At 71.9% G+C, this 54,394-nt stretch carries 61 protein-coding genes (1 of these 61 running past the window's edge); 29 read left to right on the forward strand and 32 right to left on the reverse strand.

Annotated features, from left to right (window positions below):
- Positions 1-195: 195 nt before the first annotated feature.
- The 5 genes from ABZ318_RS03610 to ABZ318_RS03630 form a co-directional block, all read right to left on the reverse strand.
- Positions 196-1,545 (reverse strand): hypothetical protein, encoded by a 1,350-nt coding sequence (locus tag ABZ318_RS03610; RefSeq protein WP_356900842.1) that lies wholly within the window; start codon positions 1,543-1,545, stop codon positions 196-198.
- Positions 1,546-1,679: 134 nt separating this feature from the next.
- The gene (locus ABZ318_RS03615) at positions 1,680-2,147 is read right to left on the reverse strand and encodes a GNAT family N-acetyltransferase (RefSeq protein ID WP_356900843.1); all 468 of its coding nucleotides are present in this window, start codon (positions 2,145-2,147) and stop codon (positions 1,680-1,682) included.
- Between the two features lie 56 nt (positions 2,148-2,203).
- Positions 2,204-2,557 (reverse strand): hypothetical protein, encoded by a 354-nt coding sequence (locus ABZ318_RS03620; RefSeq protein WP_356900844.1) that lies wholly within the window; start codon positions 2,555-2,557, stop codon positions 2,204-2,206.
- 122 nt (positions 2,558-2,679) lie between these two features.
- Positions 2,680-3,351, reverse strand: coding sequence for a hypothetical protein (locus tag ABZ318_RS03625; RefSeq protein ID WP_356900845.1), 672 nt, complete (start codon positions 3,349-3,351; stop codon positions 2,680-2,682).
- A 196-nt stretch (positions 3,352-3,547) separates the two neighbouring features.
- Complete coding sequence (locus ABZ318_RS03630; protein ID WP_356900846.1) at positions 3,548-4,306, reverse strand: phosphoglyceromutase; 759 nt, start codon at positions 4,304-4,306, stop codon at positions 3,548-3,550.
- A gap of 125 nt (positions 4,307-4,431) precedes the next feature.
- Between ABZ318_RS03630 and ABZ318_RS03635 the strand changes: the two genes are divergently transcribed.
- Entirely contained in the window at positions 4,432-5,775 is a 1,344-nt protein-coding gene (locus ABZ318_RS03635) for an MFS transporter (RefSeq protein ID WP_356900847.1), read from the forward strand.
- Here the strand turns inward: ABZ318_RS03635 and ABZ318_RS03640 are convergent.
- Positions 5,765-6,697, reverse strand: a complete 933-nt coding sequence (locus tag ABZ318_RS03640) for an MBL fold metallo-hydrolase (protein WP_356900848.1) — start codon at positions 6,695-6,697, stop codon at positions 5,765-5,767. The two genes, ABZ318_RS03635 and ABZ318_RS03640, sit on opposite strands and share 11 nt — an antisense overlap.
- 107 nt (positions 6,698-6,804) lie before the next feature.
- On the opposite strand from ABZ318_RS03640, the gene ABZ318_RS03645 reads away from it, so the two are divergent.
- A complete protein-coding gene (locus ABZ318_RS03645; RefSeq protein ID WP_356900849.1) occupies positions 6,805-7,767 on the forward strand; it encodes an AraC family transcriptional regulator in 963 nt (320 codons plus the stop codon).
- On the opposite strand, the gene ABZ318_RS03650 is transcribed toward ABZ318_RS03645, so the two are convergent.
- Positions 7,736-8,230, reverse strand: a complete 495-nt coding sequence (locus ABZ318_RS03650; RefSeq protein ID WP_356900850.1) for a YbjN domain-containing protein — start codon at positions 8,228-8,230, stop codon at positions 7,736-7,738. The two genes, ABZ318_RS03645 and ABZ318_RS03650, sit on opposite strands and share 32 nt — an antisense overlap.
- On the reverse strand, positions 8,223-9,590 hold the full coding sequence (gene mshA / locus ABZ318_RS03655; protein ID WP_356900851.1) for a D-inositol-3-phosphate glycosyltransferase: 1,368 nt from the start codon (positions 9,588-9,590) through the stop codon (positions 8,223-8,225). The genes ABZ318_RS03650 and mshA overlap by 8 nt, the downstream gene beginning before the upstream one ends.
- Positions 9,591-9,838: 248 nt before the next feature.
- Here mshA and ABZ318_RS03660 point away from each other — a divergent pair, with 248 nt between their 5' ends.
- The 3 genes from ABZ318_RS03660 to ABZ318_RS03670 all read left to right on the forward strand — a co-directional run bounded on the left by ABZ318_RS03660 (position 9,839) and on the right by ABZ318_RS03670 (position 13,555).
- Positions 9,839-10,633 (forward strand): class I SAM-dependent methyltransferase, encoded by a 795-nt coding sequence (locus ABZ318_RS03660; RefSeq protein ID WP_356900852.1) that lies wholly within the window; start codon positions 9,839-9,841, stop codon positions 10,631-10,633.
- A 220-nt stretch (positions 10,634-10,853) separates the two neighbouring features.
- Positions 10,854-11,903: a C40 family peptidase gene (locus ABZ318_RS03665; protein ID WP_356900853.1), complete on the forward strand. Its 1,050-nt coding sequence runs from the start codon at positions 10,854-10,856 to the stop codon at positions 11,901-11,903.
- 416 nt (positions 11,904-12,319) lie between these two features.
- Positions 12,320-13,555 carry a PP2C family protein-serine/threonine phosphatase gene (locus tag ABZ318_RS03670; protein ID WP_356900854.1) on the forward strand — a complete coding sequence of 412 codons (1,236 nt, stop codon included), beginning with the start codon at positions 12,320-12,322 and terminating at the stop codon, positions 13,553-13,555.
- A gap of 35 nt (positions 13,556-13,590) precedes the next feature.
- On the opposite strand, the gene ABZ318_RS03675 is transcribed toward ABZ318_RS03670, so the two are convergent.
- The 3 genes from ABZ318_RS03675 to ABZ318_RS03685 all read right to left on the reverse strand — a co-directional run bounded on the left by ABZ318_RS03675 (position 13,591) and on the right by ABZ318_RS03685 (position 15,034).
- On the reverse strand, positions 13,591-13,938 hold the full coding sequence (locus ABZ318_RS03675) for a DUF2516 family protein (RefSeq protein WP_030691188.1): 348 nt from the start codon (positions 13,936-13,938) through the stop codon (positions 13,591-13,593).
- A 90-nt stretch (positions 13,939-14,028) separates the two neighbouring features.
- Positions 14,029-14,607, reverse strand: a complete 579-nt coding sequence (locus tag ABZ318_RS03680; protein ID WP_356900855.1) for a hypothetical protein — start codon at positions 14,605-14,607, stop codon at positions 14,029-14,031.
- Positions 14,608-14,644: 37 nt separating this feature from the next.
- Entirely contained in the window at positions 14,645-15,034 is a 390-nt protein-coding gene (locus tag ABZ318_RS03685; protein WP_356900856.1) for a helix-turn-helix transcriptional regulator, read from the reverse strand.
- A 195-nt stretch (positions 15,035-15,229) separates the two neighbouring features.
- On the opposite strand from ABZ318_RS03685, the gene ABZ318_RS03690 reads away from it, so the two are divergent.
- The 12 genes from ABZ318_RS03690 (at position 15,230) to ABZ318_RS03745 (ending at position 24,611) form a co-directional block, all read left to right on the forward strand.
- Entirely contained in the window at positions 15,230-15,679 is a 450-nt protein-coding gene (locus tag ABZ318_RS03690; protein ID WP_356900857.1) for a WXG100 family type VII secretion target, read from the forward strand.
- A 22-nt stretch (positions 15,680-15,701) separates the two neighbouring features.
- On the forward strand, positions 15,702-16,007 hold the full coding sequence (locus tag ABZ318_RS03695) for a WXG100 family type VII secretion target (protein WP_356900858.1): 306 nt from the start codon (positions 15,702-15,704) through the stop codon (positions 16,005-16,007).
- Positions 16,007-17,713, forward strand: coding sequence for an RNase A-like domain-containing protein (locus ABZ318_RS03700; protein WP_356900859.1), 1,707 nt, complete (start codon positions 16,007-16,009; stop codon positions 17,711-17,713). Before ABZ318_RS03695 ends, ABZ318_RS03700 begins: the two co-directional genes overlap by 1 nt.
- 8 nt (positions 17,714-17,721) lie before the next feature.
- Positions 17,722-18,303, forward strand: a complete 582-nt coding sequence (locus ABZ318_RS03705) for a hypothetical protein (protein ID WP_356900860.1) — start codon at positions 17,722-17,724, stop codon at positions 18,301-18,303.
- A gap of 27 nt (positions 18,304-18,330) precedes the next feature.
- Positions 18,331-18,630 (forward strand): RNase A-like domain-containing protein, encoded by a 300-nt coding sequence (locus ABZ318_RS03710; RefSeq protein ID WP_356900861.1) that lies wholly within the window; start codon positions 18,331-18,333, stop codon positions 18,628-18,630.
- A 12-nt stretch (positions 18,631-18,642) separates the two neighbouring features.
- Positions 18,643-19,317, forward strand: a complete 675-nt coding sequence (locus tag ABZ318_RS03715) for a contact-dependent growth inhibition system immunity protein (RefSeq protein WP_356900862.1) — start codon at positions 18,643-18,645, stop codon at positions 19,315-19,317.
- A gap of 271 nt (positions 19,318-19,588) precedes the next feature.
- Positions 19,589-20,059: a helix-turn-helix transcriptional regulator gene (locus ABZ318_RS03720; RefSeq protein WP_356900863.1), complete on the forward strand. Its 471-nt coding sequence runs from the start codon at positions 19,589-19,591 to the stop codon at positions 20,057-20,059.
- 10 nt (positions 20,060-20,069) lie between these two features.
- Entirely contained in the window at positions 20,070-20,489 is a 420-nt protein-coding gene (locus ABZ318_RS03725; protein WP_356900864.1) for a VOC family protein, read from the forward strand.
- Positions 20,490-20,656: 167 nt separating this feature from the next.
- Positions 20,657-21,121, forward strand: a complete 465-nt coding sequence (locus ABZ318_RS03730) for a DinB family protein (protein ID WP_356900904.1) — start codon at positions 20,657-20,659, stop codon at positions 21,119-21,121.
- Between the two features lie 480 nt (positions 21,122-21,601).
- On the forward strand, positions 21,602-22,087 hold the full coding sequence (locus ABZ318_RS03735) for a MarR family winged helix-turn-helix transcriptional regulator (RefSeq protein WP_356900865.1): 486 nt from the start codon (positions 21,602-21,604) through the stop codon (positions 22,085-22,087).
- Between the two features lie 89 nt (positions 22,088-22,176).
- Positions 22,177-23,622 (forward strand): MFS transporter, encoded by a 1,446-nt coding sequence (locus ABZ318_RS03740; RefSeq protein ID WP_356900866.1) that lies wholly within the window; start codon positions 22,177-22,179, stop codon positions 23,620-23,622.
- Positions 23,619-24,611, forward strand: a complete 993-nt coding sequence (locus ABZ318_RS03745) for a WYL domain-containing protein (RefSeq protein WP_356900867.1) — start codon at positions 23,619-23,621, stop codon at positions 24,609-24,611. The genes ABZ318_RS03740 and ABZ318_RS03745 overlap by 4 nt, the downstream gene beginning before the upstream one ends.
- Here the strand turns inward: ABZ318_RS03745 and ABZ318_RS03750 are convergent.
- The 4 genes from ABZ318_RS03750 to ABZ318_RS03765 form a co-directional block, all read right to left on the reverse strand.
- Positions 24,538-26,508, reverse strand: a complete 1,971-nt coding sequence (locus ABZ318_RS03750; RefSeq protein WP_356900868.1) for an AAA family ATPase — start codon at positions 26,506-26,508, stop codon at positions 24,538-24,540. The two genes, ABZ318_RS03745 and ABZ318_RS03750, sit on opposite strands and share 74 nt — an antisense overlap.
- A gap of 61 nt (positions 26,509-26,569) precedes the next feature.
- Entirely contained in the window at positions 26,570-27,202 is a 633-nt protein-coding gene (locus ABZ318_RS03755; RefSeq protein ID WP_356900869.1) for a TetR family transcriptional regulator, read from the reverse strand.
- 56 nt (positions 27,203-27,258) lie between these two features.
- Positions 27,259-28,503 (reverse strand): GNAT family N-acetyltransferase, encoded by a 1,245-nt coding sequence (locus tag ABZ318_RS03760; RefSeq protein ID WP_356900870.1) that lies wholly within the window; start codon positions 28,501-28,503, stop codon positions 27,259-27,261.
- A 214-nt stretch (positions 28,504-28,717) separates the two neighbouring features.
- Entirely contained in the window at positions 28,718-29,332 is a 615-nt protein-coding gene (locus ABZ318_RS03765; RefSeq protein ID WP_356900871.1) for an ABC transporter substrate-binding protein, read from the reverse strand.
- Between the two features lie 139 nt (positions 29,333-29,471).
- Here ABZ318_RS03765 and dtd point away from each other — a divergent pair, with 139 nt between their 5' ends.
- Positions 29,472-29,897: a D-aminoacyl-tRNA deacylase gene (dtd, locus tag ABZ318_RS03770; RefSeq protein WP_093874890.1), complete on the forward strand. Its 426-nt coding sequence runs from the start codon at positions 29,472-29,474 to the stop codon at positions 29,895-29,897.
- Here dtd and ABZ318_RS03775 read toward each other — a convergent pair whose 3' ends face one another.
- The 7 genes from ABZ318_RS03775 to ABZ318_RS03805 all read right to left on the reverse strand — a co-directional run bounded on the left by ABZ318_RS03775 (position 29,898) and on the right by ABZ318_RS03805 (position 36,204).
- Positions 29,898-30,863, reverse strand: coding sequence for a folate-binding protein (locus ABZ318_RS03775; RefSeq protein WP_356900872.1), 966 nt, complete (start codon positions 30,861-30,863; stop codon positions 29,898-29,900). It abuts the gene before it with no gap.
- Between the two features lie 10 nt (positions 30,864-30,873).
- Positions 30,874-31,311 carry a transcriptional repressor gene (locus ABZ318_RS03780; RefSeq protein ID WP_356900873.1) on the reverse strand — a complete coding sequence of 146 codons (438 nt, stop codon included), beginning with the start codon at positions 31,309-31,311 and terminating at the stop codon, positions 30,874-30,876.
- Between the two features lie 47 nt (positions 31,312-31,358).
- Positions 31,359-32,621: a transposase gene (locus ABZ318_RS03785; RefSeq protein WP_356900874.1), complete on the reverse strand. Its 1,263-nt coding sequence runs from the start codon at positions 32,619-32,621 to the stop codon at positions 31,359-31,361.
- Positions 32,622-32,906: 285 nt separating this feature from the next.
- A complete protein-coding gene (locus ABZ318_RS03790) occupies positions 32,907-33,479 on the reverse strand; it encodes an FABP family protein (protein WP_356900875.1) in 573 nt (190 codons plus the stop codon).
- 225 nt (positions 33,480-33,704) lie between these two features.
- Positions 33,705-34,571, reverse strand: a complete 867-nt coding sequence (locus tag ABZ318_RS03795; protein WP_356900876.1) for a hypothetical protein — start codon at positions 34,569-34,571, stop codon at positions 33,705-33,707.
- The gene (locus tag ABZ318_RS03800; RefSeq protein ID WP_356900877.1) at positions 34,568-35,365 is read right to left on the reverse strand and encodes a hypothetical protein; all 798 of its coding nucleotides are present in this window, start codon (positions 35,363-35,365) and stop codon (positions 34,568-34,570) included. The genes ABZ318_RS03795 and ABZ318_RS03800 overlap by 4 nt, the downstream gene beginning before the upstream one ends.
- Positions 35,366-35,382: 17 nt before the next feature.
- A complete protein-coding gene (locus tag ABZ318_RS03805) occupies positions 35,383-36,204 on the reverse strand; it encodes a hypothetical protein (protein ID WP_356900878.1) in 822 nt (273 codons plus the stop codon).
- Positions 36,205-36,308: 104 nt separating this feature from the next.
- On the opposite strand from ABZ318_RS03805, the gene ABZ318_RS03810 reads away from it, so the two are divergent.
- Entirely contained in the window at positions 36,309-36,671 is a 363-nt protein-coding gene (locus ABZ318_RS03810; protein WP_356900879.1) for a DsrE family protein, read from the forward strand.
- A gap of 171 nt (positions 36,672-36,842) precedes the next feature.
- On the opposite strand, the gene ABZ318_RS03815 is transcribed toward ABZ318_RS03810, so the two are convergent.
- The 8 genes from ABZ318_RS03815 to ABZ318_RS03850 form a co-directional block, all read right to left on the reverse strand.
- Positions 36,843-37,106, reverse strand: coding sequence for a DUF3099 domain-containing protein (locus ABZ318_RS03815; protein ID WP_356900880.1), 264 nt, complete (start codon positions 37,104-37,106; stop codon positions 36,843-36,845).
- Between the two features lie 204 nt (positions 37,107-37,310).
- A complete protein-coding gene (locus tag ABZ318_RS03820; RefSeq protein WP_356900881.1) occupies positions 37,311-37,601 on the reverse strand; it encodes a DUF1416 domain-containing protein in 291 nt (96 codons plus the stop codon).
- 43 nt (positions 37,602-37,644) lie between these two features.
- Entirely contained in the window at positions 37,645-38,484 is an 840-nt protein-coding gene (locus ABZ318_RS03825) for a sulfurtransferase (protein WP_190160544.1), read from the reverse strand.
- A gap of 167 nt (positions 38,485-38,651) precedes the next feature.
- Entirely contained in the window at positions 38,652-38,732 is an 81-nt protein-coding gene (locus ABZ318_RS03830) for a putative leader peptide (protein ID WP_350497993.1), read from the reverse strand.
- A 195-nt stretch (positions 38,733-38,927) separates the two neighbouring features.
- Positions 38,928-39,614, reverse strand: a complete 687-nt coding sequence (locus tag ABZ318_RS03835; protein WP_356900882.1) for a DUF2993 domain-containing protein — start codon at positions 39,612-39,614, stop codon at positions 38,928-38,930.
- A 107-nt stretch (positions 39,615-39,721) separates the two neighbouring features.
- Positions 39,722-40,879: a hypothetical protein gene (locus ABZ318_RS03840; RefSeq protein WP_356900883.1), complete on the reverse strand. Its 1,158-nt coding sequence runs from the start codon at positions 40,877-40,879 to the stop codon at positions 39,722-39,724.
- Positions 40,880-40,890: 11 nt separating this feature from the next.
- Entirely contained in the window at positions 40,891-41,145 is a 255-nt protein-coding gene (locus ABZ318_RS03845) for a MoaD/ThiS family protein (protein WP_030693670.1), read from the reverse strand.
- A 71-nt stretch (positions 41,146-41,216) separates the two neighbouring features.
- Positions 41,217-42,035: an alpha/beta fold hydrolase gene (locus ABZ318_RS03850; RefSeq protein ID WP_356900884.1), complete on the reverse strand. Its 819-nt coding sequence runs from the start codon at positions 42,033-42,035 to the stop codon at positions 41,217-41,219.
- A gap of 218 nt (positions 42,036-42,253) precedes the next feature.
- Here ABZ318_RS03850 and ABZ318_RS03855 point away from each other — a divergent pair, with 218 nt between their 5' ends.
- The 5 genes from ABZ318_RS03855 to ABZ318_RS03875 all read left to right on the forward strand — a co-directional run bounded on the left by ABZ318_RS03855 (position 42,254) and on the right by ABZ318_RS03875 (position 47,533).
- The gene (locus tag ABZ318_RS03855; RefSeq protein WP_356900885.1) at positions 42,254-43,063 is read left to right on the forward strand and encodes a response regulator transcription factor; all 810 of its coding nucleotides are present in this window, start codon (positions 42,254-42,256) and stop codon (positions 43,061-43,063) included.
- Positions 43,064-43,087: 24 nt separating this feature from the next.
- Positions 43,088-44,113, forward strand: a complete 1,026-nt coding sequence (locus tag ABZ318_RS03860; protein WP_356900886.1) for a LacI family DNA-binding transcriptional regulator — start codon at positions 43,088-43,090, stop codon at positions 44,111-44,113.
- A gap of 101 nt (positions 44,114-44,214) precedes the next feature.
- Positions 44,215-45,348, forward strand: a complete 1,134-nt coding sequence (locus tag ABZ318_RS03865; RefSeq protein WP_356900887.1) for a trypsin-like peptidase domain-containing protein — start codon at positions 44,215-44,217, stop codon at positions 45,346-45,348.
- A 32-nt stretch (positions 45,349-45,380) separates the two neighbouring features.
- Positions 45,381-46,121, forward strand: a complete 741-nt coding sequence (locus ABZ318_RS03870; RefSeq protein WP_356900888.1) for a response regulator transcription factor — start codon at positions 45,381-45,383, stop codon at positions 46,119-46,121.
- Positions 46,118-47,533, forward strand: a complete 1,416-nt coding sequence (locus tag ABZ318_RS03875) for a HAMP domain-containing sensor histidine kinase (protein WP_356900889.1) — start codon at positions 46,118-46,120, stop codon at positions 47,531-47,533. Before ABZ318_RS03870 ends, ABZ318_RS03875 begins: the two co-directional genes overlap by 4 nt.
- Positions 47,534-47,541: 8 nt before the next feature.
- Here the strand turns inward: ABZ318_RS03875 and ABZ318_RS03880 are convergent, their stop codons facing one another.
- Both ABZ318_RS03880 and ABZ318_RS03885 read right to left on the reverse strand, forming a co-directional pair.
- Positions 47,542-48,396, reverse strand: a complete 855-nt coding sequence (locus tag ABZ318_RS03880) for a phosphatidylinositol-specific phospholipase C (protein WP_356900890.1) — start codon at positions 48,394-48,396, stop codon at positions 47,542-47,544.
- A gap of 108 nt (positions 48,397-48,504) precedes the next feature.
- Positions 48,505-50,337 carry a bifunctional metallophosphatase/5'-nucleotidase gene (locus ABZ318_RS03885; RefSeq protein ID WP_356900891.1) on the reverse strand — a complete coding sequence of 611 codons (1,833 nt, stop codon included), beginning with the start codon at positions 50,335-50,337 and terminating at the stop codon, positions 48,505-48,507.
- A 152-nt stretch (positions 50,338-50,489) separates the two neighbouring features.
- Here ABZ318_RS03885 and mshD point away from each other — a divergent pair, with 152 nt between their 5' ends.
- The 5 genes from mshD to ABZ318_RS03910 form a co-directional block, all read left to right on the forward strand.
- Positions 50,490-51,416, forward strand: coding sequence for a mycothiol synthase (gene mshD, locus ABZ318_RS03890; protein WP_356900892.1), 927 nt, complete (start codon positions 50,490-50,492; stop codon positions 51,414-51,416).
- Positions 51,417-51,505: 89 nt separating this feature from the next.
- Positions 51,506-51,892: a GntR family transcriptional regulator gene (locus ABZ318_RS03895; RefSeq protein WP_356900893.1), complete on the forward strand. Its 387-nt coding sequence runs from the start codon at positions 51,506-51,508 to the stop codon at positions 51,890-51,892.
- Positions 51,889-52,731 (forward strand): ABC transporter ATP-binding protein, encoded by an 843-nt coding sequence (locus tag ABZ318_RS03900; RefSeq protein WP_356900894.1) that lies wholly within the window; start codon positions 51,889-51,891, stop codon positions 52,729-52,731. The genes ABZ318_RS03895 and ABZ318_RS03900 overlap by 4 nt, the downstream gene beginning before the upstream one ends.
- Positions 52,728-53,705 carry an ABC transporter permease gene (locus ABZ318_RS03905; protein WP_356900895.1) on the forward strand — a complete coding sequence of 326 codons (978 nt, stop codon included), beginning with the start codon at positions 52,728-52,730 and terminating at the stop codon, positions 53,703-53,705. Before ABZ318_RS03900 ends, ABZ318_RS03905 begins: the two co-directional genes overlap by 4 nt.
- A gap of 235 nt (positions 53,706-53,940) precedes the next feature.
- A protein-coding gene (locus ABZ318_RS03910; protein WP_356900896.1) for an RNA degradosome polyphosphate kinase crosses the window boundary here: on the forward strand, positions 53,941-54,394 show its 5' end (the start). Its footprint extends 1,802 nt past the window's final position; 454 of the gene's 2,256 nt are visible here — the first part of the coding sequence; its start codon is at positions 53,941-53,943; its stop codon lies beyond the right edge, outside the window.

Below are 54,394 nucleotides of genomic sequence, written 5' to 3' on the forward strand. Positions count from 1 at the left end.
AGCCCGCGAAGCTCCTGGCAGACACGGACGATCTTGGTCGAGAACCCGTCCACCAGGAGCTTCATCGTTGCACAGGACTGCCCAACTCGCCTTCCACACCGCTGGCTTGGAAAAGACTCACGGTGGAGAGCGGTGGTCCGCGGTGACGGGACTGATCCTCGGAACGGCCATCGCCGCTTCCCTTCCTCCCCGGCGCTATACGGCGAAGAGAAGTCGTTTGTGGTAGATGTTCGTGACGCCGTTGTGGTCGGCCGCCCAGAAGATCCAGTTTGCTTTGCCGGAGGCGACCACAGTAAAAGCGACGTTGGGGTATGGGTTAGCAAGGTACGGGGTGGAGTGGACTGGTGAAGTATCCAACTGCCGCGTCGCGCCCCACTTTCCGTTGACCGGATTGCTGCGCATCACCGCGAGGTCGCTCGTGAAGCTCCCAGTGCCGTCTTCGTCACCTACGGCCCAGAACAGCCAGATCGCTCCATCCTCGTCCTCCACAGCGTGCGGATTGAACCGGTTCGGACTGTGACCGTACTCGGTGGGTTCGTACGGCAGCTCGTGATCGTCCACGATGTCCAAGATGTCCAAGATCTCGCAGGAGCCCGACTGGAGGACGCAGGCCCACAGGGCGCTGCCGGTTACCTCGGTACTCCAGAACACCCACACGACACCGGTACGGGTACACAACACGAACGGCGTCCGGTAGCCAGTATGCACGCCGACGTGACCCGGGTAGGTGACATCCCCCGTCTCCGGATCGAACCTCAGGATTGTCAGGCCTTCGTGGCTTGGGAAGGCCGCCCAGACCTTGCCATCGGGGTCGACAGCTGCATGGAATTCGTGTTTGAAGGAGTCATTGATGATGGCGGACAGCTCGCGTCCCTCAGGGTCCTTCCAGGCGTTGGTGGTGTTTTTCCATCGGCGGTAGTACCAGCGTCGTGTCGTCGACCGATAGAAGAAGACGGTCGTCAGGTCGCCGGTCACCGTCAGGAACGGAGAGGTCTCGTCGACACCCGGGGTGGCCGCCACTGGAATTTCTGCCGCACTCGCGAGACCGCCCAGCGGCGCGCGTTTCATGACCACGTCCGCAGCGCCGACGGCCCCCGCCTGATAGGCGACCAGGAGCGGCCCGTCGGGCAGGAGGACCGCGTGCGGGTTCACGTGCGTGCCACCGGAGCTGATCTGCTGAGGAGCGGCGAAGCCGCCGTGGCCGTTGGCCAAGTCCATCCGGCTGGCGAAGATCTGGTCAGATCCCCCGCTCTGTTTACCGGACCAGACAGCCGTCAGGCCGCCACTTCCGTCGGCGAGGAAGGCGCGGCTCATCTCCTGGGGTGCCGGGGAGACTGCGACGGGGGTCTCGGGTGTGGTGGGAAGTTCTCCTCGCATCAGGGCGTTGATGGCTTCTCGCAGGCTGACTGGGGGTCGCCCTCCGCCTCGGCGGTACTCTGCCAGGTCAGTGCCCAGAACGTCCTCGACCAGACTCGCGGGCGGGATCAGCAGACGCCGCTCGCGGCGGTCGGTGACGTCGCTGGGCTGCACGAGTGTGTCGCCCATGCGGCGCTGGATGAAGGCAAGGGCGGTGTATGCGTGCGACGGGTCGAAGTCGGCGTCTCCGAGGCGGGGCAGCGCGTCGCCGGCCCGGGTCCGGACGACCCATTCGCGTTTGTACCGGGCGCACCCCGCCGCTCCTACATGTCGAGTACGCCGACGACCTGGCCGCCGCTGACCTCCCCGGTCGTACGGAACCCCAGCCGTTCGTAGAAGGCGCCGGGCCCGTCCTCGCCGGGCTCCCAGGTCACGTGGAGCAGCCGCTCGCCGCGCCGGCGCAGCTCGTCGCGTACGGCTTCGACGGCGAAGCGCCCGTACCCCTTGCCCTGGGCGTCGGCGGCGATGTTGAGCCGCCAGAGGCCGCTGCGCCGGTCGTCCGGGTCCCGCTCCTCGTTCCACGGGAGGTCGAGGAAGGCCATCAGGAAGCCGACGAGCTCGTCGCCGTCGAAGATCAGCCGCGGCCAGGCGTTCTCCCCGAAGGCGTAGGCCTCCGCGAGGGACTTCACGACGGGGGCGACGTTGCGCTCCTGATGGGGATGGACGCGCAGGTCGAGGGCGGCGTCGACATTGGCGGGGGTGACCCGCTCCAGGCGGAGTGACGTGCTCATGCGGTGGACGGTAACGAGTCGCCACTGTCTCCGCCCGCCAATATCGGGCAGGCCCGCTACGGCCGGAAGAACATCACCGAGCGCAGCTTCAGCCGCTCACTGGCCGGGCGGCCGTGGGGCCGGAGGGTCCAGGAGTCACCCGAGCAGTCGGTCCCCGTGAAGACCATCGCGTACTCGTCGGTGTCGTTGTGCGGCGCGAAGGCGGGCTCGGAGGCGTCCGGGTCGGCGGCCTCGGCGATCGTGATGCACTCGCCGCTCGCCGGGTCGTGCAGCGCGATCCACTCCTGGGCGCCGGTGATCCCGACGAACCGGTAGCTGAAGTCTCCGGTGGCTGCGTGGGCGGGGGAGGCCAGGGCGGCGGTGAGGGCGAGTGCGCCGCAGACGGCGGCGACGGAGTGGCGGAGACGCACGGGGTTCTCGTTTCGATGGAGACGACCAAGGTCGCCCCACCCCTAACCCCGCCCCCCACCCCATAAGCGGCACACCGCAGCCGGAAGGTTTCGCCCTCACTCGTCCGGCGCAAGGACGGGGTCTACGGGGTGAAGACCTCTTCGAGACGGTGGATCGCCCCGTCGTCCCCGGTCTCGTACCGGAAGACGAGCCCCGAGTCGGGGTGGGCGTTCACCCAGTCGATCAGCTCCTGCACACCGATCCGCTGGTTCTCGGCGCTGGCGACGATCGGGTTGGTGGCGGTGACGTACGCGGCCTGGTCGAGGGCCCAGCGGCTCTCCTCGCCGGTGACGACGAACGGCCCTCCGTCGGAGTCGGGCGACCCGCAGCCCCAGGCCCCGTGCTGGACGACGAGGTTCACCTTGCCGGTGCTGCCGTCGAGCTCCTCGATCCGGTAGAGGGCGAACTCGTCGGGGTCGACGTCGTCGGGCCCGGGCGTCGAGTCGACACAGCCGGCGGGGGCAGGCTTGGCGGTGGGCTTCGGCGCGGGCGCGGGCTTGGAGGTCTTCGGGGAGGCCGGCTTCTTCACGGCCGGAGCGACGGTCGGGGCGGCGGTCGGCGCGTCGGTGGGAGCGGCGGTCGGCGTGCCGCCCCCACCCGATCCGGCCGGTCCGGGAACGGAGGTGCTCGTGGCGGGCGCGCTCGGCGCGGCACCGCCGGCGGCGGCACCGCCCTGCTGACACCCGGTGAGCACGGCGGCAAGCGCACCGGCGGCGAGCGCGAGGGCAACGGGTCTGAGACGGTCGGCGTTCATCGGGAAGCCCCTCTTTCACGGGCGACCGCCCATACGGCCACCCCCTCGGCCGGAACGTAGCAACGCCCCCACCACCGCGAAAGCGCCGAACCCCGCCCTGTCACAGACCTGGTACGCCCACCGGACACCGCCCGAACAAGACGAAGCCCCCGCCCGCCGGAAACCGGCGGACAGGGGGCTCCTTGAGGCGCGAAGGCTACTTCTTGCCCTGGTTCTTGACGGCCTCGATGGCGGCCGCGGCGGCCTCCGGGTCGAGGTAGGTGCCGCCCGGGTTGAGGGGCTTGAAGTTCTCGTCCAGCTCGTAGGAGAGCGGGATGCCCGTCGGGATGTTGAGGCCCGCGATGTCGGCGTCCGAGATGCCGTCCAGGTGCTTCACCAGGGCGCGGAGGCTGTTGCCGTGGGCGGCGACCAGGACCGTGCGGCCGGCGAGGAGGTCCGGGACGATCGAGTCGTACCAGTAGGGGAGCATCCGCTCGACGACGTCCTTGAGGCACTCGGTCTGCGGGCGCAGCTCCGGCGGGATCGTCTGGTAGCGGGCGTCGTGGGCCTGCGAGTACTCGCTGTCGTCGGACAGGGCCGGCGGCGGGGTGTCGTACGAGCGGCGCCACAGCATGAACTGCTCCTCGCCGAACTCGGCGAGCGTCTGGGCCTTGTCCTTGCCCTGGAGGGCGCCGTAGTGGCGCTCGTTGAGGCGCCACGAGCGGCTGACCGGGATCCAGTGGCGGTCGGCGGACTCCAGCGCGAGCTGCGCGGTGCGGATGGCGCGCTTCTGGAGGGAGGTGTGCAGCACGTCGGGCAGCAGGCCGGCGTCCTTGAGCAGCTCGCCGCCGCGCGTCGCCTCCTTCTCGCCCTTGGCGGTGAGGTTCACGTCCACCCATCCGGTGAACAGGTTCTTCTCGTTCCACTCGCTCTCGCCGTGGCGGAGGAGGATCAGCTTGTACGGTGCGTCGGCCATGCGTACGAGCCTAATAGACCGCTGACGATTGACGCGCGTCGTCAATTCGCTGGCGTCCGACGTATGAGATGCGTAAGTTACGGGAGCTGGAAGCAGGGCTTACGTACAGCAGGGGGCCGCCACACATGTCCATCGATTCGCTCAGACGATCAGCCCGGGCGTCGGTCTCCGGCCTCCCGCAGGGCTTCTGGTGGCTCTGGCTGTCGACCCTGGTCAACCGGACCGGCGCCTTCGTCCTGACCTTCCTCTCCCTCTACCTGACCGTCGAGCTCGGACACTCCGCCTGGTTCGCCGGACTCGTCGTCGCCCTCCACGGCCTCGGCGGCGTGGCCGGATCCCCGCTCGGCGGCATGCTCACCGACCGCTGGGGCCGCCGGCCCACCATGGTCTCCATGCACCTCGCGGCCGCCGCCTGCGCCGCCGCCCTCGCCGTCGTCACCAGTGCCTGGAGCATCGCCCTCGTCGTGCTCCTCATGGGCGTCGCCACCCAGGCCGTCCGCCCCTCCATCAACGCGACCATCGCCGACATGGTCCCCGCCCACGACGTGCGCCGGGCGTACTCCCTCAACTACTGGGCCCTCAACCTCGGCTTCGCCATCGCCTCCATCGGCGGCGGCGCCGCCGCCTTCCTCGGCTACCGCACCCTCTTCGTCGTCGACGCCGTCGCCACCCTCCTCTGCGCCGTCATCGTCTTCCTCCGGCTTCCCGAGACCCGTCCCGAGGCCGCCGTCAGCGCCCAGGGCGAGCCGGTCGTCGAGGAGAAGGTCAGCATGCTCACCGTGCTGCGCGACGCGCCCTTCCGCACGCTCGTCCTCCTCAACCTCCTCGTCTGCCTCGTCTTCACCGCCCCGTGGATCGGCCTGCCGCTCACCATGGCGGGCCAGGGCCTCTCCCCCTCCTCGTACGGCGTCGTCATCGCCGTCAACGGCATCGTGATCGTCGGCTTCCAACTGCTCGTCAACAAGCTGACCGACAAGCGCTCGCCGGTCCTCCTGCTGACCCTCTCCGCCCTCCTCTTCGCCTTCGGCACCGGCGCCACCGCCCTCGCCGGCTCCCCCGTCGCCTTCGCCGCGACCGTGGTCGTCTGGACGGTCGGCGAGATGATCCACGTCCCGACGAACGCCGCCGCCACCGCCCTCCTCGCCCCCGAGCACGCCCGGGGCCGCTACCAGGGCGTGATGGGCATGTCCTGGGCCGTCGCCGGCTTCGTCGCCCCGATCGGCGCCGGCGCCATCGTCGACGGCCCCGGCCCCGACGTCCTGTGGGCCGCGACCACCGCGATCGGCGTCCTCGCCGCCGTCGGCTACTTCACCCGGCTGCGGAAGGCCCTCTCCGAAGAGTCCGAGAAGGCCGTCGCACCGGTCGCCCCCGCGACCGAGGACGCCGCACCTTCCGTCCTCGGCACCGAGGACGCCGCACCTTCCGTCCCCATGGCCGAGGGCGCCTCGTCCTCCTCCGTCAGCGCCTGAGTCGGTCCGTCTCGTAGGCCGCCCAGCCGGCCAGGGCGAACCCCGCCCCCTCCCTGCGCACTTCGGCGGCGCCCGCCCCGCCGAAGTGCGCGGGGACGACCAGCGCCCTCTCGTCCGCCGCCCGTTCGAGGATCCGGCGGCGGCTGGTCGCCGCCCCGGCCGCGTCCAGGCAGAAACAGCTGGCCCGCTCCGGGTCGAGGATCTGCACGGGGCTGTGGAGGAGGTCGCCGACGAAGACCGCGCGGTCGGTCCCGGAGGCCAGCCGCAGCACGGCGGAGCCGGGCGTGTGCCCCGGCGCGGACTCCAGGACGAGGTTCTCGTCGATGCGGTGGGACCCGTCCCAGAGCGTGATCAGACCGGCGTGGTGCACGGGCGCCACGCTGTCCTCGTAAATCAGCCGGTCCTCCTCCCGGAGGCCGCCGCCGTACGCGTTCCCCGGGCCGAAGTGGAAGTCGTCGGCGGCCGGGAGGAGGTACCGGGCGTTCGGGAACGTCGGCGTCCATTCCCCTGCCCCTTCCGAGTACCGCGTGTTCCAGCCGACGTGGTCCGCGTGCAGGTGGGTGTTGACGACGACGTCCACGTCCTCGGGCCTGATGCCCGCCCGCTCCAGACGGTCGAGGAAACCGTCCTGCCGCCGGTGGAAGTGCGGCGAGTGCGGCCGCTCCCGCCCGTCGCCGACCCCGGTGTCGACCAGGACCGTCCGTCCCCCGCTGCGCAGCACCCAGGTCTGCAGCGCCATGACCGCGCTGTCGCTCTCCGGCGCCCAGTGGTCCGGCGCCAGCCACTCCTCGTTGTCCTTCCACACCTCGGCCCCGGCCTCCGGGACCAGCGTGCGGGCGGGCGCGAACGGCCCCTGCCACTCGACGACCCGGATGACCTCGACGTCCCCCAGGACGATGCTCTGTGCGCTCTCGTTCGTCATGCGACCGACAGTAGGGAGGGGCTGTCGAGCCCCTCAATGCTCCAGTCGATCTCCTGGATGCGCGGGACGCTCACCGCGGCTGCCGACGCTTCGGTACGCTCCCGGCCATGGACGTGGTGAGCGACGCGATCTCGGCCGTACGCGTCGGACGGCCGTCCTCCGAGCGGGTGCGGGTCGGCGGACGCTGGTGCGCGCGGTTCGACCCGTACGACGGAGCCGGCTTCCACGTCGTCCTCCGGGGCGGCTGCTGGCTGCTGCCCGACGGCGGCGAACCGGTCGTGCTCGGCGCGGGCGACGCGGTACTGCTGCCGCACGGCACCGGACACGTCATCGCCGACGCGCCCGCCGACGCGGCGACCGTGGAACGGGCAGTGCCCTTCGACCGGTGGGCCGACGGGCGGCGGGCCGACGGGAGCCTTCCGCGCCCGCCCCGAACGGCCGACCACGGGCGCGAGGTCGAGATGCTCTGCGGCAAGTACCGGCTCGACCGCAGCCACACGCACCCCCTGCTCGCGGAGCTCCCGCCGCTCGTGCACCTGCCGGCCCGGCCCGACGGCGACCCCGGGCTCAGGGCCGCCCTCGCCCTCCTGGAGGGCGAGCTGGAGGAACAGCGGCCCGGCGCCTCGCTCGCGCTGCCCAGCCTGCTCGACCTGCTGTTCGTCTACATGGTCCGGTCCTGGATGGCCCGGAGCACGGCCGGAGCGTGGCCGGCGGTCCTGGGCGACCGGGTGGCGGCCGCCGCGCTCCGCGCACTGCACGCCGATCCGGCCGCGCCCTGGACGGTCGACCGTCTCGCGGCCGAGGCGGGCGTCTCCCGGCCCACCCTGGCCCGCCGCTTCACCGCCCTGGTGGGCCGGCCCCCGATGGCGTACCTCGCCTGGTGGCGGCTGACCCGTGCCGCCGCGCTGCTCCGGGACACCGGGGACCCGCTGGCCGCCGTCGCCCGCCGGGTGGGCTACGGCTCGCCGTACTCCCTGTCCCACGCCTTCCGCCGCGAGTTCGGCGTGACGCCGGGGCGGTACCGGACGGGGCGGGGCCTCAGCTCGCGGGCTTCTGGGTCAGGTTCTTGAAGGCGTCCAGGTTGCGGGTCGACTCGCCGCGGGAGACCCGCCACTCGTACTCCCGGCGGATCGCCGACGCGAAACCCAGCTCCAGGAGCGTGTTGAAGTCGCCGTCCGCCGCCTCCAGGACCGAGCCGAGCAGCCGGTCCAGCTCCTCCGGCGTGACGGCGGAGAGCGGGAGCTTGCCGGCGAGGTAGACGTCGCCGAGGCCGTCGACCGCGTAACCCACGCCGTACAGCCGGAGGTTGCGCTCCAGGAGCCAGCGGTGGACGCCCGCCTCGTTCTCGTCGGGGTGCCGGATGACGAAGGCGTTCAGGGAGAGGGAGTGGCGGCCCACCCGGAGCGACAGGGTGGTGAACAGCTTGCGCGTGCCCGGGAGCTTCACGACGTACGAGCCGGGCTCCGGGGACTCCCAGTCCAGCTCCGCGTCGTTGAACGTGTCCTCGATGATCCGCCGAACGTCCTCAGCCATGGTGCGAGCGTACGCGACGGCGGTTCTCGCGCAGCCGGTGGTCGTGCATGGCGGCCGTGTACACGTCCGCCGTGCCCGAGGCCGCCGTGTCCCAGCCGAAGGAGCCCGCGTGCAGCGCCGCCGCCTCCCCCATCCGGGCCGACAGCGACGGGTCCGCCACGAACCGGCCGAGCGCCCGGGCGTAGTCCGCCGGGTCGTGCCCCTGCACGAGGAAGCCGGTCACGTCGTCCCGTACGGCCACGGGCAGACCGCCGACCGCCGCCGCGACGACCGGGGTGCCGGCCGCCTGCGCCTCGATCGCGACCAGGCCGAAGGACTCGCTGTACGAGGGCATGACGAGGACGCTCGCCGCGCGGAACCAGTCGGCAAGCCGGTCCTGCCCCACCGGCGGGTGGAAGCGCACGACGTCCGAGATCCCGAGCTTGGCGGCCAGCTTCTGCAGCTGCTCCGGCTTGGCCAGGCCGCTGCCGCTCGGGCCGCCGACCACCGGGACGACCATGCGGGAGCGGAGGGAGGGGTCCTGCTCCAGGAGCCGGGCGGCGGCGCTGAGCAGGATGTCCGGGGCCTTCAGCGGCTGTATCCGGCCGGCGAAGACGGGGATGAACGCGTCCTGCGGCAGCCCGAGCCGGGCGCGGGCCGCGGCGCGCCCGTCGGCGGGGCGGAAGCGGTCGAGGTTGACGCCCGGGTGCACGACGGCGATCTTGCCGGGGTCGGCCTCGTAGAAGCGAGCGAGCTCGTCGGCCTCCTCGGCCGTGTTGGCGATGAGCCGGTCGGCGGCCGAGACGATCTGCGTCTCGCCGATCACCCGGGCCGCGGGCTCGGGCGTGTCGCCCTCGGCGAGCGCGGCGTTCTTGACCTTCGCCATGGTGTGCATGGCGTGGACGAGCGGGACGCCCCAGCGCTCGGCGGCGAGCCAGCCGACGTGGCCGGAGAGCCAGTAGTGGGAGTGCACCAGGTCGTAGTGGCCGGGGCGGTGGCCCGCCCACGCCTGCATCACGCCGTGCGTGAAGGCGCAGAGCTGCGCCGGCAGCTCCTCCTTGGCCAGGCCCTCGTACGGACCGGCGTCCACGTGCCGTACGAGCACGCCCGGCGTCAGCTCCACGACCGGCGGGAGGCCGCCGGTGGTGGCCCGGGTGAAGATCTCCACCTCGATGTCGATGGCGGCGAGTCGTTTCGCCAGCTCGACGATGTAGACGTTCATGCCGCCCGCGTCCCCCGTGCCGGGCTGGTGCAGCGGCGAGGTGTGGACGCTGAGCATGGCCACGCGCCGGGGGGTGCGGTGCCGGCCGGGGAGCCGGAGCCTGGTCGGCGCCGGGTGCCGGTGCCGGGTACCGGCGAACCGGGACACGTACTGGCTCACGTCGGCGGTCCTTCCGCTCGGGGGCCGCTCACGGGCCCCGGGGCTGAGCTGGGCTGAGCTGGGCGGGCATGGCAGGTGGAGGGCGGGGTACGTCCTCCAGCCGCGACAACACCGGAACGGCCCCTTTCATTTCCGGCAGAAGGGGTGCTTTGCCAATTCGTTGCCGGGGCCACCGTCCGGGACCGGCGGTCGTCGCCTGGGCCTCCGCCCGGCCCGGGCCCTTCCCCCGCACCCCTTACGCTCATGGCATGGCCCCGCGCACCACCCGCCCCGTCGGCACCCCGACCCGCGGGACCACCAACCCGAACCGGCTGCGCCGCATGGACCGCTGGATCGCCGCCGTCCACGGCCCCGCCCTGCGCCGCTTCCCCGAGCCGCCGCTCGCCGTGGACCTCGGATACGGGGCCGCCCCCTGGACCGCCGTGGAGCTCCTGGCCCGGCTGCGCACCGCCGAGCCCCGCACCCGGCTCTACGGCATCGAGATCGAACCGGCCAGGGTCCAGGCCGCGAGGCCGTACGAGCGGGAGGGGCTCTCCTTCCTGCACGGCGGCTTCGAGGTGCCGGTACCCGGCCGGGTCGCCCTGATCCGGGCGGCGAACGTGCTGCGCCAGTACGACGAGGACCAGGTCGCGGCCGTCTGGGCGAGGCTCTGCGGGCGGCTCGCGCCCGGTGGGCTGCTCGTGGAGGGGACCTGCGACGAGATCGGCCGCCGGCACGTGTGGGTGGCGCTCGACGCGGACGGGCCGCGCACCGTGACCTTCGCGACCCGGCTCGGTTCGCTCGACCGACCCTCGGACCTCGCGGAACGGCTGCCGAAGGCGCTGATCCACCGGAACGTGCCGGGCGAGCCGGTGCACGCCTTCCTGCGGGACTTCGACCGGGCGTGGGCGGCGGCCGCCCCGTACGCCTCGCTGGGCGCGCGGCAGCGGTGGATCCGCTCCGTCCGCGACCTCGCGGCGGACTGGCCGCTGACAGACGGCCCGCGCCGCTGGCGACAGGGCGAGGTGACGGTGCGCTGGGAGGCACTGGCGCCACGCGGGTGACGGGACGTCCGTGAGGCCTGCTCCCTCCTTCTCCCCCAACTCCCGCCGAATTTCCCGTACGGAGGGAACGCCACACGCGCCTCACTCGTCCCCCGTGAGGGGGATGGGCCCGACAGGCCCCGGTTTCCCCTGTCGCTTTCCGGTTTCGCATGGCACTATCGCCAGGTCGTCACCAAGTTACTGACGGTAAATCAGATTTGGGTCACTCGAGGGGGAGCTCGTGAACCGACGCCGCCACGCCACCGCCGCGATCACCGTGATCTGCGCCCTGACCGTGCTGGCCTCTCCCGCACTGACCCTCCAGGCCGCCGCCACGCCGCTCCCGCCCGCCCCTCCGAAGAAGAGCCTGGAGGAGGTGCGCGCGGAGATCGACGACCTGTACCGGAAGGCCGCCGTCGCCACCGACGCGTACAACCTCGCCGAGGAGAAGACGAAGGAGCAGTCCGCCGAGATCGTCCGGCTCGCCCGGATGATCGTGGACGGCCGCGAGAAGATCGAGGACCTCAAGGCCAAGGCCGGCGCCGCCGCCCGCGCCCAGTACCGCAACGGCGGGCTCCCGGAGGGCGCGCAGCTCGTCCTCACGAACGACCCGCAGCTCTTCCTCGACGCCGCCGGACGGCTCAAGGACGGCGCGAAGGCCACCCACGACCTCCTGGGCGAGATGACCCGCGCCCAGGCCGAGTTGGACACCTACGCCAAGGACGCCGGCACCAACTGGACCAAGCTGGAGGCCAACCGCGTCCGGCAGGCGAAGGCGAAGAAGGAGATCACCGACAAGATCGCCGCCGCCAAGAAGCTGGAGTCCGAGCTCGCCGCCGAGGAGCGCGAGCGGCTGCGGCTCCTGGAGGAGCAGGCCCAGAACCAGGCCCAGACGACCTGGCTCGGCACCGGCGTCCTCAAGGGCCTGCGGGAGGACACGACCGTGGAGGGCGGGAAGGCGGTCGAGTTCGCGACGGCCCAGATCGGCAAGCCGTACGTCTGGGGAGCCGAGGGACCGCGCTCGTACGACTGCTCCGGGCTGACCCAGCGCGCCTGGGGCGCGGCCGGCCGGGGCATCCCGCGCACCTCGCAGGAGCAGTGGCGGCTCCTTCCGCACGTGGACATCAGGGACATGCGGCCCGGCGACCTGATCGTCTACTTCAAGGACGCGAGCCACATCGGGATGTACGTCGGGAACGGGATGATCGTGCACGCGCCGCGCCCGGGACGGAACGTGACCCTCGCGGGCGCGGGCTCGATGGAGATCCTGGGAGTGGTCCGCCCTTCGTGACCCCCACCCTTCATGGCCTCTGCTCTTCGTGACCCCCGCTCTTCGTCACCGCCCGCCCTTCGTGACCCACCCCCGCGCCCTCTCCCGCGTGACACGAGCCACCTTCGTGGCCCGGCGGGCGTGACGGGGGCCACGCCCGGGGCGTGACGTTTCTCATGGGCCCGGGCCCCCGCGCGGCACCGCCCGGGGGCAAGTACCTCCCCTTCCGCGGCATATGCCAAGCACGGCACGCGCTCTCACAGGCTGATCACCATTCCGCTGCGCACCGCCCTACCGCTATGGTCCGGGACGGGCGGGACGCCACCCGGCGCCCTGCGCACCCTCGGGGGGAGGGAAGGAAAACCGGACCGATGCCCGTATCCGTACCGCGTCAGAGAAACGTCTCTGCCGCTGCGGGACCCGGCGACGCCACCCCAATGGACGCCACTCCCATGACAGGCACAGTCACAGGCACCGATCGCAGCGATCTCACTCTCCTGGTCGTCGAGGACGACCCGGCGGGTGCCCTCGCCGTGCCCGAACTGCTCGACGCGGCCGACGCCGCCGGCACCCGGGTCCGCATCCGTACCGCCCGGAACCTCACCGAGGCCGAGCGGCTCCTCACCGACGACGTCCACTGCGTCCTCGTCGACCTCTCCCTGCCCGGCCCCCGGGCCGCCGCAGGCGACGACCCGCTCGCCCCGCTGCGGCACATCCTGCGCCTCGCCCCGCGCCACGCCGTCCTCGCGCTCGCGGCCTCCGCCGACGCCGAGCTGGCGGCCGAGGCGGTACGCGTCGGGGCCCAGGACCACCTCTTCCGCGAGGAGCTCGACGGGCGGCTGCTCAGCCGGGCCATCCGCTACGCCGTCGAACGCAAGCGGGCCGACGCCGTCCAGGTGAAGCTGGCGGAATCCCGGCTCCGGGCCCAGGAGAACGCCCGCCTGGAGCGCGGACTGCTCCCCACGCCCCTCCTGGAGGGCTCCGACCTGCGGTTCGCCTCCCACTACCGGCCAGGCCGCTCCCGCGCCCTGCTCGGCGGCGACTTCTACGACACCGTCCGCACCCCCGACGGCACGGTCCACGCCATGATCGGCGACGTCTGCGGGCACGGCCCCGACGAGGCCGCGCTCGGCGTCGAGCTGCGGATCGCCTGGCGGGCCCTGACCTTCGCGGGCCTCTGCGGGGACGAGCTGCTCTCGACGATGCAGCAGGTCCTGGAGCACGAGCGGGAGAGCGACGAGATCTTCGCGACGCTCTGCACCGTCGACATCGCGCCCGACGGGCGCCGGGCCGGGCTCTGCCTGGCCGGCCACCCCTCGCCGCTGATCGCCCGGCAGGGGCGGGCCGCGCGCCTCCTCCCGTACGAGGACGGCGGCCCGGCCCTCGGGCTGCTGCCGCGCGCCCGCTGGCCGCGCCGGCAGGTCGAGCTGGGCGGGGCCTGGAGCCTGCTCATGTACACGGACGGGCTCATCGAGGGCCGCTCGGCGGGCCCCGGCTCCCCGCGGCTCGGCCAGGACGGGATGGTCGAGATGATCAACCGCCAGCTGGCCTCGGGCCTGCGCGGCGAGGAGCTCCTGGAGGCGGCCGTGACGGAGGTCCGGTCCCTGAACGGCGGCGAGCTGACGGACGACGTCGCCGTCCTGGCCCTGGAAAGGGACAGGACCCGGAGGTAGTGCCTCCGGGCCCTGTCGTCGCTCTTCCCGCCTGCCTACCGGCCGCCGTTGTAGGGGCCGTACGGTCCGTCGCTGCTGGAGCCGCCGCCCCGGCGGCCGCCCCGGCCCCCGCCGGAGACCTGCGCGAGCGCGGGGCGCACGTCCACCATGAAGACGATGGCGGCGATCAGCCCCGCGATCTGCAGGAACAGCATCGGCAGCAGCAGGTTCAGGACGAGGTTGATGCCCAGGATGATCAGCCAGAACTTCTTCGTCTGCTTGTCGGCGGCGCGGTAGGCGTCCTCGCGCGCCATGGCGGCGAAGACGAGCGCGGCGACGGCGAAGCCGGTGAAGACCAGGAAGATCACCAGGGAGAGAAGGGAGTCGAATCCCGCGCGCAACATGCTGAGCACCGCCTAGTGGGGATGGAAAGAGAGCGCCTCGCGGTCAAGGTACCCGGTACAACGCACCGGGTACCCCCATCGGTGCCCGCCCTACTCCTTCTCGGCGGCGACGGCCGCCTTCTTGGCGGAGGGCTTGCGGGCGGTGGTCTTCCGCGCGGGCGCCTTCCCGGCCTCGGGCCCGGCCTCGGCTTCCGCCGCGGGGGCCTCCGCCTCCTCGTCCGCCTTGGGCGCCGGCTCCGGCTCGACGACGACGGCGATCTCGGTGATCTCCTCGGCGACCTCGCCGCGCCAGGCCCGGACGGCCTCCTCGCCGTGCGCGGCGACCTCCTCGTACTTCTCGCGCGCCTTGACCGCGTACTCGGCGGCGACGCCGACCCCGCGCAGGGCCAGGTCCTGGGCGGTCTCGCCGAGCTTCTTGAGGTCGGTGTCGAGGCCGCCGACGACCTCGGCGAACTTCGACTGCACGGTGGCCTGGGCCTCCTTGGCCTGCGCGGCCACCTTCTCCTGCACGGCCTTCGGGTCGGTCTTCCGTACGGCGTCGATGCGCGCGGGCGCCTCGGCGGCGAGCTGCTCGATCAGGCCGGGAACCTTCTTGGCCTGCTGCACGGCGAGGTCGGCGGTGCCGGCGGCGAAGTAGAGGGGGGTACGCAGTTCGTCGATGATGGCCATGCTGGTGGTCCTCCCGGATGTGACGTACTGGGACGTACTAGCTCGATGGCGGCACGGCGTCCGTGTCGGCCGCGGCGGCGTCGGCGGCGTTCTCCTTGCGGAAGGAGTCGTAGATCTGGAGCAGCACCTGCTTCTGCCGCTCGTTGATCGAGGGATCGGCCAGGATGACGGCGCGCGTCTCCAGCTCCTCCCGCTCCTTCTCGTCGAGGATCCCGGCCCGTACGTAGAGCGTCTCGGCGGAGATCCGCAGCGCCTTCGCGACCTGCTGCAGGACCTCGGCGCTGGGCTTGCGCAGCCCGCGCTCGATCTGGCTGAGGTACGGATTCGACACCCCGGCGGCGTCGGCGAGCTGCCGCAGGGAGAGCTGCGCGGTCCGCCGCTGCTCGCGGAGGTACTCGCCGAGATTGCCGACGTTGAGCGATGCCATGCCCCGACCATGCCAGCCATTGCTAACTATTGCAAGCACGTGCTTGCAGGAGTCGCACTCGCGTCGCGCTCACCGATCCCGACCGATCGCCACCGCTCCGCCCCGCGGGCAGACGATAACCGCTGAGACGAGTCATACGCTTTTGCTAACGTCGGCAAGGCGATCACTCACTGACCACACCGGGGGGAGGACACCGTGAACGCTGCACCCCATACGGCGAGTTCGGCCGGCATAGCCGGTACGCCAGGTGCCGCAGCAGACCTTGCGGTTGACGGGAGCGAACTCAAGACACTCGCCGGGGACCTCGACACGATGCAGGAAGTCCTGGGGAAACAGCTCCTGCGCATGGACGAGATCGTCGACCGCATCGAGTCCCGCTGGCGCGGACCGGCCTCGGAGGCGTACCGGGTCAGGCACCGCGCGGCGGCGGAGGACGCCGTTCGCATCCGGGAGACGATGAAGATCCTGGCCGAGGCCATCCGCCTGAGCAAGGACGGGTTCTCGGCACAGGAGCTGGAAAACCTGCGGCAGTTCCGGCGCGCCCGGTCCCACACCGACATCCAGGCGGAGGCCGACGCCCTGTCCACGCCGAACACCGAACCCGCGCCGCCATCCGCACCGCGCAGTCGCATCGCCGACCTGTGACGACAACGAACGAGGGGGATTCATGCCGTCGGGCGACGACCACATATCCGTCGACTTCGCCATCCTGCAGGGCATGGCCGGGGACCTCGAAGAGATCCTCAAGACGCTCAACGAACAACTGGACCTGCTGTACCGGCGCGTCGAGAAGGTCGTCCTGACCTGGGACGGCGAGACCCGCCAGGCGTTCGTCGACCAGTTGGACAAGTGGGACCTGTCCGCGCAGGACCTCCAGGCCACCCAGGCGTGGCTGCACGACATCGTGGTGAACGGCCACATGGCCTACACCGCGGCCCACCGGGCCGTGCTGCGCGGCTGGGGGGCGGCCTGATGGCCGGGTCGGCACCGCCCTCCCCCGCGGCGAACGGCGGTTTCGACGTCCAGCCGGTGCACGTCCACCATGCGGCGGACCTGGTGAAGGAAGCCCAGTTCGCCCACGCCGAAAGGGCGTTCGCCCTGGTCGACGTCCTGAACCAGTACAACCAGTCCGCCGGCGCCGGCTGGGGCGCGGACGCGTTCGCGACCACGTACGCGGAGGTGGTCGAGAAGTTCCTCGACGCGTGGGGCCGCAGCGTGGTCAGCGCGGGCGGTGCCTCCATCGGCCTGAACCACACCGCCAACCACTATGTGCTGGCCGAATGGGAGGCGTCCGGCCGCGAGGGGGCGATGCCGCACCGGCAGCCGGAGCCGGTGGTCATCAACAAGCCTCCGCGCTACGGGCCGGTCAACCCCGTCAAATGGACCGGCACCGGCGAGGACGTCGACTCCTGGTGGATCACCGGTGCGGCCGGCGAGTTCCCCGACTTCCTCGCCGAGGTCGTCCGGCCCGCCATCGAGCACGGCCTCCGCCTGGGCAAGGTCCACGAGATCACCCCGGGCATCAGGGAGGACGAGACCCGGGCCATGGCCAAGGCGTGGCGGAAGCTCGGCTCCGAGGCCGTGAAGGCATCGGACGAGTTCAACGCGGCCATCGCCACCATCGCCAACCCGAAGGACAAGGGCGAGTGGCAGGCCGCCATGCGGATCTTCGGCCAGAGCATCTGGGGCGCCACGGCGTGGGGCAGGCAGCTGGACACGGACGGCAACCGGGTCGAGAAGGGCGGCCGCCAGTGGCGGCACAGCAAGGACGTCACCCCCGACCGCCGCCGCCCCATCATCGACGTGCTGAAGGAGAGCGCGGACAAGATCGCGGACGTCCTGGAGCACCTCTCCGACGTCGGCGAGAAGACCACCGAATTCAACGAGCGGGCCGCCATCAGCGCGGCGAAGGCCACGGCGGCGGAACTCACCGACCTCAGTCTGTCGAACCTCACCAAGCTGGCGGTCGGCGGAATCATGGGCCGGATCGTGCTCTCCTTCCGGAGCCACATGGACAAGGAGGGCGTGAACGCGGTCGTCGAGACGTACCACAAGGAGTTCGTCGACGCGGCGAACACACTCAACGCCCTCGTCTGGGAACTGGAATTCGCGGCCCAGAGCGCCCCGACCTACCAGGCGGAAATCGCCCGCGCCCAGGGCTTCGGCGCGCGCTCGCTCAACGAGTTCAAGAAGGAACACAGCTGGCAGATCGGCGACGAGAACCCCTCCCCGTACATGTACTCGCTGGACCTGGCGACGAACGAGGGCCTCGACGGCGGCCACACCCTGGACAAGCACGTCGGCAAGACCGACGAACAGCTCCTCCAGCGGATCAAGGACGAGCAGCGCGCGAACGGCAAGTTCGACATCCGGACATCCTCATCCTTCTCGGACATCAATTCGGCCCAGAAATACACCCAGTACTGCATTCGCGAGAACACCTCGGAGATTCAGGACTGGCTGAAGAACCCTCCCCCCAGTCAGACGACGAAGCCTTTCAGCGTGCCGTCGGTGCCGAACGAGGGGCCGCTCAACGCACCCACCGTGACCGGACGGACCGTAAAGGTGGAGAACGACCGGATCATGCCTCCCGAGGACGCGAGCGGCGTGGTTGTCAAGCTGAAGTACGACGCAAACCTGAATCCGCCGTTCGTCATCCTCACGTCGGCGCCCGAATAATGGAGAGAATGATGGAAGAGGGCCGGCAGGACCCGCACGACTGGTCGGATGCGCTGAAGCTGTACGAGCGGCTGTGCACATTCGTGGCAGTCGCTCCGCGCGAGCACGAGGAGTGGTGGCTCGACGTCGGGGCGATCATGCGCCTCGAAACACGGGATCCCCGGGGCTGGGAATCCATCGACCCCTACGAGGGCGAGGAGGAGCGCCGGGAAGACCCGCTGTTCCCGTGGCTGGAGACACCCTCCACACCCGCCGACGCGGAGCGGTACCGATCCATGGTGGGTGAGGTTCCCCGATCCTCGGTCAGGTCGCTGATCGTCCTGCTGGGAGTGCTCGGCCTGGACGTCGCCAAGACCTGGCGCTGGGAGGAACGCAGACCGGAGATGGAGCGTCGGGCCGACGTGCTCCTGTCGCGCTTCCCGGAGAGCACGCGCTTCTATTCCAACGTCGGCTGGAAGGGCGACCATCCTGACTTCTACGAGCAGGGCGTCCAAGGTGGATGGAACGGCTTCAGTCATTACGTCTACGACGCCGGACTGATCGCCGTGAACGACGACGAAGTCGCCGTGTTCTGGAACTTCCTCAACTGATCCGACCCGCCGACCGAGGAACACCCCATGCTCACCAGATCCGCGACCTACCCCGACCGGGAAACCGCCCAGTGGGCCGCCCAGCAGGTCGTCAACCGCAACGAGCAGGCCATCCACCGGTGGCTCGCCCAGGGCACCCGGCCCCGGCTGACCATCGAAGCCTCCTGGCCGTCCCGCGCGGAGCCGGTCGGGCGCGTGCTCATCCAGGCCATGGCGCTCGCCGGGCGTGGGGCCGTGGACGTGCGGGCCGCGCGGGTGGTGCTGCGGCGCGAACCGGCCAGTCCGCTCGGGTTCGTCGTGCACAGCACCTTCCCGATCTACGTGTGAAGGGACCGGCACATGTCCATGAAGCCCCTGGAGTTCGACCGGCGCTACGGCGAACTCGACCAGGTCATCAGCGCCTACGTCGGCCGGCCCGCCGACGACACCCCCGAGGCGCCCGGTGCCGCCCTGACGTCCTACCTCCGCCACACCTGGCACACCCGCCCCTGGGCCCTGGCTGCCGCCGAGCAGCAGCTCCGCACCTACGCCCAGAACCCGCCCGGCCGGCTCCGGCTGCGGCTCGGCGAGTTCTACCCGGTACCGGACGTCGGCCTGCCCGAGTCCGGGATCCAGGACTGGCTGGTCCTGCTCGCCGACCACATCGGGCGGAGCATCGAGGAGGGGCGGGTCCCGCCGCCCGCCGCCCTGCCGGAGACGCACTGGGAGTGGCACGCCCGCTTCCCCGAGCTCGGCCAGTTCCTCGGCGGCTGGTTCTCGCAGGACATGCCGGACGAGTTCGAAGACCACGACGCGGCCGTCCGCGACTACGCCTCGACGGCCCACCCGACGCTGGTCGCCCGGCTCGTCGGCGAACTGCGCGAGCTGCTCGCCCTCGGGCTCGACGAGGTCGACTACGCGCTCGGCGTGGCCGAGCTCGGCATGGAGGTCGACCCGCCCGCCCCGTACACGGCGAGCGCCTGGCTGCTCTCCGTCGCCGAGCGGCTGGCCGGGCCCCGCGCCGAGTACGCGTAGGACCTCCGTGACGTCAAGGAAGCCGAGGTCGAGCAGTAGATCGTGCGCTCCGCGCGAACCTGGTGCGTCGTCGGGCCACGACGCGACCACCGTGGCGGACCTCGACGGCCCCCGAGCACGTGCTGTCCACTGCGGGGAGCAGCAGGCCGACAGCACCTGAGCGTCCGTGCGGGGCACGAAGCGCACGGGGGCGCGAGCCTCGTCTCGCGCCCCCGGCGACGGCGATGCCGCGCGATGTCACGCCACGCGATGGGATGCGATGCTGGAGAGCGTGGACCTTGAGGACCTGAAACGACTGCGCCGCGCGCGGGACACGATGGACCGCGAGTACGCCTCGCCGCTGGACGTCCCGGCCCTGGCCAGGGTCGCCCTGATGTCGACCGGGCACTTCGCGCGCAGCTTCCGCACCGCGTTCGGCGAGACGCCGTACAGCTACCTCATGACCCGGCGCGTCGAGCGGGCGAAGGCGCTGCTGCGGCGGGGGGACCTGAGCGTCACCGAGGTCTGCTTCGAGGTGGGCTGTACGTCGCTCGGGTCGTTCAGCTCGCGCTTCACCGAACTGGTCGGCGAGACGCCGAGCGCGTACCGCGCGCGGAGCCACGACGCGCGGAGCCACGAGGAGGACGTCGCGATCCCCGCGTGCGTCGCCAAGGTGCTCACCCGGCCGGTGAAGAACGGCGGACCCGCGCGCGGCGCCGAGCCGGTCAGGAACGGAGAAGCGGGGCCGAGCGCCTCGCCGTAGCGTCGACGGCATGAACAACGACATCAAGCTCTCGCAGTGCTTCATCACCGTCGACGACGCCGACGAGGCGCTCGGTTTCTACCGCGACGCCCTGGGCCTGGAGGTCCGCAACGACGTCGGTTACCAGGGGATGCGCTGGGTGACCCTGGGCTCGCCCGAGCAGCCGGACGTGGCGGTCGTCCTGGAGACCCCGCTGCCCGACCCCGGCGCCTCGGAGGCCGACCGCGAGGCGGTCAAGGAGCTCCTCGCCAAGGGCCTGCTGCGCGGCGTCATCTTCTCCACCGAGGACGTCGACGCCACCTTCGAACGCGTCCGGGCGGCCGGCGGCGAGGTGCTCCAGGAGCCGGTCGACCAGCACTACGGCGTCCGCGACTGCGCCTTCCGCGACCCGGCCGGCAACATGATCCGCTTCGCCCAGCCCAAGGCCTGAACCTCCGCGCCGGGCCTTCCGCCGTGCCAGCATGTGCGGGAGGCCCAACAGGGAGGCAGGGGATGGCTGTTGACAACATTCCACGGCGGCGCTCGGACGTCCTCGACGAGACGGCCGTGCCGGGACCGGGGCGCTTCACGGGCCCGGCGACGGGTGACGAGCTGCCCATGCTCGCCGGGTTCCTCGCGGACCAGCGGGCGACCCTGGCACTGAAGTGCGCGGGCCTGGAGGATGAGTTGGCCCGCCGGTCCGTGGAGCCGTCCACCCTCTCCCTCCTCGGCCTGGTCCGGCACATGGCCGACGTCGAGCGCCACTGGTTCCGCGAGGTGCTCGCCGGGGAGGAGGACGCGGGCCCCCTCTTCTCCTCGCCGGACTCCCCCGACGGCGACTTCGACGGGGCCTCGGCCGACCCGGCGGCCGTCACGGAGGCCTGGGAGGCCTGGCGGGCGGCGGTGGCCTACTCCGACCGCTTCACGGCGGAGGCCCCGCACCTCGACGTCTCGGCCCAGGACGGCTGGCGCGGCGAGGTCTCCCTGCGCTGGGTCCTCATCCACATGATCGAGGAGTACGCCCGCCACAACGGCCACGCGGACCTCCTCCGCGAACGCATCGACGGCACGAGGGGGGTATAGCCCGGCCCGAACCGCGGCCGGCCACTCCACCAGGGCGGTACCCCGCCGCCCCGTTGCGGCCGCGCGCCCGCCGGGACGGTGCTCCCGCCCACCCCGTTGTGGGCAGTCGCTTCCGCCGGGGCGGTGCCCCCGCCCACCCCCGTTGTGGGCAACTGTTCCGCTGGGGCGGAACGGGTGGGCACAACGGAACGGCGCCCCTTGCCGGCGCCAGAGGCTCCCGCGCCTGAACCCGCACCGGATGCGCGCCGCACACGTGCTGCGGGTCCAGGCGCGGAACGCGGAGGCGCCGCTGAGCGCGCCGTCCCGTGTGCCCACCCTCCCCCAAGCTCTCGGCTTCGCTCGAGCAGGGGGGACCCCCTTCGCCCTGCGGGACGATTGCCCACACGGGAGGTGCGGGAGGGGTACCGCCCCGCCCCGCCCCCGGCACTCGTCCGCTTCGCGACCATCCGCAACGAATCGTTCCTCGCTACCCTGGCAGACATGACTTCCATGGCCCCCGCCCGCACCGAACCCGACCTCTCCTACCTCCTCGACCACACCAGCCACGTCCTGCGGACGCGGATGGCCGCTGCGCTCGGGGAGATCGGGCTCACCCCGCGCATGCACTGCGTGCTGGTGCACGCCCTGGAGGAGGAGCGGACACAGGCGCAGCTCGCCGAGATCGGGGACATGGACAAGACCACGATGGTGGTGACCGTCGACGCCCTGGAGAAGGCCGGGCTCGCCGAGCGCAGGCCGTCCACCACCGACCGCCGGGCGCGGATCATCGCCGTGACCGAGGCGGGGGCCGAGGTGGCCCGGCAGAGCCAGGAGATCGTCGACGGGGTCCACGAGAGCGCCCTCTCCGCCCTCCCCGACGACGAGCGCGAGGTCCTGCTGCGCGCCCTGAACCGGCTGGTCACCGGCCATCTGGAGACGCCCGTCGAGAGCCCGAGGCCCACCCGCCGCGCCCGCCAGCGCGCATGAGACCCGAACTCCTCCCGTAAAAAATAGTCTGTAACAAAACCTTCTGCTAACGTCTCTCCTGTCGCCTCCGACGAACAGGAGAGATCCCCATGCCCGCCACCACGCCCACCGCCCCCCGCCTCGCCCTCGGCGTCCTCGCCACCGGCATGCTGATGACCGTCCTCGACGGCAGCATCGTCACCGTGGCCATGCCCGCCATCCAGGGCGACCTCGGCTTCACCCCCGTCGGCCTCAGCTGGGTCGTCAACGCCTACCTGATCGCCTTCGGCTCGCTCCTCCTCCTCGCCGGCCGCCTCGGCGACCTCATCGGCCGGAAGCGCATGTTCCTCGCGGGCACCGGGATCTTCACCGCCGCCTCGCTCCTCGCCGGCGTCGCCACCTCCCCCGCCGTCCTCATCGCCGCCCGCTTCCTCCAGGGCGTCGGCAGCGCGATGGCGTCCGCCGTCGGCCTCGGCATCCTCGTCACCCTCTTCACCGAACCCCGCGAACGCGCCCGCGCCATCGCCGTGTTCAGCTTCACCGGCGCCGCCGGCGCCTCCCTCGGCCAGGTCCTCGGCGGTGTCCTCACCGACGCCCTCGCCTGGAACTGGATCTTCTTCATCAACCTGCCCATCGGCGCCGCCACCCTCCTCGTCGCCCTCCGCGCCCTCCCCGCCGACCGCAGCCTCGGGCTGAGGGCCGGCGCCGACGTCGTCGGCGCGCTGCTGGTGACCGCCGGACTCATGGCCGGCATCTACGCCGTCGTCAAGATCGAGGAGTACGGGGCCGGTTCAGCGCACACCCTCGGTTTCGGGGCCCTCGCCGTCGCCCTCCTCGCCGGCTTCCTGCTCCGCCAGGCGAAGGCCGCGAACCCGCTCATGCCGCTGCGGATCCTCCGCTCCCGCAACGTCGCCGGCGCGAACGCCGTCCAGATGCTGATGGTCGCCGCGCTCTTCTCCTTCCAGATCCTCGTCGCCCTCTACCTGCAGAAGGTCCTCGGGTACGGAGCCGCCGAGACCGGCTTCGCGATGCTGCCCGCCGCGATCGTCATCGGCGCCGTCTCGCTCGGCGTCTCGGCGCCCCTCATCGCCCGCTTCGGCGAGCGGAACGTCCTGCTCACCGGCCTCGTGCTGCTCGTCGGCGTCCTCGGCCTGCTGACCCGCGTCCCCGTCCACGCCTCGTACGCCACCGACCTGCTCCCCGTGATGCTGCTCGCCGCCGGCTTCGGCCTCGCGCTCCCCGCCCTCACCGCACTCGCCATGTCGGGCGCCGAGGAGGCGGACGCGGGCCTGGCCTCCGGGTTCTTCAACACCACCCAGCAGATCGGCATGGCCGTCGGCATCGCGGTCCTCTCCACCCTGGCCGCCGCCCGCACCGAGTCCCTCACGGCGACCGGCAAGTCCGACGCCGAGGCCTTGACGGGCGGTTACCACCTCGCCTTCGGCGTCGGCACCGGTCTCCTCCTCCTCGCCCTGGCCGTCGCCCTCACCGTCCTGCGCCCGACCGCCGCCGGGAGGGCCCGGCAGGAGACCGAGCGGATGACAATGGCCGCATGAGAGCCGACCGACTCGTCGCCGCCCTGCTCTTCCTCCAGACGCGGCGGCGGGTCACCGCCGCCGAACTCGCCGCCGAACTGGGCGTGTCCGAGCGCACGGCCCGCCGGGACCTCGAAGCGCTCGCGAGCGCCGGGATCCCGGTGTACTCGCAGGCGGGGCAGGGCGGCGGCTGGTCGCTCGTCGGCGGAGCCCGTACCGACCTGACCGGCCTGACCGCCCCGGAGATCCGCGAGCTGTTCCTGCTGACCGGGCCCGACGCCGACGCGAGCCCACAGACCCGGACCGCCCTGCGCAAGCTCGTACGGGCCCTCCCCGCCCCCCTCCGCGAGGGCGCCGAGGCCGCCGCCCGCGCCGGGATCGCCGACGGCACCGACTGGACGGGCGCGGAGACCGGGGAACCCCGACTGGCCGCGCTCCAGCGGGCCGTGGTCGACGCCCGCGAGCTGCGCATCGGGTACGCCCGCCCCGGCCGCGCGCCGCGCGAGCGGACCGTCCAGCCGCTGGGGATCGCCGCGAAGTCCGGGGTCCGCTACCTCCTCGCGGACACGGCGGACGGGCTGCGGGCCTTCCGCGTCGGCCGGGTCACCTCGGTGACCGAGACCGGTGCCCCCGCCGGGCGCCCCGAGGGCTTCGACCTCGCCACCGCCTGGCGCGCGCTCGCCGCCCGCATGGAGGAGCGGATGGTCGCCGCGACGGTCCGGGGCCGCGCCGCCCCGGGCACCGAGTCCGTCCTGGAGGGCCTGCTCGGCGGGCGCATACGGTACGGGGAGCACGGCCGGGACGGCTGGACGTCCTTCGAGGCCGACGGCCCCTCCCCCGAGGTGATCGCCGCCCGGCTTGCCGGACTCGGCGCCCGCGTGGAGCTCCTCGACCCGCCGGAGGCCCGTACCGCCCTGGCCCGGATCGCCGCCGAACTCACCGGGTTGTACGGAGGAACTCCGGCAGCTCCGCCTCGTGCACCAGCGCGAGGCGCGACACCGCCCGGGTGAGCACCACGTACAGCCGGTTCAGCCCGCGCGCCTCGGCCGCCGCGATCGCGGCCGGTTCGACGACCACGACGTGGTCGAACTCCAGGCCCTTGACGAGGGTCGCGGGCAGCACGCTCACCCGGTCCGGCGATCCGCAGTCACGCACCGCCCCGGCCACCGCGTCGACGAGGTGGTCGGCCGTGACGACCCCCACCGAGCCCTCCGCCGCGAGCGCGTCCCGCACGGCCTCGCGGGCCCCGGCGGCCAGGTCCGTCGTCCGGTGGACCGTCACCTCGCCGTCCCTGCGCACCGAACGCCCGGCGGGCACGTCGGCGCCGAGCCGCGGCAGGAGCCGGTTGGCGAGGTCGACGATCGCCGCCGGCACCCGGTAGCCGAGGGTCAGCGGCACGACGGGCGTCCCGGGCTTGCCCAGGTGCGCCAGCTGCTCGTCCCAGTCGCGGGCCGCCCACGGGGTGGTGCCCTGGGCGAGGTCCCCGAGGACGGTGAGCGAACCGAACTCGGTGCGGCGGGCGACGGCCCGGCACTGCATGGGCGAGAGGTCCTGGGCCTCGTCGACGACGACGTGCCCGTAGCTCTCGGGGCGTTCGATCAGGCCGGCGAGTTCGTCGAGGAGGACGAGGTCGGCGGCGGTCCAGCGCGCCGAGCGGTACGAGCGGGGCGGCCGCGCCCAGCGGATGGCCGCGAACTCCTCCCCGAACACCGCCGGGTCCGTCAGGACCTCCGCGAGGACCTCCTCCGGGCTCGTCCTCGGCCAGCACGCGTCGAGGAACGCCGTCACCGCCCGCGCCCGCTCGATCCGCCGCGCCCAGGCTGCGCCCCTCGGCCCCGAGCGGCGTTCGGCCCGGAGCTGGAGGGCCCGGACGACCCGGGCCCGGACCCGTTCGCGGCCGGTCGCGTAGGGCGGGGCCTCCGCCCGTACCGCTGCGACGATCGCGGCGAGCTCCGCCGCCGGGAGCCGCCAGTGGTACGAGCCGTCGGGGACGGCCAGGTCCTCCGCCGGGGCCGGGTCGACCCTGCCGTACAGCGCGCGGTGCAGCAGCTCCGCCGTGCGGGCGTCGTGCTTGATCCGGGCCGCCGCCTCGTCGTCCTCGGCGCGGACCGGGTGGCGGGCGATCTCCTCGTCGAGGGTGGCCTGCCGGATCCCGGTCTCGCCGAGCGAGGGCAGCACCTCGGCGATGTACGAGAGGAAGGCCCGGTGGGGGCCGAGGACGAGGAGGCCTGAGCGGCGGATCCGCTGCGGGTGCGTGTAGAGGAGGTACGCGGCCCGGTGCAGGCCCACGGCGGTCTTGCCGGTGCCGGGGGCGCCCTGCACGCACAGGGAGGCGGCCGGTTCGGAGCGTACGAGGTCGTCCTGTTCGGGCTGGATGGTGGCGGCGATGTCCCGCATGGGGCCGACGCGGGGGCGCTCGATCTCCCCGGTGAGAAGGGCGCTGACCGTCCCCGTCCCGCCGTCCGTGAGGCGTTCGTCCTCCAGGGCGGTCAGGTCCTCGGTCGCGCCCGCGCTGTTCGGGGCCCAGCCGAAGCGGCGGCGGCGCAGGACGCCCTGCGGGTCGTGCGCGCCGGCCTGGTAGTAGGCGCGGGAGACGGGCGCGCGCCAGTCGACGACGAGCGGCGGGGCGGCGGGGTGTTCGGCGATCCGGCGGCGGCCGATGTGGTGGATCTGGCCGTCCTCGCGGTCGAGGCGGCCGAAGAACAGCGGCCCCGGGGGCTGTTCGCCCATCTCCTTGGCGCGGCTGCGCAGGTGGCGGCCGAGCGCTTCGGCGTCGGCACCGGAGGCGGCGGTGTCCTCGCCGGTGACGACCTGCTCGGCGACGTCCTCGGTCATGCGGATCAGGGCGGCGCGGCAGGCGTCGTGGTGGGAGCGTTCGCGGGCGAGCTCAAGGTCCAGTGACATCATTCCGTCAAGACTAACGGAAAACGTTACCGGGTTACATTTTTTACTCGGGAATGATCGGTGGTCAGTACGGGAGCCCCTCCCGCAGCGACCGGAACGCCACCTCCGCCGCCGCCACCGCGTCCCCCGCCACCGCGTCCATCGCCTCGCCGGCCGTCAGCCGCGCCACGTTCTCGTTCGCCAGGACCCGCAGCACGGCCACGATCTGCCCGGCCGCCAGCCGCGCCGGCAGCGGATCGCCGCCGAGCGCCCGCGCGAGGAGCTCCTCCGAACGCTGCTGGTAGGCCTGGATCCCGGCGAGCAGGGCCGGAGTCCCGTACAGGAGCCGGTGGTACGCCAGGACCTCCGGCACGTCACAGAGCCCGGTGACCGGATCGCGCCGCTCCAGCCCGTCCAGCAGGTGCTCGTACAGCGCGTCGAGCGGCGCCGCGCCGCGGGCGCGCCCGGCCTCCACCACGCGTGCGGACTCGTCCTCGTGGTCGGCGAACCGGTGCAGGACCAGGTCCTCCTTGGCGGGGAAGTACCGGAAGAGCGTCGGCTTCGAGACCTCGGCGGCGGCGGCCACCTCCGCGACGGACACCGCGTCGAAACCCTTCTCCAGGAAGAGCGCGATGGCCGCGTCCGACAGGGCCTGCCGGGTCCGCGCCTTCTTCCGCTCGCGAAGACCGGCCGGGCTGGTCACACCGTCCTCCGCCACCGGGCGCCTCCTTCGTAGGACGCCATCCTAGGGCGCCCGCCCGACGGCCCCGGGCCTCAGAAGACGTCGGGCGAGAAGGGCCGCAGCGGGGTGCGGAACAACAGGTCGGCGCGGGCGGCCGCGCCCGGCGTCAGCTCCTCCACGCGCCCGAGCCGGGACAGCCGTACGGCCGACTCGTCGCCGAACGCGAGCGTGCCCACCTCCGCGACGTCCAGGGCGAGATCGGCCGACCCGGTCGTACGGACACAGGCCGCGCCCGCCGGGGAGGCGTCGAGCCGGAAGCGCCCGCCGGCGAGCCCGTCGGCGTCCCGCACCTCCAGAACCAGGCTTTCCCCCACCGGATACGTCCGGCCCTCCAGGACCCGGACCACGTCCAGGACCCGGACCCACAGCATGTCCGCGTACGTCAGCATCCTGGCCGCGCGCGGGTCGGGCAGCAGCAGCGGCAGCAGGTCGTCGGGCGCCCGGTAACCGGAGCGGACCGAGGCGATCCAGTCGATCGAGCAGAGGTAGTGCCACAGGGCGCGCTCGGCGGCCGGGGTGACGGCGATGAGGTCCCGCACGGTCGCCGTGTTCACCGGGCGCTTCGCGTCGTCCCACCTGTCGTCGGCGGTGTACGCGACGTACCCCTCGACCTCGCCGGCCTCCGACCGGTACACGGCGTAGTACGGCTCCCGCCACGGGTCGCTCTGGTGGCCGAGCCCGGTGCTCCTCTCCCAGCGGTTCTTGTCGCGGTCCGTGACCCCGGCGCGGACACCCGCCAGCCGGCGGTACACCTCGGGGCCCACCCTGCGGATCTCGTCGCCGTCCGTCAGATCGATCCGGCCGCCGCCCTCCGGGCGGCCCGAGCGGCGCGGGTCGAGACCGGCCCGGTTCACGTCGACGCTCCACTCGGCGGCCCAGCTCGCCGGACCGAAACCGAACCGCCCGTAGATCGGGTACTCGGCGGCGATCAGCGTCGCGATCGCGTCGCCCCGCTCCTTCGCGGCGGCGAGGTCCGCGGCCATCATCCGGCTGAGCAGCCCGCGCCTGCGGTGCGTCGGCGAGACCGTGACCTGGGTGATCGCGTCGGCGGTCAGACTGCCCCCGCCGACCGTGCTGACCTCCTGGCGGAAGGACCGGAAGGTGGCGACGACCCGGTCCCGGTCGAAGGCGCCGAGCGTCCGCGCCAGGTCCGTGCGGGCCAGCCGGTCCGCGGCCTCCTCGTCGGAGACGACCGGGACCTTCAGGAACCCGGTGCGCAGCGCCCGCTGCCAGTCGTGGAACTCGGACTCCGTCACCGCGCGCACGTCGACACTCATCCCCCGACCCTACGCACGGCGCGACCGGCCCCGCACCCGACTTTTCCGGGCCCGGTCAGGCCGGCCTTTCCGCCCGGTCGGGCCGGACTCTCCGCTCCCATCGGGCCGGACTTTCCGCCCGGTCAGGCCAGACTTTCCGCTCCCATCGGGCCGGGCTTTCCGCCCGGTCAGGCCAGACTTTCCGCTCCCATCGGGCCGGACTTCCCCGTCCCCGTCAGGCCAGCAGGTCGTCGACCTGGGCCTCGCCCTCCCGGTAGCGGCGGGCGATCTCCGCGCTGCAGTCGTCGGCGGTCCGCTGGAGGTGCTGCCGGCGCCGCGAGACCTGCTGCTCGTACCCCGCGAGCCTGCCCATCGCCGCGTGCAGCTCGTCGTCCGTCCGGGCCGTCAGGTCCGACAGCTCGACCTCCGACAGCATCTCGGTCGCCAGCCGCCGGTACTCCTCGCCGCGCGGGGTCGACAGCGTCACGTGCCGTGCCGAGCTGCGGTGCCGCGAGGGCACGTCGGCGAGGATCTCGGAGAGCCGGTCGAGGACCGGGGCCTCCGGATCGGTCCGTCGCGCCAGCTCGGCCCGCAGGATGTCGATCCGGCCCTGGAGCATCCGGCGCACATAGCTCAGGTCGGCCTCGTCGCTCTGCGCGTCCCGGCGCAGCGCCCGCAGCTCCGGCAGCCGCAGGGCGCCGAGGTCGGGCTGCGCCCGGTCCGCCGGGTCGGCGGACCGCTGCACGGGTGGGCGCGTCGCGGGTCCTCCGCCCGGCCCCCCGCCCCGGGCTCCGGAGCGGGTCAGCGGTACGGGACCGGACGGCGTCGGCCCGGTGCCAGGTGCACTCATGAGAATCGTCCCCTCGACCGGTGCGGTCGGCCGCACCGCCTCCACGCATGGTGCCACCCTGTACGCGCGCGTGCAGGCGCTCTGCACCCGTTCGGCCCCTCGTCCTTCGGCCCGCGGCCCGCTCGGTAGGTTGGTGCGCATGCGAGCAGTGGTGCAGAGGGTCGACGGCGCGAGCGTCGTCGTCGCAGGGGAGACCGTCGGAGAGATCACCGGCGAAGGGCTGTGCGTCCTGGTCGGGGTGACCCACGACGACACCCCGGAGAAGGCCGCCCAATTGGCCAGAAAGCTCTGGTCCGTCCGGGTGCTGAACGACGAGAAGTCGTGCTCCGACGTGAACGCGCCGCTGCTCGTCGTCTCCCAGTTCACCCTCTACGGAGACGCCCGCAAGGGCCGCCGCCCCACCTGGAACGCCGCGGCCCCCGGCCCGGTCGCCGAACCCCTCGTCGACGAGGTCGTCGCCCAGCTCCGCAACCTGGGCGCCCACGTGGAGACGGGCCGCTTCGGAGCGAAGATGCGTGTCTCCCTCACGAACGACGGCCCGTTCACGGTGCTGCTGGAGGTGTGATCAGGGCTCGACGACCGTCTCCTGCGCGGCGGCCGTCGTCCCGGCGACCAGCGGAGCGTCCACCGGCACGTTCCGCTTCACCAGGGCCAGGGCGATCGGCCCGAGCTCGTGGTGACGGACAGCGGTCGTCACGAAACCGAGCTGACGGCCCTCCTCGCCGTCGGACGCGAGCCGGAGCGGGGTGCCGTGGGCGGGCAGCAGGACCTCGCTGCCGTCCAGGTGCAGGAAGACCAGGCGGCGCGGCGGCTTCCCCAGGTTCTGCACCCGGGCGACGGTCTCCTGCCCCCGGTAGCAGCCCTTCTGGAGGTGGACGGCGCTGCCGATGAGGCCGACCTCGTGCGGGATGGTCCGGTGGTCGGTCTCGAAGCCGAGCCGCGGCCGGTGCGCCTCGACCCGCAGCGCCTCGTACGCGAGGATCCCGGCGGCCGGCCCGTGCGAGGCCGCGAAGGACTCCAGGTCGGCGCGGGGCAGGAACAGATCGCGGCCGTGCGGGGTCTCCCGTACGACGACGCCCTCGGGCACCTCGGCGATGGAGCCGGCCGGGAGGTGGACGACGGCGAAGTCCTCGGTCCGGTCGGCGACCTCCACCCGGTAGAAGAACTTCATCGACTCCAGGTACGCGAGAAGCTCCTCGCGCGTCCCCGGCTCGACGTGCGCCCACACCGTCTCGCCGTCGTCGACGAGGTACAGGGCGTGCTCGATGTGCCCGTTCGCGGAAAGGATCAACGCCTCGGTCGCCTGCCCCGGCGGCAGCTCGGTCATGTGCTGGGTGACGAGCAGGTGCAGCCAGCTCAGCCGGTCGTCGCCGGAGACGGCGACGACTCCCCGGTGCGAGAGGTCGACGAAGCCGTTGCCTTCGGCGAGGGCGCGCTGCTCGCGGAACAGGTCGCCGTAGTGGGCGGCGACACCTTCGTCGCGGCCTTCGGCCGGGACGGCGCCGGGCAGGGACAACAGGGGGCTCTTCATGGAATAGAGCCTACGACTCGGCGGCAGCATCCTTGTTCGAACAGTCCCGGCACCGGCCGAAGATCGCGAAGTGCTTCATGTCCGTCTCGAACCCGAAGGTCTCGCGGAGCTTCCCGGTGAACTCGGCGGCCACCTCGACGTCCGCCTCGATCACCTCGGAGCAGTCCCGGCAGACCAGGTGCAGATGGTGGTGCCGGTCGGCGAGGTGGTACGTCGGGGCCCCGTGCCCCAGATGCGCGTGACTGACGAGACCCAGCTCCTCCAGGAGCTCCAGGGTCCGGTACACGGTGGAGATGTTCACCCCGGAGGCCGTCCTGCGGACCTCGCCGAGGATGTCGTCCGGGGTCGCGTGCTCCAGCTTGTCCACGGCTTCCAGGACGAGCTGGCGCTGCGGCGTCAGCCGATAGCCGCGCTGCCTCAGGTCGCTCTTCCAGTCGGTGCTCACCACGCCCCCAGTTTGACATCCTCCGCCCTTGAACGGGGCGGAGTCCCTTCTCAGGCCGCATGCGGCCTGAAGGGTGGTTGACGCTTCACAGACCGGGTACCCCCGAGGTCTCCACGTCCTGACACCGCCTGCCCGGCGGCGTGATCGATGTTGCGTCCCGCATTGGTGTCCGCGTTGGCCTCGAACCCGCAGCCGGGGTTCTTGCACACGAAGCGGGCCTGGGTCTCCCGGCTGCCCGGGGTGACGCAGCCGCAGGCGGAGCAGCGGCGGGAGGTGTTTCGGGCAAGGACCTTGACCACGATGCCACCGCGCTCAGCGGCCTTGTACTCCAGCATCGTCACAGTCCGGCCCCACGCCTCTGCGGTGATCGCCCGGTTGAGCCCGGCCTTCTGGCAGACGTTCCGGCCGGGGGCTCCCACGGTTCCCCGGGCGGACTTGACCATGCTGACGATCTGCAAGTCCTCCACCCCGATGCGAGAGAACATCTCGGCGAGCCCGGTGGTGGTCTTGTGCTGCCAGTCGACGGCTCGGCGCTTGGCTGTTGCGCGGAGCTGGGCGATCTGGTTGTACGTGCGCGTCAGGCGACGCGAGTCCCTCTCTCCGGGCTTGCGAGCCCGGCGCCTCCGCTCTCTGGCCTTCTCCAGTCGGCGCAGCCGCTTCGTCTCACCCTCGGTGAGCCAGGGGTCGTGTTCGCGGAAGGTGCCGTCGGACAGGGCGAGGGGCTTGGCGATGCCCCGGTCGATGCCCACGCTCGGGCCGGTGTGCGCTGCTGGTTCGGGCACCTCGGTCTGGACGCGGAAGACGACGTACCAGCCATCGGCCTCCTTCACCAGCCGGGCCCCGGAGACCCGGTTGCCCTTGTCGGCGCGACTGCCGACGGGGAGGTCCCTGGTCCAGCGGAACAGCATGTGCCCGATCTTCGGCGCCCACATTCGACCCCACCGCTTGTTCAGGCGCACGATCTGGAGATCGCGGCCCTGCGGGATGTCGACGGCCATGCGCGAGCGGAAACGGCCCTTGAAGGTCGGGGCCTGGGCCCGGCCCTCCCAGCAGTTCCTCCACGCCTGAAAGTACGTCTTCAGTACGGCCTGCGCCGCCTGCGCGGGCAGGACACCGAGCCAGGGAAGATCCTTGCGCCCCTGCCGGATCACCGCATCTGCGGCGGCAAGGCTGCGGCGCTCTTTGGGGAGCATCGTCCACCAGTCGTGCACGAGGTTCCACAGGGCACGGGCGGCATGTCCCTGATCCTCCGCCGCCGACGCCTGACTCGGGGCGAGGCAGAGCCGGGCCTTGTGACCACGGTGACGCTTCAACACCCCTCCCAACCCCGCCCAATGCCAATAAGGCATCGGCCGGAGCGCCCGCCGACATCATCTACGACGCTACTTGGTCACCCCGAACGTAGATCCTCAATGACGGAGCTCTTCGCATACTGGCTGCAATCCGCACATTCATGCGGCTTTCTGCCATCAGTTCAGCGCCGAGTGATCGCCGATGCCAACGTTCCACCAAACACAGTCGGGCGCGTGAAGGGCGTCTCGGGTAGGTACGCCGAGGGCCCACCGGCGGTGATCGGCAGGCCCTCGGAAAGAGTGTGTCTAACGGAAGAAGGCGATGCCGTCGTCCGGCATGTCGGGCAGGTTGCGGGCCATCTCCGCGACCTCCTCCGGCGTGACGACCTTCTTCAGGTGCGCCGACATGTACGGGCGGAGCGGGACCTCGGGGGTCGCCTTCTCGCCGACCCACATCAGGTCGCTCTTCACGTAGCCGTAGAGGCGCTTGCCGCCGCTGTACGCGTCCGAGGCCGCGGTCCGGGCGACGGCGTCCGTCGCCAGGTCGATCTGCGGCTTCTGGTCGGCGAGCTCGCCGTACCAGATCTCGACGATGCCCTGGTCACGGACCATGACGACCTCGACCTTGCGGTCCTTGTCGATGCGCCAGTAGCCGCTCTCGCTCTCCAGCGGACGGACCTTGTTGCCGTCGTTGTCCAGGACCCACGAGTGCGAGTGGTACTCGAGGAAGTCCCGGCCGTCGTGACTGAAGGTCACGGACTGGCCGAAGTTGCACTTCTCGGCGCCGGGGAAGTCGGAGACGCCCGCACCCTCCCACGTACCGAGCAGGAACGCGAGGGGGACGAGGTCCGGGTTGAGGTCGGACGGGATCTCGATCATGAGCAGCTCTGGCGTTCTCTAGAGGTGGTTACCGCTGGCCCTGGTACAGCTTCTTCACGGTCAGGCCGGTGAAGGCGATCACGCCGACGGCGACCAGGACCAGGAGGATTTCGAAGAAAACGATCACGGGGTGCTCCTCGACTGAGCGGTGAAGGCGGAACGGGCCGGACCCCAGCTTAGTGGGCGGGGGTCCGGCCCACTCGGTGAGGTGGGTCTCGCGGACGATCAGCCGAGGAGCTGCGCCTGGAGGGCGACCGTCTGCTGGAACGGCACCGCCGGCGCCCCGCCCTTGCGGGTCTGGGTGACCACCGCGAGGGTGTCCCCGGCCTGGATGTAGGCCCAGCGGGTCTGCTCGGGGCCGTAGGGCTTCTTCTCCTCGTAGGAGTAGACGGAGAGGTACGGCATGTCGACGCCCTGGGACTCCGTGTCGATCTCCGCCGCCTCGACCCCGTCGGGCAGCCGGCCCTCGCGGATGACCTCGCCCGTGATCTCGTTCTTGAAGTCGTCCTTGAAGTCCTCCGAGAACGCCACCGACGAGAACCGCAGCAGGTGGATCCGGGTGGTCGTGCCGTCCGGCATGGTCCAGCCGCGGGCGGCGACGTGCCGGAACGCGGAGTCGGCCAGCTCCTCCTTCAGCTCGCCCCGGTCCTTCTCCTTCATCAGCGCCAGGTAGGAGTCGATCCCGACCCAGCCGCCGTCGAGCTTCGGGTCGACCGTGGCGCCCGCAGGGGCGGGCAGCAGGAGCTTCCGCAGGTCGGCGTGGTGGATCTCGCCCTCGTTGCCGACGGTGAACGGCCGGAGGGCACCCTCGGGCAGCGCCGGGAGGGAGAGCTTCGGGTACGCCCAGCGGCCGTCGGACTCGGTCGCGAGCCCCGGCACGTCGGTGCGCTCCATGGCCGTGATCCCCATGGCCGTACCGGTCCCGACGGCGCCGCAGACGAGCACGGCGGCGGTCCAGCGGGCGATGCCCCGGAGCAGGGGCTTCCGGGACTTCTTCGGCTCGGCCGGCGCGGCCTCGGCCTGCGGCGCGGAGGCCGGCTCGGCCGCCTCCCGCGCGGGGACGGGCGTCTCGGTCTGCGTCTGCTCGGTCATATGTACTCCCCCGGGGATGCGATGTGGTCGAGCTGCTGCGTCAGCAGCTCCGCCACGCCCGCCTTGTCGAACGGCTTGGCGCCCGCCGCCCTCATCGTGACGAGGACCTCGGAGTCGTACGCGAGGCAGACCATCTGCTCCAGCGCCGCGGCCCGCTCCTCCTCGTCCGACGGGTCGACCGTGGGCGCCATGTAGCAGACGGCGTTCCGGTGGCCCTTCACCCGGGGACCCTTCGGGAACTCCAGGACGTCCATGACCTCCTTGCGGATCCGGTAGCTCGCCTTGATCTGCTTCTTGTCCTTCATCCGCGCGAGCTCGAACGTGACGACGACGTCGTCCGTCCGGTCGGCGAAGGAGCGGACCCCGACGCCCTCGATGCCGAGCTCGTCGACGTCCTTCTCGAACGCGCGGCGCTTCTTCCCGGACAGCCCCTCGCCCGCCTGCTTCATCAGCGCGGTGGCCTCGGCGGCGCCGAGCTCGCCGTCGTTCCCGTACAGCTCCGCGTCGGGGCCGAACTTGTACCCGACCGGCAGAGGCAGCAGCAGCTTGCTCAGGGGCGTGTCGGCCTTGCCGCGCGCCAGGGCGGCGGCCGGGTCCTCGTTCTTGCCGGTCTCCTCCGCCGTCTCCCACAGTTGTGTCGGCGCGGTGCGGTCGGCCGAGGAGACGGTGACGGCGGTGTACGTGACGCCGCCGCCGATCAGGCCGAGGACGAGCACGGAGGGCAGGACGACGCCGAGCAGGATCCGCCGGGCACCCCGCTTCTTCGGCTTCTGATCCACCACGGGCTCGGTCACGTCGTTCCGGTCCTCACTCACAGGCGCCCCAGCTGTCGCTCGGCCAGCGAACGGATCTCCTTCTCGGAGATCTTCTTCGTGTCGAACATGAAGATCTCGACCGCGATGTCACCGCGGTGGAAGTAGGCCCTGGCCCTGTAGGAGTCCAGGTAGCCGGCCTTCCGCTCGACGGGGAAGAGGTAGTAGCGGCCCTCGGACGAGCCCTTGAGCTTCTTGCCGTCGTTGCCGGCGTACTCCTCGTCCGGCATGTAGTCCTGCTGGCCCTCGATGTAATCCTGCGCACCGAGGAAGCCGTTCGCGCGGTACTGGACCAGCCGGATCTCGACCCGCTTGTGCTCGCCGGTCGTCCAGGACTCGGCCGCGACCCGGCGGAGGCCCAGGTCCAACTGGTGGTCGAGGGCGTCACCGGGCCTGTCGAACTCCGAGGCGTACGCGTACACCGACATCCAGCCCTTGATGATGCCGCTGCGGAAATCGTCACTCCTCGCACCGGCCGGCCTCGGCAGCAGCAGCTTCCGCAGGTCGCCCTGCGCCTTCGCCTGGCGGTCCTCCTTCGCCGACAGCGGCTCCGGCTCCTGGCCCTTCGGGAGCGGCTTCGCCGGGTACGCGAGGCCCGGCTGGTTCAGCGGCGGCAGCGCGGTCGGCTCGCGGTCGGCCTGGATGCCGTAGCCGACGGCGGTGCCGCCGACGAGGCCGATGACGGCGGCGACGGCGATCAGCCCGGCGGTGCGGAGACCTCGGCGACGCGGACGCTGGACCGGAGGTGCGGGTTCCGTGACCGTCTCCGGCTCGGGCGGTGCCGTCGTATCCGCATTTTGGATACCTTCTTCGATGCTCAAGAGCTCCCCCCACAGGACCTGAAGCGCGGATTCCGTCACCCGCGCACACAGCTGACCCGTGAGGGGCGCATGAGGTTGCAGTGCCGCGCATTACAGTTCGGCATATGGCGAAGAAGCTCGTGATCAAGGTGACCGCAGGGGCCGACGCCCCCGAACGCTGCTCCCAGGCCTTCACGGTGGCCGCCGTCGCCGTCGCCAGCGGAGTCGAGGTCTCGCTCTGGCTGACCGGCGAGTCCTCCTGGTTCGCCCTCCCGGGCCGTGCGGCGGAGTTCGAGCTCCCGCACGCGGCGCCGCTGCCGGACCTGATCGACTCGATCCTGTCGGCCGGGCGCATCACGCTCTGCACGCAGTGCGCGGCCCGCCGCGAGATCACGGAGAAGGACGTCCTGGACGGCGTCCGCATCGCCGGCGCGCAGGTCTTCGTCCAGGAGGCGATGTCCGACGAGACGCAGGCGCTCGTCTACTGATCCCGCCCGCTCAGGGCCCCCGGCGCTTCTTGCCGTCCAGCTCGTCCCACCACTCGTCCGACTTCGGGTCCCATCCCCGACGCGCCCCTCGCACCGCTCGGCCCCGGGGGCCTCACGGGCTTCGAGACGCTGCGCCGGCCTCCGCCCGGCGACTCCGGCGTGCCCGCCCGCTCAGGGCCCCCGGCGCTTCTTGCCGTCCAGCTCGTCCCACCACTCGTCCGACTTCGGGTCCCCGGAAGGATCGTCCCACCAGCGGTCGTCCGGGCCCCGGCGGTTCGCGACCATCGCGGCGATCGGGGGGATGACCATGGCGACGACGCACATGCCGATGGCGACCGGCATGGAGAACAGGCGCACGACGGCCCAGGCGCCCACGAAAAGCACCAGGCAGACGCCCATCATCCAGAAGTAGACGCGCCGACGTCGTGCGATCACACCTTCAGCGTACGACCGGAACAGAACAGACCGGAGGGCCGTGCCTCAGGTCCTGGAATGGCGTCCAACCCCCCAGGAGGCACGGCCCTCCGGCCGGTAAGTGAGGCCTCGCGCTGCGCCGGTTCCGGCGGCCGGAGGCCGGCGCAGCGGCTCGAAGCCCGTGAGGCGCCCCGCGCCGAGCGGTGCGAGAGGCGCGTCGAGAAATCAGACCGCGATGGCCACGTCCGTCAGGCTGCCGGCCTCGGTGACGACGACCTTGCGGTCGGCCTGGGCACCGGGGACCAGGGCGCGGAGGGTCCACTCGCCGGCCGCCGCGTAGAAGCGGAACTGGCCGGTGGCCGAGGTCGGGACCTCGGCGGTGAACTCGCCGGAGCCGTCGAGGAGGCGCACGTAACCGGTGACGGGCTCGCCGTCCTTGGTCACCTGGCCCTGGATGGCCGTCTCACCGGGCTTGAGCGTGCTGACGTCGGGGCCGCCGACCTGAGCTCCACACATGTTCTCTGTCCTGTCCTAGAGGTTTCGGGGGTCGCGCGACCGATTACTTGTTGGCGCCGAGCTCGATCGGCACGCCGACGAGGGAGCCGTACTCGGTCCAGGAGCCGTCGTAGTTCTTGACGTTCGGGACCTCGAGCAGCTCGTGCAGGACGAACCAGGTGAGCGCGGAGCGCTCGCCGATGCGGCAGTAGGCGATGGTGTCCTTCGCCAGGTCGACCTGCTCGGCCTCGTAGAGGGCCTTGAGCTCGTCGTCCGACTTGAACGTGCCGTCGTCGTTGGCGTTCTTCGACCACGGGATGTTGCGGGCGCTGGGCACGTGGCCGGGGCGCTGCGACTGCTCCTGCGGGAGGTGCGCCGGGGCGAGCAGCTTGCCGGAGAACTCGTCGGGCGAGCGGACGTCGACCAGGTTCTGGGCGCCGATCGCGGCCACGACGTCGTCGCGGAAGGCGCGGATCGAGGCGTCCTGGGCCTTGGCCTTGTACTCGGTGGCCGGGCGGGTCGGGACCTCGGCGACGAGGTCGCGGGAGTCGAGCTCCCACTTCTTGCGGCCGCCGTCGAGGAGCTTGACGTCCTGGTGGCCGTAGAGCTTGAAGTACCAGTAGGCGTAGGAGGCGAACCAGTTGTTGTTGCCGCCGTAGAGGACGACCGTGGTGTCGTTCGCGATGCCCTTGGCCGAGAGGAGCTTCTCGAAGCCCTCCTGGTCGATGAAGTCGCGGCGGACCGGGTCCTGCAGGTCCTTCGTCCAGTCGATGCGGATGGCGTTGCGGATGTGGTTCTTCTCGTAGGCCGAGGTGTCCTCGTCGACCTCGACGATGGCGACCTGCGGGTTGTCGAGGTTGGCCTCGACCCAGTCCGCGTCGACCAGGACGTCGCTGCGAGCCATGCTGTTCTCCTCCGGGGCAGTGTGCGGGGGTGTGCTGCGGTGGTGCGGGTGTGTGGTGCGGTACGCGTCGTCGCGTGCGTACGGACAGCGGACGTGCGTACGGCTCTGCACAGGGGCGGCCCGAGGTCGGTCAACGGGCCTGGGGGATACGGGAGTTGGCGTCCCGCTCAGACTGAGCGACAGAGCATGGCGGCGACGCGGCACAGGTCTACTGCCCGCCGCTTCGTGAGATCCGCCTGTCGCTTCATGCCCTCGATCGTAGGGACGGACAGGTGGCCGTGTCACCGGTGTGTCGTATTTTGAGACGCGATCGTCCGAGATACGAGACGTGATCACGGTACGAGTCGGCTCCGGACGCCTCCGCGCCGAGGCGTCCGCTTCGCCTTCTGCGGATCGGACGGACCCGTCTCAGCATGTGACCAAGGGGGCCGTCCGGGCCCCCGTCAGCCCGCCAGAGCGACGTCCTTGCCGGTCACGGTGACCGCCAGACCGTCGGGGCGCGGCTCGACCTTCTCCACCTTCATGCCGGCGATCACGCCGATCGGGCGCTCGAAGTCGGTGCGCGCGCGGACCAGGTCCTCCACGCCCGGAATGCCAGCGCCCGGCACCTCGTCGGCGCGGACCCGGATGGTGTCGCCGTTCACGACGGTCACCGTGGACAGGACCGAACGGGTCAGGCTGCGGCCCAGGATGTTCACGCTGCCGGTGACCTTCACCTTGCCGTTCCCGCCGTAGGCGACGGTGGCCTCGCGGTCGGAGGCGGCGGTGAGGTCCGCGTACGAGATGAGGGCCGTGCCGCTCGCCGAGCCCGCCTTCGCGCCCGCCCAGTCGCCGGTCACGGTCACGTCCCGCAGGGCGACGGTGAGCTCGTCGACCCGGATGTCCTTGTCGCCGGCCTTCGCCCGCACGCCGGTCGCCCGCACGTCGACCTCGTCGAACCGCTTGTCCGCGACCTGGGTGAGGAACGGGAAGCCCTTGATGTCGACCTCGATCGAGTCGCTGGTCGAGGCCGAGAGCTTCACCCGGCTCGACGCCTCCGACTCGGCGTACGCCACGGCCAGCCGGTCGATCCCCACGAGGATCCCGCCCAGCACGACGGCCACGATCAACAGAATCCGCAGTGCTCGCATGGGCTTCGCGTCCCCCCGTAATGGTTCCCGTAAAAGTTCCGGCCCCCCGACACAAGATCGACGTGTCAGGGGGCCGGTTGGTTCCCGCGGCCAGGACGGGCCGCAGGTCAGACCAGGGCGCGGCCCAGCAGGTAGACGGCGGGCGCGGCGGCGGTGAGCGGCAGCGCGACGCCCGCGGTCATGTGGACGAAGCGCGACGGGTAGTCGTAGCTGGCCACCCGCAGGCCGACCAGCGCGCAGACCCCGGCGCCGAGGCCGAGCAGCGCCCCGGAGGTGCCCAGGTCGGTGAGGCCGCCGGCCGCGATCCCGGCGCCCGCCGAGGCGAGCAGGGCGGCCACCAGGGAGACCGGTCCGGGCAGCGGCAGCGCCCGGGCGAGGACGGCGGCGGCGACCGCGGTCCCGCCGACGACCACGGCGTCCGGGGCGGCGCCGAGGTGCCCGGTGGCGACGACGGTCAGGGCGGCGGAGGCGATGGTGGCCATCAGGCCGTACATGCGCTCGTCCGGGTCGGCGTGGCTGCGCAGCTGGAGGACGAGGCAGAGCAGCACCCAGACGCCGAGGGTGCCCAGGATCGCGGCGGCCGCGTGCTCCCGGCCGGTGACGAGCAGGGCGGCGTCGGCGACGAGGCCGCCGAGGAAGGCGAGGGCGATGCCCTGCCGGGCGGGCCACATGCCGTTGAGCCGGAACCAGCCGGCGGCGGTGAGGCCCTGGAGCAGGACGAGCGGGACGAGGAGCCCGTACGGGCCGAGGGCGGCGCCGCCCGCGAGCAGCAGGCCGAGGACGGCGGTGAGGGCGGCGGGCCGCATCCCGGGCTCGATCACGGGCGAGCGGCCCTCGGCGCGGGCGCGCTGGGCGTCGGTGAGGCGGGTGTTCCCGGAGGTGGTGGGCGAGGAGTAGGCGGGCCCCGCTTCCGCCGCGGGGGCGGCCGGGGTCGCGGGGGCGGCCGCCGGCGCGGGCGCGGGCTCGGTGAAGGCCGCCGGCGCGGGCTCCGCGGCGGGCTCCGCGTAGTACGCGGCGGGGTTCCCCTGCGACGGGTACTGCTCGTACGGCTGCTGCTCGTACGGCTCCGGCGTCCCGTGGCTCACGGGAGCCTGGTGCTGGGCCGGGGCCTGGGCCTGGGCGGCCCGGATCTCGTCGTACGAGACGGCCGGCTGGTACGAGGTGTCCCAGGTCTGGCCCTCCCACGTCTGGGTCACGTCAGGGCTCGGCTGCCCGTTCGCGTACGGGTCGTACTGCTGACCGCCGTAGTACTGGTCGTTGCTCATTGCTCTGGGGATCACCCTCCTGCGAACGGGGGGAGCACCTCGACCGTGCCGCCCTCGGCAAGCCGTACCGTCTCATGGCTCCGGGTCCCGACGGGGTCTCCGTCGACCAGGAACGAGCACCGCTTGAGGACCTGGACGAGCTCGCCCGGGTGCTGCGCGCGGACCGCGTCGAGTGCCTCGGCCAGGGTCCCGGCGGTGTACGGCTCCTCGGCGACACCGGCGGCGGCCTTGGCCGCGGCCCAGTAGCGGATGGTTCCCGCTGCCATAGCGGCGCTCCCTTCGTTCGTGTGCGCGCCGTCCCCCATCATGAGCCATGCGCGCGTGGGCCGGGCTTCGGCTACGCCCGCGTGAGCCAGTCCCCCAGCCGGGCGAGCAGCTTCTCGTCGGCCGCGTTCTCGGCGTGGCCCATGCCCCGCTCCAGCCAGAGCTCCGCGTCGCCCGCGGCGGCCAGCATGCGCGGGTGGTCGAGCGGGAAGTACGCGTCGCGGTCGCCGTGCACGATCAGCAGGGGGGTCGGCGCGATCAGCGGGACGGCCTCCACGGGAGACAGGGGCACGGGGTCCCAGGCCCTGCTGTCGATCCGGGTGCCGAATCCGTACCTTCCGACGAGGCGGCCCGCCGGCCGGGTGACCACCCAGTGGAGGCGGCGCATCGGGGCCGTGCCCCGGTAGTACCAGCGGGCGGGCGCGGACACGGCGGCCACCGCGTCGGCGCGGCCCTCCGTCCCCCGCTCCAGGGCCGCGTGGCGCAGGACCACGGAGCCGCCCATGGAGAAGCCGAGCGTCGCCACGCGTGCGTGGCCGAGGTCACGGGCCCAGCGGACGGCGGCGGCCAGGTCGAGGACCTCCCGGTCGCCGACGGTGGAGCGGCCGCCGGAGCGGCCGTGCCCGCGGAAGGAGAAGGTGACGACGGCCGCGCCGCGCTCCGCGAGGACGCCGGCGGCGCGCCGGACGGCGGGCCGGTCGGCCGACCCGGTGAAGCCGTGGGCGAGGACCACCGCCGTATCGGTGACACTTGCCCGTGAGGGTTCGTAAACCGCCTCGATCCGGACACCGTCATCGGTACGCAGCATCGCGCGCCGGGGCATCCGGGGATGGACGGAAGTGAGCGAGGAAACATCCACCATGTGAAATCGGCCCTCTGCCTCGGAACTCATGTCGGCTATTCTGCTTCCAGAGGATCCGGGCAACGCAGCCCCCGGGTCCTTTTGTGTTTTCCGACCGTTGTTACGGGTGGATGAACAAAAGCTCTCGGGGCACGGGAGCCACACGTGAGCACACGTAGACGTCCTCGCAGGGACCGAGGAGGAACCGACGTCATGGACGAGCGAACGACGCACCACGGACCGACCACGACCTGGGTGGGTGAGGCGCGATGAGTTCACTGCTGCTCCTGACCAACGCCCTCCAGCCGTCGACCGAGGTGCTCCCCGCACTCGGCCTGCTGCTTCACAACGTCCGGGTCGCCCCGGCCGAGGGCCCCGCCCTCGTGGACACCCCCGGCGCGGACGTGATCCTCGTCGACGGCCGGCGCGACCTCCCGCAGGTGCGCTCGCTCTGCCAGCTGCTGCGCTCCACCGGGCCCGGCTGTCCGCTGATCCTGGTCGTCACGGAGGGCGGTCTCGCGGCCGTCACCGCCGACTGGGGCATCGACGACGTCCTCCTCGACACGGCGGGCCCCGCCGAGGTCGAGGCGCGCCTCCGGCTCGCGATGGGCCGCCAGCAGATCGTCTCCGACGACTCCCCGATGGAGATCCGCAACGGCGACCTGTCGGTCGACGAGGCGACGTACAGCGCGAAGCTCAAGGGCCGGGTCCTGGACCTGACCTTCAAGGAGTTCGAGCTGCTCAAGTACCTGGCCCAGCATCCGGGCCGGGTCTTCACGCGCGCCCAGCTCCTCCAGGAGGTGTGGGGGTACGACTACTTCGGCGGCACCCGTACGGTCGACGTCCACGTGCGGCGCCTTCGGGCCAAGCTCGGACCCGAGCACGAGTCGCTCATCGGCACCGTCCGGAACGTCGGCTACCGCTTCGTCGCGCCCGAGAAGGTGGAGCGGGCGGCGGAGGAGGCCCGCGCCAAGGAGGGGGCCCGGACGGGCGGCCGCGTCAAGGGCGCCACGGAGGACATCACCCTCGCGGAGGACAGGAACGTGGCGGATGCCACAGTGCGACCTGCCGGTAGGTAGGTCCCCCCGCGTAGACTTCCGCGCGTGGCCAAGGTGACGCGGGATGACGTAGCTCGACTGGCAGGTACTTCTACCGCGGTCGTGAGCTACGTCATCAACAACGGACCCCGGCCGGTCGCCCCGGCCACGCGCGAGCGTGTCCTCGCCGCCATCAAGGAGCTGGGCTACCGGCCCGACCGGGTGGCCCAGGCGATGGCCTCGCGGCGCACCGACCTCATAGGCATGATCGTCCCGGACGCGCGGCAGCCGTTCTTCGCCGAGATGGCGCACGCGGTCGAGCAGGCCGCCGCCGAGCGCGGGAAGATGGTCCTCGTCGGCAACTCCGACTACCGGACCGAGCGCGAGGTCCACTACCTGCGGGCCTTCCTCGGGATGCGGGTCTCCGGACTGATCCTGGTCAGCCAGGGCATGAGCGAGCAGGCCGCGAGCGAGATCGAGGCCTGGGACGCGCGCGTGGTGCTGCTGCACGAGCGGCCCGAGGCGATCGACGACGTGGCCGTCGTGACCGACGACATCGGCGGCGCCCAGCTCGCCACCCGGCACCTCCTGGAGCACGGCCACCCGTACGTGGCGTGCCTCGGCGGCGTCCCGAACACCCCGGCCGTCGGCGACCCGGTCGCCGACCACGTCGAGGGCTGGCGGCGCGCCATGCTGGAGGCGGGCCGCTCGACCGAGGGCCGGCTCTTCGAGGCCCCGTACAACCGGTACGACGCCTACCAGGTCGCCCTGAAGCTGCTCGCCGGCCCCGACAGGCCCCCGGCCATCTTCTGCTCCACCGACGACCAGGCCTTCGGCGTCCTGCGGGCCGCCCGTGAGCTGCGCATCGAGGTGCCGACGGAGCTGGCGGTCGCGGGCTTCGACGACGTGAAGGAGGCGGCGCTCACCGATCCGCCGCTGACCACGATCTCCTCGGACCGCCCGGCGATGGCCCGGGCGGCCGTGGACCTGGTCCTCGACGACTCGGTCCGCGTGTCCGGCTCGCGCCGGGAGCGCGTGAAGCTCTTCCCCTCGGCCCTGATCGTCCGCCGCTCCTGCGGCTGCCACGAGTAGAGCCCCGCGGGGCCCGTCCTTATACGGGACATACGGGGTTCTGTCGGGCTTCTCAGCCGCTCCTCAGACGGTTCTCATGTACGGCTCCGAGAGTCATAGCCATGACGGACTTCCAGGAGCAGCAGCCGCAGCAGCCGTACTACCCGCCGAGGCCGCCGTACGAGCCGACGCGGCCGGCGCAGGCGCCGTACGAGCAGGCGCAGGGGCCGTACGAGACGACGCGGCCGATCACCACCAAGCCAGGTACGACCATCTGGCCCTCGGGCGGTCACGTGCCGCCGCCGGCGGACCCGCCCCTCGTCGGCTCCGTCCCCGCTCCGGTCCCCTCGCCGCGCCGCCGCGCCAAGCGCGGGGTCGGGCTCATGGCGGCCGTGGCCATCGCGGCCGCGGCGGTCGGCGGCGGCACGGCGACGCTGGTGCAGCAGCTCACCTCCGACACCCCGGCGAGCGCGTCGGCCCCCGTCGTGAGCGGCACCAACGTCTCCACCGGCACCAAGGGCACGGTCGCCGGGGTCGCCGAGGCCGTCTCCCCCTCCATCGTGGAGATCTCCGCGGCCTCGAACTCCGGCAAGTCCACCGGCTCGGGCGTGATCATCACCTCCGACGGCGAGATCGTCACCAACAACCACGTGGTCTCCGGCGCCTCCTCGGTCACCGTCCGGCTCAGCGACGGCAAGACGTACCAGGCCGAGGTCGTCGGCACGGACCCCGACAAGGACCTCGCCCTGATCAGGCTCAAGGGCGCCTCCGGGCTCAAGGCCGCCACGCTCGGCGACTCCTCGAAGACCAGGGTCGGCGACGAGGTCGTCGCGATCGGCTCCCCCGAGGGCCTGACCGGCACCGTCACCAGCGGCATCGTCTCCGCGCTCGACCGGGACGTGACCGTCGCGAAGAACGACGACGACAGTGCCGGCCAGGACCAGCAGCAGGGGCAGCAGCAGTGGGACCCGCGACAGGGCTGGCCGTTCGAGTTCGGCGGGCAGCAGTTCAACGGTGACACCGGCTCGTCGAAGACCACGTACAAGGCGATCCAGACCGACGCCTCGCTCAATCCGGGGAATTCCGGCGGCGCGTTGATCAATATGAACGGCGAGATCATCGGCATCAATTCGGCCATGTATTCGCCCAGTTCTTCGAGCGGTTCCACCGCCGGAAGCGTCGGCCTCGGATTCGCGATCCCGATCGACACGGTGAAGGCCGACCTGGACGCCCTCCGCTCGGGCGGCGACAGCTGAACGGCACACGGACGGCATGCGACGCTGACCCCATGACGGGACACCCCTTGCCGGGACAGCAGAACGAAGCCGAGCGCATCCTCATCGTCGACGACGAGCCCGCCGTGCGGGAGGCCCTGCGCCGCAGCCTCGCCTTCGAGGGGTACGCCACGCGGGACGCCGTCGACGGGCTCGACGCGCTCGCCGCGATGGAGTCGTACGCCCCCGATCTCGTCGTCCTCGACGTCCAGATGCCCCGCATGGACGGGCTGACGGCGGCCCGCCGGATCCGGGCCGCCGGCTCGACCGTGCCGATCCTGATGCTCACCGCCCGCGACACGGTCGGCGACCGGGTCACCGGCCTCGACGCCGGCGCGGACGACTACCTGGTGAAGCCCTTCGAGCTGGACGAGCTGTTCGCCCGCATCCGGGCCCTGCTCCGCCGCAGCTCCTACGCCTCGGCGTCCGCCGCCCCCGCCGAGGACGACGTCCTGGCCTTCGAGGACCTGCGGATGAACCTGGCCACGCGCGAGGTGACCCGGGGCGGGCGGACCGTGGAGCTGACGCGGACCGAGTTCACGCTCCTGGAGATGTTCCTCGCGCACCCGCGCCAGGTCCTGACCCGGGAGCAGATCCTGAAGGCCGTGTGGGGCTTCGACTTCGAGCCCAGTTCCAACTCGCTGGACGTGTACGTGATGTATCTGCGGCGCAAGACCGAGGCCGGCGGCGAGCCGCGCCTCGTCCACACCGTACGGGGCGTGGGCTACGCGCTGCGCGGAGGAGGCGGGGAGTGACGGGCCCCCTGACGGGTCTCCTGAGGAATCCGGCGGCCTGGTTCCGCTCGCGGCCGCTGCGCTCGCGGCTCGCGCTGCTCACCGCGGCCGCCGTGGCGTTCGCGGTGGCGGCCGTCTCGCTGGCCTGCTGGTTCGTGACGCGGGCGCAGCTGGAGAACGAGCTGGACTCCTCGCTGCGCAGCACCCGCCTGGACGCGAACGGCGTGCAGAGCCTGCTGGCGATGTGCCGTCAGGGCACGACGCCGCCGCCGGTGGCGGGCTCGTACACGGTGCAGGTCATCCTCGCCGACGGCGGTGTGTGCACCTCCGGCGAGGCCGCGATCCCGGTCGGCGCCGCCGACCTCGCGGTGGCCCGGAAGCAGCTGGACGACGTCCTGCACACGGTGAAGGACGACGCCGGGCGCGAGATGCGGGTCTACACCTACCAGCAGGACGGCCCCGTCGGGCTCGCGGTCTCCCTCGCCCGCCCCCTCTCCGAGATCGACAACTCGATGTCCACGCTCCGCTGGGTGCTGCTCCTGGTCTCCGGGATCGGCGTCGTCGGCGCGGGCGCGGCCGGCCTGTGGGTCGCGCGGACCGGCCTCGAACCGGTGAACCGGCTGACCGGCGCGGTCGAGCACGTCGCCGCGACCGAGGACCTGACCGTCCGCATCCCGGTGGAGGGCGAGGACGAGATCGCCCGCCTGTCGCGGTCCTTCAACGCGATGACGGCGGCGCTCGCGAGCTCCCGGGACCGGCAGGCGCAGCTCATCGCGGACGCGGGCCACGAACTGCGGACGCCCCTCACGTCCCTCCGTACGAACGTGGAACTCCTCGCGCGCAGCGAGGAGACCGGCCGGGCGATCCCGCCGGAGGACCGCCGGGCCCTGATGGCCTCGGTGAAGGCGCAGATGACGGAGCTGGCCGCGCTGATCGGCGACCTCCAGGAGCTGGCCCGCCCGGACGCCGTGCAGCCGGGGCCCCTCGAAGTGGTGCCGCTCCACACGATCCTGCGGACGGCCCTGGACCGGGCGCGGCTGCGCGGCCCGGAGCTGTCCTTCGTCACGGACCTCGCGCCCTGGTACGTACGGGCCGAGGCGCCGGCCCTCGAACGGGCCCTCGTGAACGTCCTGGACAACGCGGTGAAGTTCTCGCCGCCCCGGGGCACGGTCGAGGTGACCCTGATGCGGGGCGAGCTGACCGTCCGCGACCACGGGCCCGGCATCGCCCCGGACGAGCTCCCGCACGTCTTCGACCGCTTCTGGCGCTCCCCGTCGGCCCGCAGCCTGCCGGGCTCGGGCCTGGGCCTGTCGATCGTGGCCCGTACGGTGCAGCAGGCGGGCGGCACGGTGTCGCTGGAGCCGGCGGAGGACGGCGGCACGGTGGCGAGGCTGCGTCTGCCGGGGGCACCGACGCCGCCGCCGGAGCTCTGAAGAGCGCCTCAGTTGTGCCGGAGGAGCGCCTCCACCAGTCCCGTCCGGGTGTTGGGGAAGTCCATGGGCACGATCCCGAGGCCGACGCGCCCGGACAGTTCGGAACCGTCCAGGAAGCCGTGGACCCAGGGGTTGAGCCGGTCGGAGTTCCAGCGGGGCGGCAGATAGGCGGAGGTGCTGACGAAGTTCACGTAGAGCCGGCCGGGCTGGGCTACGGCGGCGCGGAACTGGGCCTGGATCTTGGGGTACTTGGCGTCGGGCAGGGCGTTCCAGTCGTCCTGGACGGAGAAGACGGCCGGGTCGGCCCATCTCAGCCCGGGGAGCCCGCCGTTGTCGGCGAGGAGCACCACCCGGCCGCGCGCCTCGCCGAGGAGGGGCAGTGTGTCCCCGATCCGGAAGAGGGAACGCCATCCGCGCCGGTCGAGGTAGTCGTCGAAGACGGCGCGGAAGGTGGCGTCGGACTCCTCGGAGTACTCCTGCTTGACCCGCATGAGGACGGTCTCGGAGGGGTGCGCGGCGAGGAAGTCGCGGCAGGCGACGAGGACGTCGCCGAACATCATGTTCTGGTAGGAGGCGCCGTGGTGGATGGCGAAGGACCCGCCGGTCACCCGGCACCGCACGTCCAGGAACCGGACACCGCTGTCCAGCTGCTGGGCGATGGTGGTGTTCTGGCACTCGCTCCAGGGCCCGCCGTACCGGGCTCCGGAGTCGTGCGTGCCGGGGATGGTGAGCCGCCGCAGATCGGTCCCGTCCCCGTGCGCTCCCATCCACGCGCGCGTGTCCACGGCGAAGGCGCTGGGCGCCCCGACGAACAGCGCGGCTCCGGCCCCCAGGGCCCCCATGAGTAAGCGTCGTCGCTCCATGACCCGGCACTATGACAGGTCCACAACAACACCACCAGAGCGCGTACGCGAAAGGGGGCGGCGCTCCGTCGAAACGGTCCGCCGCCCCCTCCCAGGGATCCTTCGGGGTTACTTCACGACCGTGATGCGGTCCGCCGCCGGGACCTGCAGCGGGTTGGCCGCTGAGGAGTGGCCCGCCAGGTAGGCGTTGAAGACGTCCAGGTCCGAGGCGCCGACCAGCTTGTTCGTGCCGGTGGCCAGGGCGCCGAAGCCGTCGCCGCCGCCCGCGAGGAACTCGTTCATCGCGACGCGGTAGGTCTTCGCCGGGTCGATCGCCTCGCCGTTCAGCTTGATCGTGCCGTCGACGACGCGGTCCGCGCCCGTCTTCGTCATGTCGAGCGTGTACGTGAGGCCCTTCGACACCTGAAGGATCTTGATCGAGTTCAGGTTCGAGCCGCTGACCTGCTGCTTCAGCGCGGTGATCAGGTTCGCGCCGGTCAGGTCGACCACGTTCATCATGTTGGTGAAGGGCTGCACGGTGAAGGACTCGCCGTAGGTCACCACACCGTCGCCCTCGGCGCCGGACGCCTTGTAGACGAGGTCGGAGCGGATGCCGCCCGGGTTCATCAGGGCCAGCTGCGCGCCGCCCTTGTCCGCCGGGGCCAGGCCCTCCAGCTGCGCGTCGGCGATCAGGTCACCGAGCGGCTTCTCGTACGCCGTGGAGCCGCGGCCGTTGATGTCGGCGGCGATGAAGCCCTGCGGGCGGTTCGCGACCGGGGCGGCGAGCGTGCGCCAGTCCTCGATCAGCTTCGTCATGTCGCCGGCCTTCGGCACGTCGCGCGAGACGACGTGGTTGGCGGAGGCGACCGCCGTGCGCACGATGTCCTTGGTGGCGCGGTCGTACGTCAGCGTCGTGTCCGTGTACAGCTTGCCGAACGAGGACGCCGAGGTGACCAGGCGCGGGTTGCCCGCCGGGTCCGGGACGGTGCACACGTACGCCTGGTGCGTGTGGCCGGTGACCAGCGCGTCGACCTGCGGGGAGACGTTCTTGGCGATGTCGACGATCGCGCCGGAGACGCCCTCGCCCTCACCGTCGCCGTCACCGTCGCAGTTGTAGTTGTACGAGGCGGAGGCCGGCATGCCGCCCTCGTGGACCAGGGCGACGATGGACTTGACGCCCTTGCGCTCCAGGATCTTCGTGTACTTGTTGATCGTCTCGACCTCGTCGCCGAACTTCAGGCCCTTGACGCCCTCGGCCGTGACGACGTTCGGGGTGCCCTCCAGGGTCACGCCGATGAAGCCGATCCTGACGCCGTCCTTCTCCCAGACGAAGTACGGGTCGAGCAGCGGCCTGCCGGTCTTCTCGTCCGTCACGTTCGCCGCGAGGTACGGGAAGTCGGCGCCCTCGAAGGTCTTGCCCTCGACGAAACAGCCGGCGGTCGGGTGACAGCCGCCGTTCTGCATCCGGGCCAGCTCGCGCGCGCCCTCGTCGAACTCGTGGTTGCCGACCGAGGTGACGTCCAGGTCCAGCTTGTTCAGGGCCTCGATCGTGGGCTCGTCGTGGAAGAGCCCGGACAGCAGCGGCGAGGCGCCGATCATGTCGCCGGCCGCGGCCGTGATGGAGTAACGGTTCCCCTGACGGGCCTGGCGCAGGTGCGTGGCCATGTACTCGACACCGCCGGCGTCGATCTTCTCCGTCGTGCCGTCCGGCTTGGTCCGGGTGACCTGCCCGGACGAGCCGGCCGGCGGCTCCAGGTTGCCGTGCAGGTCGTTGAAGGAGAGCAGCTGGACGTCGACCATCCGGCCCCATCCCTTGCCGTTCGTCCCCTGCCCCGCGGCGAACTGATCCCCGGCCGCCCCGGCCGACGGCATCGTGGCGACGAGCGCCCCGACGGTCGCGATCCCCGCGCCGACGGCGAGGATTCGCCGTGCCGTCTTGTTCTTCCTCGGTGTCGCTGCCATCTCTCCCCTAGTCCCCTTGCCCCGTTTCGCGGGCCTTGATCTGCTCCCCGTTGCGCGTGCAGCCTAGAGTCAACGCGCGTAGCGCAACAGGGGGGAGCTGGTTACAAGACAGTTGCCTCTTGCTGACGGGGTGTCGCCGTAGGCTCATAGCCATGACTTCCGACACGGTGCCGGCCCTCGAACCGGGACGGCAGATCCACACGTATGACGAGCTCACGCCCGAGCAGGTCCAGGACGTACTGGAGCTGCTCACGGCCGCCGACCAGGCCGACGGCATGCACGCCGTGTCCGAGCAGGGGCGGCTCTACCTGCGCCACGGCAGGCGCGAGGGCGTGCGTCACTTCCTCCTCACCGTCGGCCCCCGCCTCTACGGCTACGCCCAGCTGGAGGAGACCGACCCGATCGAGGCCCCGGCCGCCGAGCTGGTCGTCCACCCCTCCCACCGGGGCCGCGGCCACGGCCGGGCGCTCGGCACCGCCCTGCTCACCGCCTCCGGCAAGCGGCTGCGCGTCTGGGCGCACGGCGGCAAGGCGGCGGCCCGGCACCTCGCCCAGGTCCTCGGCCTGACGCTCTTCCGCGAGCTGCGCCAGCTGCGCCGCCCCCTGACGCCGCTCGACATCCCGGAGCCGGTGCTGCCCGAGGGCGTCACCGTGCGCACCTTCGTCCCCGGCCAGGACGACACGGCCTGGCTCGCCGTCAACGCCGCCGCCTTCGCGCACCACCCGGAGCAGGGCTCGCTCACGCAGCGGGACCTGGACGACCGGATGGCCGAGCCGTGGTTCGACCCGAAGGGCTTCTTCCTCGCGGAGAAGGACGGGCGGCTCATCGGCTTCCACTGGACGAAGACGCACGCCGAGGAGCAGCTCGGCGAGGTGTACGTGGTCGGCATCCTGCCGGACGCCCAGGGCGGCGGCCTCGGCAAGGCGCTGACCGCGATCGGCCTGCGGCACCTGGCGGCGCAGGGGCTGCCGACGGCGATGCTGTACGTGGACGCGGACAACACGGCGGCGGTGCGGGTCTACGAGGGGATCGGGTTCACGACGCACGAGGTGGACCTGATGTACCGCACGGAGTCGTAACGCCTGGAACGCAGGGGGCGGTTGACACCGCCCCCTTCTTTCCACCACCCTTTCACTACTTGATTAGTGAAAGGGTGGTGGAAGGGATCGTGGTCGAGTACCGCATCGACCGGCGCAGCGGCGTCGCCACCTACCTCCAGATCGTCCAGCAGACGAAGCAGGCCCTCCGGATGGGCCTCCTGGAGCCCGGCGACCGACTGCCCACCGCACGCGAGGTCGTCGAAGCGACGGCCATCAACCCCAACACGGTCCTCAAGGCCTACCGCGAGCTCGAACGCGAAGGCCTCGTCGAAGCCCGCCGCGGCCTCGGCACCTTCGTCCGCGCCACCCTCGGCACCGGCCCCGCCGACTCGCCCCTGCGAGGCGAACTCACCGACTGGGCCCGCCGGGCACGCGCCGCCGGACTGGAGCGGGAGGACGTGGCCGCGCTCTTCACATCCGTACTGAAGGAACACTTCGAGGGGGACGACCGATGACGAAGGACACCGCCCTGGAGGCACACCTCCTGGGCAAGCGATACGGGGGAAGGGGGCACGGCTGGGCCCTGAGGGAGTGCGACCTCTCCCTCCCCGCCGGCCGGATCTGCGCCCTCGTCGGCCCCAACGGCGCCGGCAAGTCCACCCTCCTCGCCCTCGCCGCCGGACTACTCCGCCCCACCGAGGGCACCATCCAGGCCCCGGCCCGCGAACACCTCGCGTACGTCGCCCAGGACAAGCCGCTCCACCCCCGGCTCTGCGTCGCCGACACCCTGCGCATGGGACGCGAACTCAACCCCGGCCGCTGGGACGACACCCTCGCCCGGCGGATCGTCGACGGCGGCGGCTTCTCCTCCGACACGCTCGTACGCCACCTCTCCGGCGGCCAGCGCACCCGCGTCGCCCTCGCGCTCGCCCTCGGCAAGCGGCCCGAACTGCTGCTCCTCGACGAGCCGATGGCCGACCTCGACCCGCTCGCCCGCCACCAGCTGATGGGCCTGCTCATGGCCGAAGCCGCCGAACACGGCACCACCGTCGTCATGTCCTCGCACATCCTCACCGAGCTGGAGGGCGCCTGCGACCACCTCCTCCTGCTCCACGGCGGCCGGGTCCGCCTCGACGGCCCCGTCGACGAACTCCTCGCCGCCCACACCCTGCTCACCGGCCCCATCGCCGACCTCGCCCCGCACACGGTCGTCGAATCCCGCACCACGGGCCGTCAGCTCACCGCCCTGGTCCGCCACGAAGGCCCCGTCGAGGGCCCCTGGGAGACCACCGCGCCCTCCCTGGAGGACCTCCTCCTCGCCCACCTCCGCACCACCGAAGGAGCCCCGGCATGAGCACCCTCGCCCTGAAGGGCCCCTACTGGGTGACGGTCCGCCAGTACCGACGGACGCTGTGGCTGGCGGTCGCGGCGGTGCTCGTGTCCCTGAGCGTGATCGGCGGACTGCGGATCTGGGACGCGCAGACGCCGGACCAGCTTCTGCAGGACGGCTACCCGATCCCCTCGGACGAGAACCGCGGCTTCAGGGTGCTCCAGTGGGCCATGGAGTACGCCGGCGGCGGCATGATCCTCCTGCCGCTCCTCGTCGGCGCCTTCGTCGCGGGCCCGCTCGTCGCCCGCGAATTCGAGTCGGGGACGTACAAGCTCTCCCTCACCCAGTCGGTGAGCCCGGCGGCCTGGCTCCGTGCCAAGCTCCTCACCACGACCTCCGCCGCCCTCCTCGCCGCCCTCGCCCTCACCGGCGTCTTCCGCATCGGCTGGGAACGGGCCGCGATCTTCGGGGGCGCCTGGGACCCGGGGCCGTACATGGCCACCGGCGTCGTCCTCTTCGCGTACCTCCTCGCCGCCGTCGCCGTGGGCGCCCTCCTCGGCCTGCTGGTCCGCCGCACCCTCGTCGCCATGGCGGCCACGGGCCTGGTCATGGGCGTGGTCCTCCTCGTCCTGGGCGCGTACCGCTGGTCCTTCCTGCCGGTGAAGACGATCACCGGCCCCGCCGGCCCCACGCTCTGGACGCCGGACAACGGCCTGATGATGGACACGGGGCTGCTCACCGCCTCCGGCGCACGCTTCGACCGGTCGGTCTGCTGGGACGAGGTGAACAGGACCCCCGGCCTGGACGGCATGGAGGACGGAGGGATGAAGCTGTTCGACCGCTGCCTCACCCGGCGCGGCGCCACCACCCAGTACGTCGACTACCACCCCTGGTCCCATTTCTGGCCCACCCAGCTCATCGAGAGCGGCATCCTCCTCGCCCTCGCCGCCCTCGCGGCCTACGCCGCCTTCCGCGTCCTGCGCGCCCGGCACCCGTAGCGCCGTCCCGGAAGACACGCGTAGAGGACACGCGTAGACATAGCGGGGGCGGGGCCCTGGCCAAGGGCCCCGCCCCCGATTCCCGTACGACACGTCCCCGTTACCGGCCATTCAGACGCGCTTGCGACGCTCACGCAATGAAGCGCTCCGTGCCCGTTCTCCCCAAGGGGAGACTTCCCTCCCCACGGCCCGCTCCGACGCGCCCGACCACCCCTTCGCGCGGAAGAATGGGGCCATGAGCCAGCAGCCCGCCGAGGTCCCGGTCCAGTCCTCCGCCACGCCGTCCGTCCCGTCGTCCGGAACGTCGTCCATCGCGCCGTCCCTCGGTTCCCTGACCGCGCACCGCGCGCACGTGGTCAACGGGACCGTCGTGACCGACATCGCCCCCGACCTGGACTCCGATCCCGACACGTACGAGGACGACAGCGACCTGCCCCAGGGGCGTTTCCTCGACCGGGAGCGCAGCTGGCTCGCGTTCAACGAGCGCGTCCTCGAACTCGCCGAGGACCCCACGACCCCCCTCCTCGAACGGGCGAACTTCCTCGCGATCTTCGCCTCGAACCTCGACGAGTTCTTCATGGTCCGCGTCGCCGGCCTGAAGCGCCGCATCGCCACCGGCGTCGCCACCCGCTCCGCCTCCGGCCTCCAGCCCCGCGAGGTCCTCGACCTCATCTGGACCCGCTCGCGCG

The organism is Streptomyces sp. NPDC006197, assembly GCF_040613865.1.
Lineage (GTDB): Bacteria > Actinomycetota > Actinomycetes > Streptomycetales > Streptomycetaceae > Streptomyces.

Coding starts and splice junctions, on each gene's coding strand:
- ABZ318_RS03850 (WP_356900884.1), bottom strand. CDS start 42,035: ATGAGTTCCGAGGCAGAGGGCCGATTTCACATGGTGGATGTTTCCTCG.
- ABZ318_RS03745 (WP_356900867.1), top strand. CDS start 23,619: ATGAGAGCCGACCGACTCGTCGCCGCCCTGCTCTTCCTCCAGACGCGG.
- ABZ318_RS03695 (WP_356900858.1), top strand. CDS start 15,702: ATGCCGTCGGGCGACGACCACATATCCGTCGACTTCGCCATCCTGCAG.
- ABZ318_RS03710 (WP_356900861.1), top strand. CDS start 18,331: ATGCTCACCAGATCCGCGACCTACCCCGACCGGGAAACCGCCCAGTGG.
- ABZ318_RS03820 (WP_356900881.1), bottom strand. CDS start 37,601: ATGTGTGGAGCTCAGGTCGGCGGCCCCGACGTCAGCACGCTCAAGCCC.
- ABZ318_RS03615 (WP_356900843.1), bottom strand. CDS start 2,147: ATGAGCACGTCACTCCGCCTGGAGCGGGTCACCCCCGCCAATGTCGAC.
- ABZ318_RS03660 (WP_356900852.1), top strand. CDS start 9,839: ATGGCCCCGCGCACCACCCGCCCCGTCGGCACCCCGACCCGCGGGACC.
- ABZ318_RS03670 (WP_356900854.1), top strand. CDS start 12,320: ATGGACGCCACTCCCATGACAGGCACAGTCACAGGCACCGATCGCAGC.
- ABZ318_RS03765 (WP_356900871.1), bottom strand. CDS start 29,332: ATGAGTGCACCTGGCACCGGGCCGACGCCGTCCGGTCCCGTACCGCTG.
- ABZ318_RS03645 (WP_356900849.1), top strand. CDS start 6,805: ATGGACGTGGTGAGCGACGCGATCTCGGCCGTACGCGTCGGACGGCCG.
- ABZ318_RS03675 (WP_030691188.1), bottom strand. CDS start 13,938: ATGTTGCGCGCGGGATTCGACTCCCTTCTCTCCCTGGTGATCTTCCTG.
- ABZ318_RS03740 (WP_356900866.1), top strand. CDS start 22,177: ATGCCCGCCACCACGCCCACCGCCCCCCGCCTCGCCCTCGGCGTCCTC.
- ABZ318_RS03865 (WP_356900887.1), top strand. CDS start 44,215: ATGACGGACTTCCAGGAGCAGCAGCCGCAGCAGCCGTACTACCCGCCG.
- dtd (WP_093874890.1), top strand. CDS start 29,472: ATGCGAGCAGTGGTGCAGAGGGTCGACGGCGCGAGCGTCGTCGTCGCA.
- ABZ318_RS03880 (WP_356900890.1), bottom strand. CDS start 48,396: ATGGAGCGACGACGCTTACTCATGGGGGCCCTGGGGGCCGGAGCCGCG.
- ABZ318_RS03795 (WP_356900876.1), bottom strand. CDS start 34,571: ATGACCGAGCAGACGCAGACCGAGACGCCCGTCCCCGCGCGGGAGGCG.
- mshD (WP_356900892.1), top strand. CDS start 50,490: ATGACTTCCGACACGGTGCCGGCCCTCGAACCGGGACGGCAGATCCAC.
- ABZ318_RS03630 (WP_356900846.1), bottom strand. CDS start 4,306: ATGGCCGACGCACCGTACAAGCTGATCCTCCTCCGCCACGGCGAGAGC.
- ABZ318_RS03610 (WP_356900842.1), bottom strand. CDS start 1,545: ATGGGCGACACACTCGTGCAGCCCAGCGACGTCACCGACCGCCGCGAG.
- ABZ318_RS03685 (WP_356900856.1), bottom strand. CDS start 15,034: ATGGCATCGCTCAACGTCGGCAATCTCGGCGAGTACCTCCGCGAGCAG.
- ABZ318_RS03640 (WP_356900848.1), bottom strand. CDS start 6,697: ATGACGAACGAGAGCGCACAGAGCATCGTCCTGGGGGACGTCGAGGTC.
- ABZ318_RS03760 (WP_356900870.1), bottom strand. CDS start 28,503: ATGAGTGTCGACGTGCGCGCGGTGACGGAGTCCGAGTTCCACGACTGG.
- ABZ318_RS03775 (WP_356900872.1), bottom strand. CDS start 30,863: ATGAAGAGCCCCCTGTTGTCCCTGCCCGGCGCCGTCCCGGCCGAAGGC.
- ABZ318_RS03750 (WP_356900868.1), bottom strand. CDS start 26,508: ATGATGTCACTGGACCTTGAGCTCGCCCGCGAACGCTCCCACCACGAC.
- ABZ318_RS03790 (WP_356900875.1), bottom strand. CDS start 33,479: ATGATCGAGATCCCGTCCGACCTCAACCCGGACCTCGTCCCCCTCGCG.
- ABZ318_RS03810 (WP_356900879.1), top strand. CDS start 36,309: ATGGCGAAGAAGCTCGTGATCAAGGTGACCGCAGGGGCCGACGCCCCC.
- ABZ318_RS03625 (WP_356900845.1), bottom strand. CDS start 3,351: ATGAACGCCGACCGTCTCAGACCCGTTGCCCTCGCGCTCGCCGCCGGT.
- ABZ318_RS03900 (WP_356900894.1), top strand. CDS start 51,889: ATGACGAAGGACACCGCCCTGGAGGCACACCTCCTGGGCAAGCGATAC.
- ABZ318_RS03725 (WP_356900864.1), top strand. CDS start 20,070: ATGAACAACGACATCAAGCTCTCGCAGTGCTTCATCACCGTCGACGAC.
- ABZ318_RS03825 (WP_190160544.1), bottom strand. CDS start 38,484: ATGGCTCGCAGCGACGTCCTGGTCGACGCGGACTGGGTCGAGGCCAAC.
- ABZ318_RS03705 (WP_356900860.1), top strand. CDS start 17,722: ATGATGGAAGAGGGCCGGCAGGACCCGCACGACTGGTCGGATGCGCTG.
- ABZ318_RS03715 (WP_356900862.1), top strand. CDS start 18,643: ATGTCCATGAAGCCCCTGGAGTTCGACCGGCGCTACGGCGAACTCGAC.
- ABZ318_RS03635 (WP_356900847.1), top strand. CDS start 4,432: ATGTCCATCGATTCGCTCAGACGATCAGCCCGGGCGTCGGTCTCCGGC.
- ABZ318_RS03830 (WP_350497993.1), bottom strand. CDS start 38,732: ATGAAGCGACAGGCGGATCTCACGAAGCGGCGGGCAGTAGACCTGTGC.
- ABZ318_RS03835 (WP_356900882.1), bottom strand. CDS start 39,614: ATGCGAGCACTGCGGATTCTGTTGATCGTGGCCGTCGTGCTGGGCGGG.
- ABZ318_RS03650 (WP_356900850.1), bottom strand. CDS start 8,230: ATGGCTGAGGACGTTCGGCGGATCATCGAGGACACGTTCAACGACGCG.
- ABZ318_RS03855 (WP_356900885.1), top strand. CDS start 42,254: ATGAGTTCACTGCTGCTCCTGACCAACGCCCTCCAGCCGTCGACCGAG.
- ABZ318_RS03885 (WP_356900891.1), bottom strand. CDS start 50,337: ATGGCAGCGACACCGAGGAAGAACAAGACGGCACGGCGAATCCTCGCC.
- ABZ318_RS03680 (WP_356900855.1), bottom strand. CDS start 14,607: ATGGCCATCATCGACGAACTGCGTACCCCCCTCTACTTCGCCGCCGGC.
- ABZ318_RS03700 (WP_356900859.1), top strand. CDS start 16,007: ATGGCCGGGTCGGCACCGCCCTCCCCCGCGGCGAACGGCGGTTTCGAC.
- ABZ318_RS03845 (WP_030693670.1), bottom strand. CDS start 41,145: ATGGCAGCGGGAACCATCCGCTACTGGGCCGCGGCCAAGGCCGCCGCC.
- ABZ318_RS03730 (WP_356900904.1), top strand. CDS start 20,657: ATGCTCGCCGGGTTCCTCGCGGACCAGCGGGCGACCCTGGCACTGAAG.
- ABZ318_RS03735 (WP_356900865.1), top strand. CDS start 21,602: ATGACTTCCATGGCCCCCGCCCGCACCGAACCCGACCTCTCCTACCTC.
- ABZ318_RS03870 (WP_356900888.1), top strand. CDS start 45,381: ATGACGGGACACCCCTTGCCGGGACAGCAGAACGAAGCCGAGCGCATC.
- ABZ318_RS03840 (WP_356900883.1), bottom strand. CDS start 40,879: ATGAGCAACGACCAGTACTACGGCGGTCAGCAGTACGACCCGTACGCG.
- ABZ318_RS03905 (WP_356900895.1), top strand. CDS start 52,728: ATGAGCACCCTCGCCCTGAAGGGCCCCTACTGGGTGACGGTCCGCCAG.